Origin of the sequence: Streptomyces sp. NPDC059788, assembly GCF_042732265.1 — a bacterium.
Classification (GTDB): Bacteria; Actinomycetota; Actinomycetes; order Streptomycetales; family Streptomycetaceae; genus Streptomyces.
The window spans coordinates 115,344-171,137 of sequence record NZ_JBHWHY010000015.1 but is presented as its reverse complement, the minus strand read 5'-3'; the positions used below and the strand labels follow the sequence as shown (position 1 = coordinate 171,137).

Below are 55,794 nucleotides of genomic sequence, written 5' to 3'. Positions count from 1 at the left end.
CGCCCTGATGGCCGTCTTCCTCGTGCTCGGCTCCCTCGGCTTCGTGCTCGACTCCTTCCTCGGCGGACTCGGCCAGTACGCGAAGGACTTCGTGCCGCTGGCCCTCAACCGGGGCGACCACGCGTGGCTCGGTTCCTGGACGGTCTTCTTCTTCGGCTGGTTCCTGGGCTACGGGCCGCTGATGTCCATCTTCGTGGCCCGCATCTCCAAGGGCCGTACGATCCGCGACCTCGTGGTCTCCACCGCGATCATTCCCCCGCTGGCCACCATGTTCTGGTTCACCGTGTTCGGCGGCACCGGCATCTTCCTCGAACAGCAGCACCCCGGCTCCGTCTCGGGCCCGCTCAAGGCCGTCGGCATGGACGCCGCCGTCATCTCCATGGCCGAACAGCTCCCGATGGGCGCCGTGGTCGCGGTGGCGCTGCTCCTGCTGACCATCACGTTCGTGGTGACCACCACCGACTCGATGTCGTACAGCATCGCCGCCGCCGGGACGAAGACCGGCGAACCCACCCGTGCGGTACGCGCCTTCTGGGCCCTGCTCATGGGCGCGGCGGCCGCCGTGCTCATCCTCGTCGGCGACGGCGGCATCACCGCGCTGCAGTCGTTCATCGTCGTCACGGCCGTGCCCGTCGGCTTCATCATGCTCCCGACCCTCTGGACCGCGCCGCGCGTGGCCAAGGAGATGGCCCGGGAACAGAACCTCCCCCCGGCCGGGCCGCCGGTCGCCGCCCCGGAGCCCGAGCCCTCGGCGCCCGGACCGCGCGAGCCGCAGGCCTGAGGGGGCGGCCTCGCGTCCGTTGAGCTGAGGAGTCGTCGGGGGAGCGGTGGCCGGCCTTCTTATGCGGGTGTGCAGCCGCAGCTCTGACGCAGGACGAGCGAGGCGGGAGCCGGGGGCTGGGGGGACGTGCCGTTGAGGAGGAGGTCTACGGCCTGCTGGGCCATGGCGTGCAGGGGCTGCTCGGTGGCGGTGAGGGCGGGGGCGGTGTAGGCGGTGTCGGGGGACCCGTCGAGGCTGATCACGGCCAGCCGGTCGGGGACGGGCAGGCCGCAGGCCCGGGCACCGGCGAGGACGCCGATGGCCTGTTCGTCGGTGGCGGTGACCAGGGCGGCGGGCATGGCGTCCTCGCCGATCAGGCGTTGCGTCAGGGTGGCTGCCGCGCCGCGGGCGTACGCGCAGCGCAGCAGCGGGGCGTCGGTTCCGGCGAGGGCCGTCTGCCAGGCCGCGTGGCGCCGGCCGACCGGGCCGGTGTCGTGCGGCCCGGCGAGAAAGGCGACGCGGGTGTGCCCGTGGCCGCGCAGGTGGGCGACGGCCTGGCGGACGGCGGCCTCGTTGTCGGCGGTCACGGCCGGGACCTGGGCGTCCTCGGGCCGGTTGTGGACGTACACGGCGGGGACACCGGCGCGCCCGGCCTGGGTGGCGATGTCGGCGCCGCCGTCGGCGGAGACGATGACGAGCCCGTCGACCTGGGCGGCGAGGAACTTGTCGGCGAGCTGCTTCTGCCGGTCGGGGGAGTAGCCGGCGTTGCCGGTCAGGGTGAGTTTCCCGTGGGTGTCCAGCGCCTGCTCGATGTGCCGGGCCAGCGCCCCGAAGTACGGGTTGGAGGCGTCGGCCAGGATCAGGCCGACCACGCCGGTGGTGCGGGAGCGCAGGGCCCGGGCGATGCGGTTGGGGCGGTAGTCCAGGTCGGCCGCGGCGGCGAGGACCCGCTCGCGGGTCTCCGCCGCGACCGGCCTGGGGCCGTTGTTCATCACATAGCTGACCACCGCCGTCGAGGTCCCGGCCGCGCGGGCCACGTCCGTCAGCGTCGGCGCCTTGCTTGTTCGCTTCGTCATAGGCCTTGCATGGTCGCATCTAAACGTTTAGACAATGGGGGCGAAACCCCACTCCCGGCTACGCGGCGCAGTCGTCCCGTACGAAAGGAGCACGGCCATGCCTGCCGTTCCCTTGATCATCGACACCGACACCGGTTCCGACGACGCGGTCGCGCTGCTGCTCGCCGCCGCCGGCGGGCTGGGCGACATCCGGGCGGTGACCACCGTGGCGGGCAACGTGCCCGTCGGGACCGGTACCCGTAACGCGCTGATCTCCCTGGAGACCGCGGGACGTACCGACATCCCCGTCCACCCCGGCTGCGCCCGGCCGATGACGCGGCCCCTGTCCAGCGCGCAGCAGGTGCACGGCGAGGACGGCATGGGCGACATCGGCCTGCCCGACCCGACGGCCGCCGGCCACGGCACCCACGCAGTCGAGGTGCTGCTGTCCCGCCCCCGCGAGCACCCGGGAGAGCTGACACTGGTCACGCTCGCCCCGCTCACCAACATCGCCGCCGCCCTGCTGCGCGACCCCGCGCTGTTCACCCGCTACCGGCACGTGTACTGCATGGCCGGCGCCGCCGACCTGCGCGGCAACATCGCACCCACCGCCGAGTTCAACGTCTGGGCCGACCCCGAGGCCGCCCGGATCGTCACGCAGGCCGCCACGCCCGAGAAGGTCACCTGGATCGGCTGGGACGTCTCGCGCCAGGACGCCGTCATGACCGAAGCCGACCAGCGGCGCCTGGAGCGGCTCGGCACCCCGATGGCGACGTTCGCGCACCGCATCAACCGCACCGTCGCCGACTGGGCCCGCGACGTCACCGGGCTGGCCGGCTACGACCTGCCCGACCCCGTCGCCATGGCCGTGGCCCTGAGGCCCGGTCTGGTCGTCGAACGCGAACAGGCCTACGTCGAGATCTCCGTCGGCGACGACACACGCGGACAGATGATCATCGATCGGCGCGTGTCCGCTCCCGCCCCCAACCTCACCCTGGTACGCCGCGTCGACGAGACCGGCTTCAAGGAACTCCTCTTCGACACCCTCGCCACTCCCGTCGCGCCGCACACCGGCTCGGGGGCCGCCACCGCCACTCCGCGCATCGGACCGTCTTCATGAGCACCCCCACCGCGCCCATCCCGCGCTACGAACTGCACTGCCACCTCGACGGCTCCGTCAGGCCGGACACGGTCGCCGCCCTCGCCCGCGAACAGGGCATCGCTCTCGACCGGCCGGTACGGGAACTCGTCGCCGCGCCGCCCCACTGCGGCAGTCTGACCACCTTCCTCGCCTACATCGACCTTCCCTTGCAGGTCCTGCAGACTCCTGACGCCCTCACCAGGACCGCCCGGGAACTGGCCGAGGACTGGAAAGCCGACGGCGTCGTCCACGGAGAAGTGCGCTTCGCCCCGCAACTGCACGGCCGTCATGGCATGACCGCGGACGAGGCCGTCCGGGCCGTGGCCGAAGGGCTGGCCCAGGGCCGGGCCGCCACCGGCGTGGCCACCGGGCTGCTGCTGTGCTGCCTGCGCCACCAGAGCCCCGACGAAAGCCTCGCCGTCGCCGAGGCCGCACTGCGGCACCGCGACGTGGTGGCCGGTCTCGACCTCGCCGGTGACGAGACCCTGTACACCGCCCGTCCGCACCGGGCCGCCTTCGATCTCGCCCACGGCGCCGGCCTGCCCTGCACCGTCCACGCCGGAGAGGCCGCGGGTCCCGCGAGCATGTGGGAGGCGATCGACGTCCTCGGCGCCCGCCGCATCGGCCACGGCGTCCGCTGCACCTCCGACACCGCGCTCCTGAACCGCCTGCGCACCGACAGGATCACCCTGGAGATGTGCCCCACCAGCAACGTACAGACCGGTGCCGTCCCCGGGCTCGCCGACCACCCGGCCACCCCACTGCTCGCCGCCGGGCTGCCGGTCACCATCAGCACCGACACCCGTACCACCTCCGCCACCACCCTCCGGCGGGAGTCCGCGGCGCTGCGGCAGGCCACCGGGTGGACCAGCCGGCATGAGGCCCGCGCACAGGAGAACGCCGCCCGGGCGTCCTTCGGCGCGCGGCGGGAGTCCGGCGCCGCGGCGCCGGGCCCCCTTCCAAGTGGGTGATCCGGGACCGATCTTGCGAGCGTATGCGCCCCGGCCGGGTGTGCGAGGGGGAAAACCCTGGGAGAAGCACGGGGACGGGCATGGCGCGGATCTCTGCACGGGACCGCCGGAAAGTGCCAAGAACTGCCAGGAAATGCCAAGAAGCGCCAGGAAGTGCTGGGAACCGCATCGGCATACGACTCGTTGGACGGCCGCGGAGCGGCAGGCACGGCCGCCCTCCGGTCCTCCAGTGCACCCACCCGGGAGACGGAATCATGAAGGCGATCATCGCGAACAGCTACGGCGACCCCGATCGGCTCGGCTGCACGGACCTGCCGGACCCGAAGGTGGGGCCGGACTCGGTGCTGGTGCGGGTGAAGGCGGCCGGGGTCAACCCGGTGGACTGGAAGGTGCTGGCGGGGTATCTCGATCCGCTGATGCACGTGCACTTCCCGCTGATCCCCGGCTGGGACGTGGCCGGTGTCGTCGAGGCCGTCGGCCTGGACGCGACCGAGTTCGCGGTCGGTGACGAGGTCGTCGGGTACGTCCGCAAGGACGAGGTCCAGCACGGCACGTTCGCCGAACTGGTCGCCGCGCCCGTACGGACCCTGGCGCGCAGGCCCGCCGCGCTCAGCTGGCAGCAGGCCGCCGGGCTGCCGCTCGCCGGGCTCACCGCCCTCCAGTCCCTCGACCGGGTGGGGGTGACCAAGGGCGAGACGGTCCTGGTGCACGCCGCGGCGGGCGGCGTCGGGTCGCTCGGGGTGCAGATCGCGGTGGCCCGGGGAGCCCGCGTCATCGGTACGGCGAGCGAGCGCAACCACGACTTCCTGCGCTCCCTGGGCGCCGAGCCGGTGACGTACGGCGACGGTCTGGCCGGCCGGGTGCGGGAACTGGCCCCCGACGGGGTGGACGCGGTCGTGGACTTCGTCGGCAACGGCGTCGTCGACGTCTCCCAGGAACTGCTGCGGGACACCTCGCGGATCGCCTCCATCGCCGACAGCGAGGTCAAGGAGAAGGGCGGGCACCACGTGTGGGTGCGCCCGGACAGCGCCGGACTGGCCGAGCTGGGGGACCTCGCCGACGCCGGGAAGCTCACCGTGCACGTCGACACGGTGCTGCCGCTGTCCGAGGCGGCCGAGGCGTTCCGCCGCAGCCAGGAGGGGCGGACGCGCGGGAAGATCGTGCTGGAGGTCTCCTGACCCGCGGGCACGGCGCTCCGGCGCGTCCCGGTTCCGGCAGGAGGCGCCCGGTACGCGCCTTCGGCGACCGTGCCCCGTACGGCCCGGTGCCGCCGGGCGTCAGGCCGCCTTCCGGTCGACGTACTCGAAGACCGAGCCGTCCGGGTGGCGGGCGACGAGGTTGCGGCCGATCGGGGTGGGCAGCGGGCCCGCGATGATCTGCGCGCCGACCGCCGTCAGGTCGGCCACCGCGTGGTCCACGTCCTTGACGGCGAGCGTCGCGGTGATCTTGCGGAGGACCGAGAGCTGTTCCTCCGGGCCGCTCATCAGGAAGAAGCAGCCGACGGCCGCGACCGAGACGCCGCCCTGCCGGTAGCGCATCGCCTCCGCGCCGGTCAGCCGTTCGTACACGCCGATCGCGGCGTCGAGGTCGGTCACGCACACCCGCAATGAGGTCCCCAGAATGTCCATGGGGAAAGCGTAGTTGGGGCGCCCGCGTGACGCGATCAGTTGGGCGGATGCGGGGGCCGCGGGGCCCGGCCCGGTGGCCCGGCCCCGGTCAGCCGGTCATCCGCAGGCCGTCCTCGGCGCCGCCGCGGGAGAGGACCACCTCGCGTACGGCGTCGCGGGCCCGCGCGTGCGCGGAGCCGCGGGGTGCGGCGGCGGTCAGCGGGACGACGCGGAAGGCGTGGTCCACGTCGGTGAGTTGGGCAGTGAACTCCGCCCTGGTGACCGTCCAGCGGCGGCCCGCCGCCGCGGGCGGCGCGAAGGTGAAGCGGGCCATCGAGCTCTGGTTGCCGCGGGAGTCGACCGCGCCCTGCGGGTTGTACATGTAGCCGGCGAGCTGGTCGCCCATGCCGTACACGACCCAGGTGCCGTTGACCTTCTCGTACGCCTGCGGGACATGCGCGTGGGTGCCGATGATCAGGTCGATGTCGGGGCGGTTCCCGGTGCGGGCCGAGGTGAGGGCGCGGGCGAGGGTGCGCTGCTGCTCGTCCGGTTCCTGCTGCCACTCGGTGCCCCAGTGGAGGCTGACCACGACCACGTCGGCGCCCGCCCGGCGGGCGGCCCGCGCGTCGGTGAGGATCTTCTCGCGGTCGATGAGGCCGACCGCCCAGGGCTGTCCGTCGGGCAGCGCGATGCCGTTGGTGCCGTATGTGTACGCGAGCTGCGCGACCGTCGCGGGGCCCGCCTTGAGGAGGGTGGGGCGGGCGGCCTCGTCGGCGGTACGGGCCGATCCGGCGTGCCGGACACCCGCCGCGTCCAGGGCGTCGAGGGTGCGCCGGACCCCGGCGGCGCCGTCGTCCAGGGTGTGGTTGGAGGCGGTGGAGCAGGAGTCGTAGCCGGTGGCCCGGAGGGCGGCGGCGACCTGCGGGGGCGACTTGAACGCCGGGTAGCCGGTGAACGGTCCGCCGTCCGCGCCGTACACCGTTTCCATGTGGCAGATCGCCAGGTCGGCGCCGGACACCGGGGCCCGTACGCCGGCGAACATGGGACGGAAGTCGTGCCCGCTGCCGTGCGCGTCCTTGCGGGCCTGCTCGATGATCTCGGTGTGCGGGAGCACGTCGCCGGTGGCCAGGAGGGTGAACCCGCCGGGCGCGGCGGCGTTCGCGGGTTGCCCCGAGGTGGCGCCGTGGCGTCCCGCGGCGGGCTGCTGGGGACCGCAGGCCGCCGCCAGGAGTGCCAGGGCCGCCAGGGCGGCCAGTCCGTGCGTGCGTCTCACGGATTCTTCATACCGCCTGGAATGAGATAGTTCGTGCTGGTTGTGGCGGTCGGGTCAGGTCCGCGGGGCCGGGGCGGCCCCGCGGCACCGGCGTCAGACCCGGCAGAGGGCCTCACCGTGCAGGACGCCGAACCACGCGTCCTCCCGAGCGCCCCACTCCCGCCACGCGCCGGCGATCCGGTTCAGCTCCGCCTCGGTCGCGTGGCCGCCGTCCACGGCCAGCCGGGCGTACGCCGAGGCCACCGTGCGGTCCGCCCACAGACCGCTCCACCAGGCGCGTTCCTCCGCCGTCGCATAGGACCACGCGGTGGCCGTCGAGGTGATCGCGGCGTCCGCGAAACCGGCCTCCCGGGCCCAGGCGCGCAGGCGCCGCCCCGCGTCCGGCTCGCCGCCGTTGCCGCGGGCCACCCGCTGGTAGAGGTCCAGCCAGTCGTCCATGCCCTCGACCGCCGGGTACCAGGTCATGGCCGCGTAGTCCGCGTCCCGTACGGCCACCACGCCGCCCGGCCGGGTGACGCGCCGCATCTCGCTCAGCGCCCGCACCGGGTCGCCCACGTGCTGGAGGACCTGGTGGGCGTGGGTGACGTGGAAGGAGCCGTCCGGGAAGTCCAGTGCGTGGACGTCGCCGGTCACGAAGCGGACGTTGGCCAGACCGCGCCCCTCGGCGGTGGCGCGCGCCTGCTCCAGCACGTCCGGCGCGTGCTCCAGCCCGGTCACCCGCCCGTCCGGCACCAGCGCGGCCAGGTCGGCCGTGATGGTGCCGGGGCCGCAGCCGATGTCCAGGACCTCCATGTGCGGCTCGATCGCGTCCAGCAGGTACGCGGCGGAGTTGGCGGCGGTGCGCCAGGTGTGCGAGCGCAGCACGGACTCGTGGTGGCCGTGGGTGTAGACGGCGGACTCGCGGTGGGCGGACCCGTGGCGGTCCTGGGCGTGGACGGCGGACTCGTGCGGCATGGCGGACGGCTCCTTCGCGCTCCCGGTCGACAGGTGTGAGCACCGTACGCCGGGCGATCGCATCATGAGAATGCCGTCTCGCTATTCGGGCAGCAGGCGGTAGACGGTCAGCGCCTCGTTCTCCTTGCAGATCGTCAACTCGCGCGGCGCGGGCGTCACTTCGCCGTCGTACGCGAGTACGCTGCCGTCCGCCAGGCCGCCGATCCGCACCGAGCGCATCCGGGACTCGCCCAGCACGGGGGAGTGCCGCAGCGCGCCCGTCAGGGCCGCGGTCAGCAGCCGCGTACGGGCCAGCCGTCCGCCGTGCACCACCCGCACGTCCAGCACGCCGTCCGCCAGGTCGTGGCGGCGCACCGGCGCCAGGCCCAGCCCGCGGTAGGCGCAGTTGCCCGCGAACAGCAGCCACAGCTCCCGCCGCTTCCCGTTGACCTCCACCGTCACCGGGTCGGCCGTACGCAGCACCTTCCAGGCCGCGAGCACCCCGGCCGGCCACGCGCCGATCCGGCCCGCCCACTCCTCCCGGACGCGCACCAGCTCCGGGTACGCGCCGATGGAGAAGGTGTTGAGGTAATAGGTCGGGTCCTGGCCCGGCGCGGTGCGGAAGCCCGCCAGGTCCACCGCGACGGCCTCGCCGCTCTCCACCGCGCGCGCCGCGTCCCCGAGGGTCTCGATGCCCAGGTCGTACGCGAAGTGGTTACGGGTGCCGCCGGGCAGCACCGCCAGCGGCAGGCCGTGCCGTACGGCGACCGCCGCCGCGGCGCAGACGGTGCCGTCACCGCCCAGGACTCCCAGCGCGCCGCCCGCCCGCTTGGCCTGCTCGGCAGCGTCCTCCAGCGCCTTGTCCATCGACGGCGACTCGGGGTCGCCGCACAGCACCACCTCGGCCTCCGGCAGGACGCCGCGCACCTCCTGCTCCCGGTCGGGGCGCGGCCCGGTGCGCTGCCCGGACGCGTGGTTGGCCACCACGAACAGTCCGCGGCCCGCCGGCAGCGGGGGCGCGTCCGCCGCCGGGCGTGCCGGGGGCGCCAGCTGGGCCCGGGTCGGCGCGAGCCCGCGCACCGCGAGGGCGGCGCCCACGCCGAGCGCGGCCCCCGCCAGGACGTCACCGGGGTAGTGCACGCCCGTGTAGACGCGGGAGAACGCGACGGAGGCGGCGACCGGCGCCAGCGCCAGGCCCCACCACTTGTTCTCGAAGGCGACGCCGGTGGCGAAGGCCGCTGCCGACGCCGCGTGGCCGGACGGGAAGGACGTGGTGAAGGGCTGCCGGTGGAGCCGCCGTATCACCGGCACGGTGTCCAGCAGCGGCCGGTTGCGGCGCACCGAGCGCTTGCCCAGGGTGTTGACCGTGGCCGACGCCGTCGCCAGCGAGGCCACCCCGCGCAGTGCGGCCCGCCGCATCGGCCGCCCGCCGAGCGCGGCGGCGCCCGCCGCGATCCCCATCCACAGCAGCCCGTGGTCGGCGGTGCGCGTCAGTCGGGGCAGCACGCGCTCCGCGCCCGGCCAGTGCCGTGACGCGACACTGTCGAAAATCCGGCGGTCCCATGTACTCAGCAGCTTCGGCATGGCCCACCTGTACCCCGAACGACGGTGCGCAGACAGCGGCCCCACCGTTCCCCGCGTCGTCCGTTTCATCCGCAACCGGCTCCTGTCGGGTCGAACCGGTCGGTTCGGGCGGCCGGGCCGTGGTGGCGCCGGGGCCCGGCCGGAGCCCTCAGACGTAGCCGGCCCCCGCGATCCCGCCGTCCGGCCAGCTGTCCGGCGCGGCCCGGCTGATGTCCGCGAGCGCCGATTCCGGGTCCTGCGCGCGGGCCAGGTCGCCGATGCTGACCACCCCCACCGGTGTGCCGTTCTCCACCACCGGCAGCCGCCGCACCGCGTTCGTACGCATCAGCGTCACCGCCTCGGCGATGTGGTCGTCGGGCCCGACGACCACCGGCTCGGGGGTGCACACGGAGCGGCAGGACACGGCGAGCGGATCGACCCCGTCGGCCACCGCCCGTAACGTGATGTCGCGGTCGGTCACCACGCCCAGCAGTACGCCGTCCTGCGTCACCAGGACGTCGCCGATGTCCTGCGCCCGCATCAGCTGCGCCGCCTCGACGAGCGAGGCGTCCGGCAGCACCGCCGCCACGGCGGGGGTCATGACGTCCCGTACGAACTGTGCCATTGCTGTTCGCCTTCTCTCGGTCGGGCCGGCGGGCGGCAGGGCGTGGGCTCGACGGGACGGCCGGGCGGGCCGGGGCACGAGGGCGCCCCGAGGCCCGTCACCCCGGGGCGCCGTCCGCCGGCGTGCCGCCGGTGCCGGACGTGTCGTGGGGACTGCGGTCACCGTGCCGGGCCGCAGCGGTGCTCGTACGATCGAAGGAGACGACCGGGACGACCGGGCGGTCCGGGGTGCTGGAACGGCCCGCGGAGCCGGGGCCCGGCCTGGTAGTGAGTGGGGTGAGGAATCCGAGTTCCATGCCTGCCTCCGGGGCTCGCGCCGGGCCTGCCGCCGGACGTGTCCGGGTGGTTGTGCCAGCGGGTACCCGAAGGGGAGCACCCGACACGGAGGGAGAAGCCCCGATGCCGTCCCACGACACGTCCACGGACTCCCCGCGGCCCGTGGAGGCGAACGCCACCACGCCGGGAGTACCGCCCGCACGGCTCGACGAGCAGCAGCTGCTGCGTGAGCTGGAAACCATCCACCGCACCCGCCACGACACCCTCCTGCACGGCTCCACCGACGCGCTGGCCACGCACAACGCGCGCATGGCGGAGCTGGAGGGCGAGTACCTGCGCCGCCACCCGCGCCGCTGGGTCGCCTCCGGCCGCACCCGTTCCGGGGCCCGCGCCCGCACCGGCTGAAGCGGTCCGCCCCAACGGCCGCGGACATCGGGATGTTTGGCCGCGTGCGGTCCAGGTACCCGGTGTCCGGCCGAGCGGCCACGGAGAAGACCGCGGAGAACGGCGAGGGGAAAGGGGGAGGGGTGGTGGGGAGGAGCGTCCGGGCGCGGGATGTGGGGTCCCGTGCCCGGACCTCTGTCCGCACTTGCGGGGCAGGGGTGTCTCCAGGGTTTTGACGCTTGATCCCGAAACGCGATGGCCACCGGCGGCGGGCTCACGACATGGCTCACCCACCGACAGGCGGTGGACCTGATCGGGCAGCGCGACACGGTGTTTGCCGTAGCCATCGGAAGCGGGGTCCCGTCCGCGCCGGCCCGCCCCTTCACAGCACCCGGTACGGCGTCGCCTCCTCATGGCGGAACTGCAGCCCATGGCCCGGGAGTTGTCTCGCGCCGGGGCGTACCGTGCCGCCGGACGGGTCGAGGCCGCCGTCGAAGAACATCGACTCGATGCGTACGTGGTCGTGGAACCACTCGATGTGCCGCAGGTTCGGTACGCACGCGGCCGGATGGGCGTGTACGTGCGGGGCGCAGTGGGCGGAGACCTCCAGGCCGTGGGCCTCGGCGAGGGCCGCGGCGCGCAGGAAGACCGTCACCCCGCCGCACCGGGTGGCGTCGATCTGGAGGCAGTCCACGACCGGTGTCAGCCGCGCGAAGTACGGCAGGTCGTAGCCGTACTCGCCGGCCGTCACGTCGCACACCACCAGGTCGCGGACGACCCTGAGGCCCGCCAGGTCGTCGGAGGGCACCGGTTCCTCGAACCAGCCCACGCCCTGGTCGGCCAGCGCCTGGCCGACCCGCACGGCCTGCTTGCGGGTGTAGGCGCCGTCGGCGTCCACGTACAGTTCGGCGCGCGGACCGATCGCCGTGCGCGCGTGGCGCACGCGGGACAGGTCGCGTTCGACGGCCCGGCCCCACTCCTCACCGATCTTGATCTTGACCCGTTCGATGCCCTGGCCGTGCACCCAGCCGTTCAACTGCGTCGCCAGATGCGTGTCGTGGTACGTGGTGAAGCCGCCCGAGCCGTAGACCGGGACCGCCCCGCGCACGGCGCCGATCAGATGCAGCAGCGGCAGTTCCAGCAGCCGCGCCTTGAGGTCCCACAGGGCGATGTCCACCGCGGACAGCGCGCAGGCGACCAGCCCCGGCCGTCCGGCGTTGCGCACCGTACGGCTCATGGCCTCGTACGCGCCCTGGACGTCCAGCGCGTTGCGGCCTAGGACCGGGCGGGTGAGCAGGTCCCGTACGACCGAACCGGCGTCGGCGGCGGCGTAGGTCCAGCCCAGGCCGGTGGTCGTACCGGAACGGGCCTCTACGACGATGACGGTGGTGGTGTCCCAGGCGAGGGTGCCGTCGGCTTCGGGCGCGTCGGTGGGGACGGTGTAGGCGGTGACGTCCAGCCGCTCGACTTTCATGGTGGTGGAGGGCTCCTCTTCGGTCTCGGTACGGACCCGGGTTGCGGCCCCGGGCCCGATCCTCATGTCCCGCCGCTCCCGCCACCCGCGGACCCGTACGGGCTTCCGCCGGGCGGACCGGTCTGCCCGGCCCGGCCCTGTGCCGGAAGGTTTGTGACGGGCGGTCAGCGAGCCGCTCCGCACGGGTTACCGGACCCACCGGCCGGAAACCTCCCGCACCGGCCGCGGACCCCCGCCGATTCGGCCCGCGCCGCGTTTACCCGCACGGGCTACGGGCACGCGTTCCCTGTGCTTCGGACCGGAGGCACGCCCGTGGGAGCGAACCCGCTCTGCGAGCGTGCGATCCGGCTGCGCTCCCGCGGAGGACCCCAGTCCACCGATCAGGGAGCCGAGACCATGCCCTCTGTCCGCACACCCCATCGCCAGGGCACCTCGCGTGCCCGGCACACCGATCACCCGCTGGGCGCCCGCCGCGTCCAGAAGAAGCACCCGCACGACGACGCGCCCGACACCGGCGCCGACTTCCGCACGCTGATGGCGCTGCCCGACGGGCCGGAGCGGGACGCGCTGCGCCAGAGCATCGTCTGCGCCTGGATTCCGATGGCCGAACGCCTCGCGCGGCAGTTCCGCAACCGCGGCGAGACCACCGAGGACCTCACGCAGGTCGCGGCCCTCGGCCTGGTCAAGGCCGTCGACCGGTACGACCCGGACCGCGGCTGCGCCTTCGAGAGCTTCGCCGTGCCGACCATCGTCGGCGAGGTCAAGCGGCACTTCCGCGACCACATGTGGGGCCTGCACGTGCCCCGGCGCGTCCAGGAACTGCGCAACCGTGTCCGCGCGGCCACCCAGGAACTGACCCACGCCCCGGACGACCACCGCCCCGCCGCCCGGGACATCGCCCGGCACACCGGCATGACGCTGGAGGAGGTCCTGCTCGGCATGGAGGCCCTGGAGAGCTACTCGACGCTCTCCCTGGACGCCGAACTGCCGGGCGCCGACGACGGATACGCCCTCGTCGACACCCTCGGCGGCCCGGAGCCCGGCTTCGACCTCGTCGTGGACCGCGAGGCGGTCCGGCCCAAGCTGCAGATGCTCCCCGAACGCGAACGGCAGATCCTCTACCTGCGGTTCTTCTGCGACATGACACAGAGCCGGATCGCCGACCGGCTCGGCATCTCCCAGATGCACGTCTCGCGGCTCATCAACCGCACCTGCACCCGCCTGTGCGACCAGGTGGGCGGCCTCGAAGCGGCGTGACGGCCGTCGGCGCACCCGTCGTCAGGGGCGCAGCGCGCGCCCCAGATGGCGGGCCATCCGGTCGACGGCGCCCGCCTCGGCCATGCTGAAGGCCCGCCGCCCGCCCGTGCGCAGCAGCGTCAGCACGCCCCGTACGGGCCCGGACTTCGCCCGCAGCGGCACGCACAGCAGCGAGGTCACCTCGGCCCGCGCCAGGATCGGCGCACCCGCCGCGTCGTGGCCGAACGCGCCGAGGTCCTCCGGGCGCACCTGGAGGTTGGCGTTGCCCGCGCGGGCCGCCTCGACCACGACCGGGCAGTCCCCGGGGAGCTGGGAGGCCAGGGTGGCCGCCAGGTCGTCCGGCCCGGACTCCTCGGCCCCGTACACCGCCACCCGCACCAGCGGGCCGCCGCCACGGGTCACCAGATCGGCCGTCACCCAGTCGGCGAAGCGCCCGCGCAGCACCCGGCCGGCCCGGTCCAGTACGGCGGTGGGCTCCCGCGGCGACTCCAGCAGCGCCATGGTCATGTCGTCCAGGAGGTCCATCAGTTCGGCGTTGCGGGTCACCTCGGACAGGCCGGGCGTCGGCGTGCCCGCACGGTTCGCGTCGCCCCCGCGCCGCGCGGTGCCGGACCCGGCCGCCGACGCCTCCGGGCCGGTCAGGAAGACCGTGAGCACGGACGTGTCCGGCTCGCCCCGGGGCCGCAGCGCCGTCATCGTCGCCCGCAGCGACTCGTCCTCACGGCGGAGCCCGTCCGGCGGCGGCAGCAGCCGCACCACCAGGCTGCGGTCGCCCTCGTTGCGCGAGACCGCCGCCACCTGGGAGCGGAAGGCGGCCCGCTCCTCGGGGGCGAGCGAGGCGGTCAGCGGGCGCCCCGCCGCGTATCCGGCGCGCATCCCGAACAGCCGGGTCCCGGCGAAGTTCAGCCGCCGTATCACCGCGTCCGGGCCGAGCAGCGCCACCGCGTACGGCATCCGCTGGAACAGCGCCCGCAGCAGCTGCTGTTCGTCGGCGGCGCGCCGGGCGCCGTTGTCCCGCTCGGCGGGCAGGCCCCGCTCCAGGCGCGGCAGGATCACGTCGACGACATGCTGGAGCTCGAAGAGAGCGGCGTCCAGGACGGACAGCCGCTCGGTGGAAGGCAGGGCGCGGGCGGCGCGCAGCTCTTCGACCCGTCTGCGGAAGTCCGCGAGTTCCGCCGCAACGCGCTCGACCTCGGCCATGCCCTCACGCTAACCGGTGCGCCCCCGGGCCGTACCCCCATGGCGGCAAGAGCGACCGGCGGCCGGAGGCCGGGCGCCGCAACTCGACGGGAAACCGGTGTTTTTGCCCGCCCGGGCCGGGCAGCCGACTCAGTGCGGGGCCCGTGACCTCCCCCCGTCCACGAGCCCGAAGGGACTGACCACACAGTGGACGCAACGACGCCGATCCGCACGCTCTTCGCGACCGGGGCGTCCGACCTCGCCGAGGGGTCGCCCGCCCGCAGTCTCGCCCACCTCGCCGAGCAGGCCGCCTGGTGCACCCCGGACAGCTGTGGCGCGGCCGCGACGGTGAGCACCGGCGAGGGCACCGCCGAAGCGCCGACCGCGGTGACCCACCCCGACCTGTCCGCCCTGGTCAGTGTCCAGTGGGAGTCGGGTGAGGGGCCCATACCCGCGGCCCTGAACAGCGGCCGGGCCACCGGCGCCGACGACCTGCTGCACGAGAGCCGCTGGCCGGAGTACCGGGCCAAGGCGCTGGAGGCCGGGGTACGCTCCAGCGCCACCCTCCCGTACCGCCGCGACGGCATCACCCTCACCATCACCGTCTACGGCTTCCGGCCGGGCCTGAAGGTCGAGAAGGGCTGCACGGCGACGGACGTGCTCGGTGAGCTGGCCGCGACCGGACTGGCGCGGGAGCGCCGCTACCGCGAGGCGCTCGTCGAGGTGGACCAGCTCGACACCGCCCTGCGCACCCGGCCGGTGGTCGACCAGGCATGCGGCATCCTCATGTACGTGCTGGGCTGCGACGCGGACACGGCCTTCGACACGCTGCGCCGGCTGTCGCAGCGCACCAACCGCAAACTGTCCGACCTCGCCGGCGCCCTGGTGCGTACCCGCGGGCACGGGCTGGAGGCGGAGCTGCGGTGCCTGGGCGACAAGGGCCGGCCGGCCGGCCGCGCGGGCGCCGCGCGCGACGAGGCGCACCCCGGCCGCGCCGCCGCGCCGGGCACCGGCCACACCCAGTAGGCCGCCCCTCCCGGGCCCCGCGCCCGGTCACGCCGCGCCCGGACACCGGCACTCGGCCGACCGGTGACGTGTCGCCCCGCCTCCCGGCCCCCTGATCTGCAAAGGTGGTCGGGGCCCGCACACTCATGTGATGGGCCCACGATCGACCTGCCGTGGAGTGTGGAGGTACGGATGCAGCGGACGGCCCTGGATCCGGATCCGGCACCGGAGCCGGATCCCCCGGCGGGGCTGCCGGTCCTCCCGGAGCTCGCCGCGCACCTCGCCGCCGCCGCGGACCGCACGGAACCCGAGCCACCCGGCGGCTCCCGGCCGCTGCGCGCCGCCGCCTGCGACTACTGGGCGCGCCGCGGCCTGCCGACCACACCGGAACGGGTGCTCGCCGCACCGGGCGCGCCCGCCCTCCTCCTCGCGCTGCTCGCCGCGGCCGGCGGCGACGTGCTGCTGCCGCGCCCCTGCGCCCAGTGGTACGCCCCGGCCGCCGAACTGCTCGGCCGGGAGGTGCACCGTACGCCCGTACCGGCCGAATCCGGCGGAGTCCCGGACGCGTTCACGATCCTGGAAGCCGTCCGCCGCGCCCGGCGGACCGGCGACGGCCCGCGGGTCCTGCTGGTCTCCGTCGTCGACGACCCCAGCGGCACCTGCCCGCCTCCGGAGCTGATGCACGAGGTGTGCGAGGCGGCCGCGGCGGACGGACTGTGGGTCGTCAGCGACGAGACCGGCCGCGACCTGCTGCACGACCCGCACGACACGGTCGTGCTGAGCCCGGCCGAGATGCTGCCGGACGACGTCGTCGTCCTCGCCGACCTGCGGGCCACCCTGGTCCCGGCGTCCTGGCCCGCCGCACTGGCCCGCTTTCCGGACACCGGGCGCGGCGCCGGGCTGCGCGCCGCGACGCTGGAGCGGCTGGCGGCGCTGCGCACCCCGATGGCCGGGCCGGTGGCCGCCGCGGTCACCCACGCACTCACGGAAGCCGCGCCCGTACGCGCCCGCACCACCGCCGCGGCCGGGGTGCACGGCACGCTCGCCAGAGCGCTGCACCACACCCTCACCGCAGGCGGCGCCGTCTGCCGCCCGCCGCACGCGGGCAGCCATGTCTACGCCGACTTCGGCCCGCTGCGCCCCGCGCTGGCCGCCCGTGGCATCACCGGACCGGCCCAACTGGAAGACGCACTCGCCCACTGGGCCGCGCGCGGCGGGCACCGCTTCGGCGACGATCCGCGCGCGCTGCGCGTACGCCTGAGCACCGAGGCGCTGCTCGGCCCCGACGCCGCACACCGGCAGCGGGTCCTCGACGCCCCTGATCCGCTGCAACTCCCGCACGTGGCAGAGGCGCTGAGCGCCCTGTCCGCGACGCTCGCCGCGCTCGCGGACACCGGCCCCTCGTAGCCGACCGGCCCTGCCGCGGACCGTCGCGTGCTGCCCGGCCGCCCGTCCCCGGCCTCCGACCCCCTCCGGCCTCCGCACCGCGGCCTCCGCCCGACCCCCGGTGGCCGCCCGGACCGGCACCACGACCGGTCACGCCCACCGAATGGAGCACCTCGATGACCGAACAGACCGAACGTTCCCTCACCGAGCCTCTCCCGTCCGCCGCCGACCCGCACGCGCCCGCCGCCGAGCCCGGACCGGCGCCGGTCCGCCCCACGCGCGAGGTACGCACCTGGCCCCGCGACTTCACCGACCGGCTCACCGCGCCGCTGCCCGGCGTACGCGCCCTCGCCCGCATCGCCCGCGAGGGCAAGCTGCGGCCGTCCGCCCAGGCGCTCCTCGACATCCCCGACCTCCCCTTCGAGCCGGGCCCGATGCCGCGGCCCGGACCCCGGGACATCGCCGTCACCTGGGCGGGACACGCGAGCTGGGTGCTGCGCGTCGGCGGCCTGACCGTCCTGACCGACCCCGTGTGGTCCCGCAAGATCCTCGGCACCCCGCCCCGCGTCACCCCGGTCGGCGTCCGCTGGCAGGACCTGCCGCCCATCGACGCGGTCGTCATCAGCCACAACCACTACGACCACCTCGACGCGCCCACCCTCAAACGGCTGCCGCCGCACACCCCGCTGCTGATGCCGGCCGGCCTCGCCCGCTGGGCCCGCAGACGCCGCTTCACCCACGTCACCGACCTGGACTGGTGGGAGGCCGTCGAACTGCCGGGGCCCGCCGGACCGGTCCGCTTCGACTTCGTCCCCGCCCACCACTGGAGCAAGCGCACCCTGACCGACACCTGCCGCTCCCTGTGGGGCGGCTGGGTGCTGACGGCGCCGGACGGGCGGCGGGTGTACTTCGCGGGCGACACCGGGTACGGCCACTGGTTCGAGGAGATCGGCGGCCGGTACCCGGGCATCGACCTGGCGCTGCTGCCCATCGGCGCGTACGACCCGCGCTGGATGCTGCGGCCGGTGCACACCGACCCCGAGGAGGCGGTCCGGGCCTGCCAGGACCTGGGCGCCCGCGCGATGGCCCCCATGCACTGGTCGACGTTCCTGCTGTCCGCCGAAGCCCCCCTGGAACCGCTGCACCGCGTACGCGCCGCCTGGGAGACCGCCGGACGCCCCCGCGCCGACCTGTGGGACCTCGCGGTCGGCGCGTCACGGGTCCTGGAGGGGGGGCCGGGCGAGAAGCTGGGGGGCGGGTGAGGGTTGGTTTCGTACGGCGAGGGCGGAGAGCGGTGACACCTGCTCTCCTGAAACGGGTGTCGCAGGTTCGAATCCTGCCGGGGCGCTGGATCAAAGGGCCCCACATACGAGTTTTGATGGGTGAGGGCCTTCTGACATCCACACCTGACATCAACGAGGGCGGTCGCCGGCGACCGGGACGCTTCCCTTGAAGCAGGTCCATGTGGCTCATGGCTTCGCGCTGTGTGTCCTGCACGACGTGCGTGCAGACGTTCATGGTGATGCTGATCTGTGGGTGTCCGGGCAGATCCACAGACCGCCCGATGCGCCCGCAAGCCCACCGGGGCCGTGATCGCTCGCGCCCAAGCAGCGCCACCCCGAAGCTGTTCCACCAACCTGGCGCTTTACCTGGTGGGCAGCGTATCGGTACATTCGATCTCCTCAGGGAGGGGAACGATGACCAGCGTTCGGGAAGCTGCCCTCATACAGAGCGTTGCCCTCGATCGGTATCGCTCTGCGAAGCACATGTTGTCCACGCTGCATGGAACCCGGGCGGCGTGATCGGGATGCATCTCCCTGAGCCCGCATACTTGAGCGACGGCCCGGAGCGGCGAGACGTGGCCGACTGCCCTGCCCCGGCGACGGGACCGCCAGCTCCGGTCACTGACCAGCAGATCCACGATGCCCTTCAGCAGGCGCTGCGCACGGTGTGGACCCGGGAGCCGGACCTGGTGAGCGAGGGTGTGAACGAGCGCGCCGTTGTCGCCCGCGTCGCATTTGCACTGCAGGCAGCGATCACGTCTTGGGGCGGGAAGTGGCGAGTGGACGTCGAATACGACCGGTGGCATCACCCCGGCTTTGGGGTGATCAGAAAAGCCCTGTACGTGGATGGCTTCGGCGCAGCGAATCGCAGGCCCGTGTACCCCGATTTGATCCTGCACGACCCGCATGGCCGCTTCCAAGAGCGCAACCTGCTCGCTCTGGAGGCGAAGCGTGGGCGCCCCCGGCCCCGTGACCGCGACTTCGACCTCGCGAAGCTCCGCGCCTACCTGCGCGAGCTGCATTATCGTCAGGCCGCTTACCTGGAGTTCGATGGCTGCGGCGGACCGCCCCGGCTGCAATGGTTCCAGCTGCGAGACGGCCAAGTTCACACCGCCGGCGTCGAGGGCGGTTGGCAGCAGCGCGTGGATCCAGGGTCTCAAGAGTCCCTCCCGGGGTTGTGACGGCCACGAAGTGGTCCCAGAGAAACACCAGGCCAGAGGCCTCGTGGTCCGAGCGGGCCACAAGTCCTCCGGTCTCGGAGCACATACATGGCACACAAAGCGTGCGCGCAGAGGGTGGGAGTAGCAGGCCATGCCCACGAAAGACGAGCTGCCCCGGCGGCGGCACTAAAAGCAGGTCGACCGCCTGGAGTTGATGATGAGGGCTGTGGTCAAGCCCCGGGTCCAGGGCTATTAACGGAAGCGACCGCCACCGGGGACTCGACACCGCCGAACGACCCGCCGATGTCCTCGCCTGGCGCATCACCGCCCAGCCAAGAAGGCGTTTGCAGGCGGCGCGCAAGCGAAGCGCGGCCAGCGGCACATCGCTCACGCCCTCCGTGCCGCTACCTGCGGCCACGCCCCCGAGCGCACCTACCGAGGGCCGTGGATGACGTCGATAGCGGCATTCGCCACGGCTTCGCACGAAACGCTGGGTTCACCGGTCGACTCGGTGGCCAACTGACCAGCCCACGTCACGACCTGGCCAAGGTGATCGGCGCACAGCCCGTCGTGGGGTTCAGGCTGGACGAGGAGAGTTGGCAGACCGCGGGCTGTACGTCGCGCCGCCCATGCGTGGTCAAGGGCGGTGAAGTCGTCGTCGATCCAAGCTGCGGGTGCGTCGCCGATCCACGCGTCGACGTGGTCGCGCTTCCACAGGTAGCCGTTGGGGTGGCTGGTGGTGATCTGCGGGTGCGGCAGGTCGACGTGCGGCAGCGGCGGGAGCCCGAGGAGCGGACCGATCATGGTGGTGGCGTCCTGGCGCCAGCTCGTGCACCACACCGGGGTGAAGAGCCGGACCTTCATCAGGTCCGCGAGCATCGGGCCGTGGGCTGGGTTGAGCCAGATGGTGACGGGTTCGCTGGGGTCGCGGCCAGTCGGGAGGACGTCGTGACGGAGGTGCGTATCCGGGGTGGCCCCGTCCCGGCTTGGGAAGGGGATGAGGACCCCGTCGATGTCCAGCAGCAGGTAGGGAAGGCGCATCGGTGCTCCGCGAGGTCGAGTCGGGTCAGTCCTTGCGCGCGGCGATCAGCAAAGTGGTCGGGAAGCGGTTTCGGCGAGGGTCGCGCAGTTCCTGGGCGCACGTGAGCGCCAGTCCGGCTCGGGCGAGGTGGTCCGTCCAGCGCTCGGCGTCGAATTCCCATCGGGCGATGGGTTGACGGGTCCGGTCGGGCAGGGTCACGTAGTCGCGACGCGGCAGGTTGTCGGTAGAGGGATACCTTCCTGCCCGCCTGGGGTGCGGTACGGAGAAGGCGAGTGCACCGCCGGGCCTCAGGCGTACGGCGATGGCGGGCAGCAGCAGCTGGGGAGCGACGAGGCCGATGGCTCCGAAGACCGAGTAGATCGCGTCGAACTGCTCGCGACTGGCTTGCAGGTAGTGGAGGGCATGACCGGCAACGAAGCCGGCGCCGGCCAGCCGCCCGTAGTGCGAGCGTGCACGGCGAACCTGCAGCCCGACCAGATCGACTCCGGTGACGCGGACGCTACGGCGTGCGGCCAGGTGGGCGACGTTGTGGCCAGGGCCGCAGCCGAGTTCCAGTACGCGGCGCTGGCATAGATCGCTTCCGAGTATCTCGGCGCCGGGGCCGAGCCCTGGGGCGGTGGCCCATTCCATGCGTGGCGGTGCGGCCAGTGGCTCGGCGGGTCCGGCGGCGGCGCGCTGGAGGGCGTGGGTGTGCCAGGGGGAGGCTTGGGCGCGCACCTAGACCTCCAGTAGTTGGAGGACATCGGTGAGGTGGCGGCGGACGGCCTTGATGTAGGCGGGGTCGGTGGCCGGATCGTTGATCCATCGGATGGACTGCTCCATGAACCACTCGACCGCCCACATCCGGTGCCAGCCCAGCGCCCACTTTTCGGCGGCCAGGCACCCTCGCTCGGCCAGTGCGTCGGGGGCGCCGCCCTCGTTGACGTACGACTCGATGAAGCCGTGCAAGCGAGCTGGGTCAGGTGTGTCGAGGGTGCCGTGCCAGCTGGCAAGGTCGAGCAGCCCGGGGCCGGTGAAGGCGCGGGCGAAGTCCAGCAGCCGCCAGCCGCGTTTTCCGATGTGGAGGCTGGTGGGGTGGAACTCGGAGTGCACCCAGCCGAAGGGCTCCACCGTGGTGCCCTGGGCACGGGCCTCGGCTGCCAAAGCGATCTGGTCGAGTGCGTGCTCGATGTCTTCGGTGTCCTGCCAGCGATCGGCCTTGCGGAGCCGGTCGAGGTGGTCCAAGGCGCGGTTCGGCAAGGCGCCCAGTGCTTCCGCGTCGAGCATGGACAGTGCGGAGGCGGCCCGGGTGCGGTGGAGGGCGACTGCCGCGGCGGCGCCGTCGAGGCTGTCCGCGTCGCGGACGGGGGTGCCGAGGTCTTCCAGGAACATGCCGAGCCACCCGCCGATCCTCGCGGCCGCATGGACATGAGGCACCGGAATTCCGAGGGTGTGGGCCAGCCGCAGCGCCTGGTCCTCGCCGTCGAAGGGCCTCCTGGCGTACTTGTAGATGGCCGTGCTGCCGTCGGGGAAGGTCAGGCGTTCGACACCCGACATGGACCACACCCGCACCTCATCACGCTTGGGGGCGGGCCGCCCGGTGAGAGTGCAAAGGTCAGCGAGGAGTTCGGCGTTGAAGTTCTCGTCCATGCGTGGGGGCTCCCTTGCGGTGTGGTGGCGTCCGGAGCGGGCGAGCGTGCCCGACCCGCCCCGGATCCTGCTGGGTGTTACGCGGCTCGGATCACGCGGTGGGCGTAGACCTGCTCGATCCAGCCGACCTTGAAGGCGGCCAGGTCATCGCGGAAGGTGGCCATCGACGCACCGTAGGGCGCGATGACGCCGCCGGACTGGTCCGGCACGGACTGGCAGCCGTGCACGAGCCGTCCGCCGAGGGCGGCGTGAGCCTTGATGGACTCGATGCGGCGGTGCTCGTTGAACCAGCCGCCGTGGTAGACCTCGTCGAGCGTGCCGCCCATCTCGTCGTCCAGGTCGAAGACGACGGAGGTGGCGGCGGGGAAGAACCAGCACGGGCCGACGTTGGAGATGTGCCCGTCCAACTCCACCTTGTTGAGGGCCATCAGCGTCGCCGCCTGCCTCAGCATCCCCAGATGCTCGGCGGTGATCTTCGGCAGGCCGAGCCCGTCGAGGTGCTCGTCGCGGAACAGGTACGCGTACACCTCGTACGCGGTGCCCAGGACACGGCCCGCGTCGGAGGTGGGCTCGCCGTGGGCCTTGACGAAGTCCAGCGCAAGCTGCTCGACCGCGCTTTCCGTGGTCTCGTTCGCTGCCAGAAGCTGGGACTTGACCAGCTCCCAGTCGGCGATGAGCCACGTGCTGGACTCGAAGCGGAAGAAGTACTCGGCCGGGTCGATGGTGATGCGCCGGCCGTCGACCTGGATGCCGGGCAGGCGGCTCCAGCGCGGATCGAACGCCTCGGGGAGTTCGACCGTGATGGTCGTCGTGTCGATGGTGGTCACCGGTGTCTCCGTCTCTGATCGGCCGGGGCCGGGCACAGGAATGCCCGAGCCGGATCGGCGCGTACGGAACTGCGGGGAGCCGCCCGGCCAAGCGGGGAGCCTGGGCCGGTCGGGCCATTCCGGGCGGCTGCTGATAAGTGAACCTGCCGTCACGCACAGTGGGTACGGTGGGGAGAAGACCAAGCGGTATACGCGGTTTACAGCCCCGGATCGGGGGAGGTCGTGGCGGCACTCAACCAGCCCAACGTCCGTCTGCGCGAAGCCATCGCCGCGTCCGGCCATACCTATGAAGCGCTGGCGAGGGGCGTACGCCGGGTGGCGGCGGAGAACGGCGAGATCATCCACACCAACAAGTCGGCCGTATCCCACTGGGTGAAGGGCACGCGGAAACCGTCCGGACGGACCGGACAGTACCTGGCCGAAGCGCTCTCCCGTCGCGCTGCCCGCACCATCACCCTCGCCGAGATCGGCCTGCGCGATCCGGAGACCGCCATCGCCGAGGACTCCGACCCCGTCATCACCGCCACTGCCCTGGGCCGGGCCGATGTCGAACGACGCCGTTTCCTGGCCGTGGCCGCCTTCACCACGGCAGGCGTGGCCATGCCGCTGGCGTACGACCAGGAAACCACCTCCCGCCTCCTGCGCGCCCGCACCAGAAGATCGCTGGTCGGGGCGGAGGACATCGAGGTTGTCCGCCACATCACCGCCGCGTTCAGCGCAGCCGACGAGCGACTGGGCGGTGGCCACGGCCTGACCACCGTCACCGCCTACCTCGCCGACACCGCCGCCCCCATCCTCCGGGCCCGCTTCATCTCCGACGCCTTACGCCGCAACGCTTTCGGCGCCGTCGCCGAGCTCGCCTACCTCGCCGGCTGGAAGCATCACGACCTCGGCCAGGAGGGCGCCGCCCAGCGCTACTACCAGGTCGGATACCAGCTCGCCTGCGAGGCCGACCCGCACGGCCACGCCGCCTGGATGATGCGCGCCCTCGCCCACCAGGCCCTCAGCCTCAAGCAGCCCCACCACTGCGTCGACCTCGTCGAAGGCGCCCTGTCCCGCGGACTCGGCCACGTCGACAGCCAGACCGAGGCCCTGCTCCACATCACCCACGCACGCGCCTTCGCCGCCACCGCCGAGCACCCCGCAGCAGCCCGCGCCCTGCTGGCCGCCGAGGACGCCCTACTCCGGGAAGACGGCCCCCAGCCCAGCTTCTCCCTCGTCAGCGGCCCGGCCGCCGGCACCGTGGCCAGCCACACCGCCCGCACACTCACCGACCTCGCCGACCACGTCGGCACCGAGCAGCAACACCGCGACGCCCTGGTTCGCTGGGACCCCAAGAAGTACAAGCGCGTCCACGCCCTCACCCACGCCGACCTAGGCGACAGCCTCGCCGCCCAGGCCCGCGCCGACGAAGCCGTCGCGGCCTGGACACAAGCCCTCACCCTCATGGAAGGCATGACCTCGGACCGCACCCGCAAAGCGATCACCTCCATCCGATCGACACTCGCGGTCTACCAGCGGCGCAAAGTGCCCGGCGCCACCGAACTCGCCCGCCGCGCCCGAGAAGCGCTGACCTAACATGCCGATCAACCCGGCCGACGAAGGGACCACCGTGGCTCAGCCGAAGACCGACGACCAGCCCAAAGCCCTCAAGCCCGCCCTCGACTCCATGACCCTCCTGGTCGCCGCCGTCATCGTCCACGACAAGGCCACCAACCGCGTCGTCCTCCTCCAGCGCAGCCAGAACGCCAAGTTCGCCCAAGGCATGTGGGATCTCCCTGTCGGCAAGAGCGAGCCCGGAGAGCCCATCACCGAAACAGCGGTGCGCGAGCTGTACGAGGAGACGGGACTGACCGTGAAGCCCGAGTCGCTGAAAGTCGCCCACATCATCCACGGCGCCTGGGGCGTCGAAGCCCCCAACGGCTTTCTCACCGTCGTCTTCGCCGCCCACGAGTGGACCGGCGAACCCGAAAACCGCGAACCCCACAAGCACGCCCAGGTCCGATGGATCGACGCCGACACCATCCCCGAGGAGTTCGTCGACACGACCGCAAGCGCCCTTGATCGGTACCTCACTGGTGGGCCGCAGGTTTCACTGGATGGCTGGAAGTAGGGAGCTCTGTCTCTGACGTGCCGTGACTTCCTCAACGAGGCTCGGCGAGCTGGGAACATGCCTCATGTGGCAGACGGCGTGAAAAACATAGAGAGCCTGTGCGGCGCATCACGGTGGCCTGAGACGCTGATGGTGAACCTGGTGCAACCTCATTCCTGACCACTCAGCCACCACTAGGAGATCAAGTGAAGGGGCATATGGATCCATCGGAGCCGCAAAAGGAAAGCGTCTCCCCAGCACGAGACTTCTTTATCAGCTATACGAGCTCGGATCGCAGTTGGGCCGAATGGGTGGCGTGGCAGCTAGAAGAGGCCGGTTACACGACAATCCTCCAGGCTTGGGATTTCGAGGCAGGTTCCCATTTCGTTACTGAGATCCACAGGGCGACACAAGTCGCGGAACGCACCATTGTGATCCTGTCCAATGCCTATGTGAATTCTCCTTACGGGGAGGCCGAGTGGCAGGAGGCATGGAGGGCTGACCCGCTTGGAGTCAAGCGGAAGCTCCTTGTTTTTCGCATTGAACCATGCGTACGACCTGGCCTGCTTGGCCAGCTGGTATCTGAAGATATTTTCGATATTATCGAGGAGGCTGCGCGTTCGCGATTGCTTGCTGCTGCTCGTCAGGGGCGACGAAAACCCGCGTTGCCGCCAGACTTCCCGCTGCAGGAAGCTCCGGTGAATGCCGCCCCCTTTCCGGGGCGCTTAGTGCCGGCCCCGGACGATGAAGCCATGGCAGCGGGAGGCCCGTTGACCCCGGAAAACCCGTTTGCGGTCGCGCTCGCCTTTTGGTGCATGGCGCTCGAAAATGACTACGCCAGTCTGCATACAGTCATAACGCCAGAGTCTCAGGGGTGGTGGGACCTTGGCGAAATACGCAGCAAGAGCGAAAGCGGCGGCATCAGTACGGGCGTCATGAAGCCGTGCTACGACATCGCCTACGTAAGGATGCTCTCGCAGGTGGAAGGCGAGGGTGAAGCTCTGGTTGTAGCCGGAGGCCTTGTGCCCGGGGAGGCGAGAATTTTGAGTCTTGTGCTGCGGCCGGAACTCGGTGGGTGGCGAGTTCACAATTTCGGCTTCCCGCAAGACCCCAATGTCATGCCGCGTACCTGGATCGCCGAATGATTCGATTCCCCCCCCTGCCCAACAGAGGAAAGCGGCGCGGAGGCCCCGCCTTCCGGCAGGGTGGCTGCTCAATGGCGCCGGTCAAGAGAACTGGCCGACACCCTACAAGCGCCCCGCGCTCATATCTCTGACCGCCCGCCCGGAACGGATTTAGCGCACATGGGAAGCCCTGTGAAGCAGCAAGGACCAGGGAGAGGTGTTTTCCCAGTGCAGGCGCATAATGGCGATGCTTGCGCAGACCGCTGCCCTATCCAAGGAAAACTTTTACGGTAATGCCGCAAAGCGGACGACACCCGGCCCCGTACGGCAGGGCCCAAGCGCCGCACGAATCCGGATCGCGTACGGCCCGTCACCCGCCCCTCCCATGCCGCAGCCGTCGCCACACCGCGGGTGCCGCGCCGACCGCCAGTGTCAGGCCGATCGCGGCGGCCACGCCCTGCCACGGCTCGCTGAACAGGGAGCCGCCCAGCAGGCCGATGAGCTGGTACGTCGCCGCCCACGCCAGGCAGGCCGGCAGGTCGCCGCGGGCGAAGCGACGTAGCGGCATCCGGGACAGCAGACACGCCAGCATCACCGGCACCCGGCCGGCCGGCACCAGCCGCGACAGCACGAGCACCAGCACCCCGTGTTCGCGCAGCTTGGCCTGCGCCTGTGCCAGCCGCTCCGGCGCCGCGCGGTCGCGCAGCCGCTCCAGCCAGGCCGAACCGTTGCGGGAGCGCACGCCCCGCCCGCCGAGCCAGTACAGCCCCAGGTCCCCGAGGAAGGCGGCGAGCGAGGCGACGCCGAAGACGACCAGCAGGGCCCACGGCGACTGCTGGTGGAAGGCGACCACGGCGGCCGAGCTGACCACCGCGCCCGTGGGCACCACCGGCACCAGCGACCCCAGCACCACCAGCAGGAACAGCGACGGGTAGCCCACCACCTGCTGCGTCGACTCGGGAGGCACACCGCCCGCCAGCCCGCCGATCACCGCGCGCCCGCCAGCCGTACGGACTCGCCGTGCGCGAGCCGGTGCACCGCCACCCCCGGCGCCAGCAGCCCGGTCTGCCGCGCGAACTCGTCACCGGGGGAGTGGAACTCGTGCGGGCGCACCGCGTCCAGGCCGATCGGCCAGTACGTGCCGTAGTGCACCGGGACCGCCTCGCCGGGCGCCAGCCGGGCCGCCGCCTCGGCCGCCCGCCGCGCGTCCAAATGCCCGTGCCCGAGGAAGGGCCCCCAGCCGCCCACCGGCAGCAGCGCCACATCACAGGCGCCGACCTCCTCGGCCATCGCGTCGAAGAGCCCGGTGTCCCCCGCGAAGTACGTCGCCGCCGCGCCGTGCACCACGTAGCCGAGGGCGGGCACCCGGTGCGGCCCGTACGGCAGCCGCCGCCCGTCGTGGGCCGCGTGCACCGCGCGGACGGTCACCTCGCCGGAACCGCACCCGTCCGGGTGCTCGGCGCGGACCGTGACCGACTCGCCGGGCCGCAGTTCGGTGACCGGCAGCCCGCGCGCCGCCGCCACCCGACGCAGCCCCGGCACCGCGGCGAGCGCGCCCCGGGGCACCACCACCCGCGTGCCCGGCGCGAGGCGGGCCAGCGAGGCGGGGTGCAGGTGGTCGGCGTGCAGATGCGAGACGAGGACGGCGTCGGCGCGGGCCGCGGCCGGCGGCGGGAGCGCGCCACGGCGCCGCCGCAGATGGGCCAGCCGCCGCGTGAACAGCGGGTCCGTCAGTACCCGTACGCCCGAGTCGGCGACCGTGACGGTGGCGTGTCCCCACCAGGTGACCTCCACCGCCACGATGACCTCCCGTCCGGATACGACGTGCAGTGCGCCGGGGCCGCACGCGTCGTATCCGCCGTGCGTCCCACCCCTCGATCCTGCCTCATCGTGCTCCGGAGCCGGGCGGACCGGGCCGTGTCCGCCCGTGGGGCGGCTCGGCGGCGCGCCGGACGAAGATCGCGTGCAGGTCCCGTGCCGCCCGGGGCACCGAGCCGGAGCGGCGGCGCTGGATCACCATGCGGACCTCGGTGGCGTCGTCCGCCAGCGGGCGGCAGGTGATCGCGCCGCTGCGCTCCAGCGGGTCGCCGAGCACGCTGTAGTCGGGCAGCACGGTGGCGCCGAGCCCCTCGGCCACCATCAGCTTGCCCATCTCCGCGCCGTCGGTCGAGTACGAGAAGGACGGCGTGCGGCCCCGCAGGAGCCGGTGGACGTAGCGGTGCATGACGTATCCGGCCCGCATCACGATCAGCGGCTCGGCCAGCAGATCGGCGACGCCGACCGCCTCCAGCGCGGCCAGCGGGCTGTCCGGGCGCACGCAGACGACCGGACGGCCGCGCAGCAGCTCGGTGGTGTGCAGGTCCGGCGGCAGGTCGTCGCCCCGGAGGTAGTTGACCAGCCCCAGGTCGAACCCGCCCTCCGCGAGGCCCTGCCGGATCGCGTCCTGCTGGGCGGCGACCACCTCGACCTGCGTCAGCGGATGGGCGGCACGGAACTCGCGGACGGCCGGCACCAGCAGCGGGACCGTGGCGGCGTTGACCGTGCCCAGCCGCACCATCCGGCTGACGTGGTGCTGGTCGTCGGCCGCCCGGCGCAGCCGGTCGACCGCGTCCAGCACGCCGGTGATGTGCGGCAGCAGCTCCCGCCCCTCGTCGCTGATCTTCGCCCCGGACCGCTTGCGGTCCAGCAGCGCCACCCCCAGCTCCCGTTCCAGGTTGCGGACGGTCTCGCTGAGGGCGGGCTGCGACAGATGCAGCTCCTCCGCGGCGCGGCGCAGCGACCCGAGCCGGGTGACCGCCGCCAGGTATTCCAATTGCTCCATGCGCACGACGACCTGCCTCCAACCGTTACCGGGGGCAGGTGAATTCCCCGGTCGGGGTGTGATGGAAGGGGGACCCTATCACCACCTCGCGGATGCCTGGTCGACCTGCGGCGGCTGCCTGGGTAAACTCCTGGGCGGGACGGGAAAAAGACCGGCCGGGCCGTGGCCGGACCGTCGAATTGTTGCGGGGAGGTGACGTGTTGATGAAGAAGCCGGGCCGGTTCACACAACGGCGTCATGTGGACCTCGTACGCGTCTCCAGCGCCCTGTGTCGGTGCTCCCGCCGATAACCGCGCCTCCGGTTCGCCTTTTTGGGCGCTGTCCCGGCGGGCCGGCTGATCCCTTTTCCGGTAACTCGCCCATGGCGCCGCATTTCCCCTGTGGAATCTCCGTAGCGGCTGGTTCCGGCCTTCGCGTATCCGTCGCTTTCGCGCGCTGATTCACGGGCTCCGACGCCGTACGCAATACGCGCGGACCGTATGGGGTGCGCGCTGCCGATGCCGTAATTCCCCCTGCGTTCTTCGGGACGGGTGCCGCGCGCACAACCGCTCGGGCGCAGCCCGCCCTGCCCTCTCAGACCCACCGGGAGCACCTCCATGCCCGCACTACCCGCCCGCGACCCGCTCCGCTTCGCCTACTGGGTGCCCAACGTCAGCGGCGGCCTGGTCACCAGCACCATCGAGCAGCGCACCGACTGGGGCTACGCCTACAACCGCGAACTGGCCGTCCTGGCCGAGAACAACGGCTTCGACTACGCGCTCAGCCAGGTCCGCTACATGGCCGGTTACGGCGCCGAGTACCAGCACGAGTCCACCTCCTTCAGCCTCGCGCTGCTGCTCGCCACCGAGCGCCTGAAGGTCATCGCCGCCGTCCACCCCGGCCTCTGGCACCCCGGCGTGCTGGCCAAGTTCGGTGCCACCGCCGACCGGCTCTCCGGCGGCCGGTTCGCGGTCAACGTCGTCAGCGGCTGGTTCAAGGGCGAGTTCACCGCGCTCGGCGAGCCCTGGCTGGAGCACGACGAACGCTACCGGCGGGCCGAGGAGTTCATCACCGCGCTGCGCACCGTCTGGACCGAGGACCACGCGCAGCTGGCCGGGGACTTCTACCGCATCCGCGACTTCTCGCTAAAGCCCAAGCCGCTGAACACCCCGGCGCGTCCGCACCCGGAGATCTTCCAGGGCGGCAACTCCACCGCCGCCCGCGCCATGGCGGGCCGGGTCTCCGACTGGTACTTCAGCAACGGCAAGGACTTCGACGGCGTCACCGAACAGCTCACCGATGTCCGCGCCTCGGCGGCGGCCGCCGGGCGGCCCGCGCCCCGCTTCGGCCTCAACGGCTTCCTGATCGCCCGGGACACCGAGGCGGAGGCCCGCGAAGTACTGCGGGAGATCGTCGCCAAGGCGGACACGGAGGCCGTGCACGGCTTCTCGGACGCCGTCAGCCAGGCCGGCCGGTCCACGGCCGACGGCAAGGGCATGTGGCAGGACTCCTCGTTCGAGGACCTCGTCCAGTACAACGACGGGTTCCGTACGGGGCTGATCGGCACCCCGGAACAGATCGCCGAACGCATCGTCGCGTACAAGCGCCTCGGCGTGGACCTCTTCCTGCTCGGGTTCCTGCACTACCTGGAGGAGGTCGAGTACTTCGGCAAGCGCGTACTGCCGCTCGTCCGCGAGCTGGAGGCCCGACTCCCCGACGCGCCACGGCCCTCCGCCGCCCTCGCCTGACCGGACCCGCACGCCGTACCCACCGCGCAACCACCGACGCACGAAGGAGAGTCCCCATGAGCGCCGTAGCCCCCACCACCTGGCAGTCCCGGCCGGCCCCCACCGAAGCCGACGAGTGGACCGCCCGCGCCGCCGAGGTCGCCGCGATACTCGCCACCGACGCCGCCGCCCGCGACCGGGCCGGCGCCACCCCGTACGCCGAAGTGCGGCTCCTGAAGGACTCCGGCCTGGTCACCCTGCTCGGCCCGGCCGCGCACGGTGGCGGCGGCCAGGACTGGACGACCGCCTACCAGGTCGTCCGCGAGGTCGCCAAGGCCGACGGCTCGATCGCCCAGCTGCTCGGCTACCACTACCTGTGGAACTGGGCGGCCCGGCTCGTCGGCACCCGCGAGCAGTGGGAACACGTCGAGGCCGAGGCCGCCCGCAACCGGTGGTTCTTCGGCGGCGCCGTCAACCCGCGCGACGCCGACGTGGTCGTCCGGGACGAGGGCGACACGTTGGCGTTCAGCGGCCGCAAGTCCTTCTCCACCGGCAGCAAGGTCTCCGACGTCACCGTGCTCGAAGGCGTCCTGGAAGGCACCGACGACCACGTCTTCGCCATCGTGCCCTCCGACAGCGAGGGCCTGGCTTTCCACGACGACTGGGACAACATCGGCCAGCGGCTCACCGAGAGCGGCGGCGTCACCCTCGACAACGTCCGCGTGGGCTGGGAAGGCGCGGCGGGCTACGTCGACAGGACCTTCCGGCCGCGTGTCTACAACACCCTCAACGTGCCCACCATCCAGCTGGTGTTCGTCAACTTCTACCTGGGGATCGCCGCCGGCGCCCTGGAGACGGCGGCCGGCTACACCCGCAGCACCACCCGCCCCTGGCTGCACGGCGGACACGACCGGGCCGTCGACGAGCCGTACGTCATCGACATCTACGGCGACCTGACCACCCGGCTGTGGGCCGCCCAGGCCTTCGCCGACCGGGTGGCGCAGGAGGGACAGCGGCTGCACGACGACCCCGACGCGGTGACCGAGCAGGACCGCGGCGAGTTCGAGGTACGGGTCGCCGCCGCCAAGGCGCACGCCACCGACGTGGCCCTGGACACCGCCAACCGGATCTTCGAGGCCACCGGCGCCCGCTCCACCGCCACGGCCGAGGGCCTGGACCGCTTCTGGCGCAACATCCGCACCCACACCCTGCACGACCCCGTCGCGTACAAGCGCCGCGAGGTCGGCCGCTACGTCCTCACCGGCGAACTGCCTACTCCCACCTGGTACTCCTGACCGCCGCTCCCGCTCCTGCCGAACTGCTCCTCCCCGAGGTGAACCGCCATGCCCACCGTCCTGTCCGTCTCCGGAAGCCCCTCCGCCACCTCCCGCACCGCCCGCCTCCTGCGCCATCTGGACACCAGGCTCACCGCCCAAGGCCACCGCGTCGTCGAACTCGACGTCCGCACGCTGTCCGCCGAGGCCCTGCTCGGCGCCGACTTCCAGCACCCCGACATCGTCCGCGCCACCCGGCTCTTCGCGCAGGCCGACGGCGTGGTGATCGGCACGCCCGTCTACAAGGCCGCCTACTCGGGCCTCCTCAAGTCGCTGCTCGACCTGCTGCCCCAGTACGCGCTGGCGGGCAAGACCGTGCTGCCGCTGGCCACCGGCGGCACCACCGCCCACGTCCTGGCCATCGACTACGCGCTGCGGCCGGTGCTCTCCTCCATGGGCGCCGCGCACATCGTCCAGGGCTGGTTCGTCCTGGACCGGCACCTCGACATACGGGAGGACGGCACGCTCGCCGTCGAGACCGGCACCGCCGAAGCCCTCCACCAGGTCCTCGACCAGTTCTCCGGCGCCCTCGGCCGGGCCCCGCTGCTCGCCGCCGCGGGCTGAGCCGGCAGGAGTACGCACATGGCCCCCACCGCACCCACCGCACCCACCGCACCCACTGCGCCCCGGACCGGCCCGGCGCACATCATCGCCGACGACGCCGAAGCGCTCGCCGTCGCGGCCGAACTGGCCGACGCCTTCCGGCCGGGCGCGGCGGAACGGGACGCGCGGCGGCTGCTGCCGCGCGACGAACTCGACCGGCTCTCGGCCGGCGGCCTGCTCGGGATCACCGTGCCGCGTGCGCACGGCGGCGCCGACGTCTCGGCCGGAACGCTGGCCGAGGTCTTCCGGCTGCTGGCCACCGCCGACCCCAGCCTGGCCCAGATCCCGCAGAGCCACTTCGTGTACGTCAACGTGCTGCGCGCCCGGGGGAGTTCCCGCCAGCGGGAGTTCTTCTTCCGCGAGGTGCTCGCCGGGCGCCGCTTCGGCAACGCCCAGTCCGAGGCGGGCACCCGGCACGTCCAGGACATCCGCACCCGCCTGGCACCGGACGGCGACGGCTACCGGCTGAGCGGGGTCAAGCACTACTCCACCGGCGCCCTGTTCGCCCACTGGATTCCGGTGCTGGCCCGCGGCGCCGGGGACAAGTTGCACGTCGCGTACGTGCCGCGGGACGCGCCCGGCGTCACCGTCGTCGACGACTGGGGCGGCATGGGGCAGCGCACCACCGCCAGCGGCACGGTGCGCCTGGAGGACGTCGCCGTGCCGGCCGACCGCGTCGTACCGCACCACCTCACCTTCGAAGGGCCGCAACTGCACGGCGCCTTCGCCCAGTTGCTGCACGCCGCCATCGACACCGGGATCGCGCGGGGAGCCCTCGCCGAAGCGGCCGGATTCGTCCGCACGAAGAGCCGGCCGTGGTTCGAGAGCGGCTTCGACACGGCCGCCGAGGACCCGCTGCTCGTCCAGCGCTTCGGCGAACTCGAACTCCGGGTCCGGGCCGCGCACGCCCTGCTGGAGGCCGCGGCCCGCGCCGTGGACACCGCCACCGCCGGCCTCACCGACGACACCGCCGCCGAGGCGTCCGTCGCGGTCGCCGCGGCGAAGGCGTACGCGGGTGAGGTGGCGGTGGAGACGGGCAGCGCGCTCTTCGAAGTGGCCGGCACCCGGGCCGCGCTGGACGGGCTCAACCTGCACCGGCACTGGCGCGACGCGCGTACGCACACGTTGCACGACCCCGCGCGCTGGAAGGTGCAGCACCTCGGCCGGTACGTGCTCCACGGCACCCGGCCACCCCGCCACGGCCTCCTCTGACCACTCCTCAATTCCCTCTCCTTCCCCTCCGGAGACCTCGTGAGCCTCACCTTCCACTGGTTCCTGCCGACCTACGGCGACAGCCGGCACGTCGTCGGCGGCGGACACGGCCTGCCCGCCGGCGCCGCGGGCGGCCAGCGCCCCGCCACCCTCGGCTACCTCACCCAGATCGCCCGCGCCGCCGAACAGCTCGGCTTCGAGGGTGCGCTCACCCCCACCGGGGCCTGGTGCGAGGACGCCTGGCTCACCACGGCGATGCTCGCCCGGGAGACCGAGCGCCTGAAGTTCCTGGTCGCCTTCCGGCCCGGCGTCGTCTCGCCCACCCTCGCCGCCCAGATGGCGGCCACCTTCCAGCGGCACGCGCCCGGCCGGCTGCTGCTCAACGTCGTCACCGGCGGCGAGAGCCACGAGCAGCGCGCGTACGGCGACTTCCTCGACAAGGACGCGCGCTACGCCCGTACCGGAGAGTTCCTGAGCATCGTGCGGGACCTGTGGCAGGGGCGGACCGTCGACTTCACCGGGGAGCACCTGCGGGTCGAGCAGGCGCGGCTGGCCCGCGTGCCCGACCCCGTACCGCCGGTCTACTTCGGCGGGTCCTCGGCGGCGGCCGGAGAGGTCGCCGCCCGGTTCAGCGACGTGTACCTGACCTGGGGCGAACCGCCCGGACAGGTCGCCGAGAAGATCACCTGGATACGGAAGCTGGCCGCCGACGCGGGGCGCACGGTGCGCTTCGGCATCCGGCTGCACGTGATCGCCCGGGACACCGCCGACCAGGCGTGGGCCGAGGCGCGCCGCCTGCTGGAGGGCTTCTCGCCGGAGGCGGTCCGTACCGTCCAGGAGGGGCTTGCGCGCAGCGAGTCCGAAGGGCAGCGGCGGATGCTCGCCCTGCACGGCGGCAGCACGGACGGGCTGGAGATCGCGCCCAACCTCTGGGCGGGCATCGGGCTGGTACGCGGCGGCGCGGGCACCGCCCTGGTGGGCAGCCATGCCGAGGTGGCGGAGCGGATCACCGAATACCACCGGCTCGGCATCGAGGAATTCGTCCTGTCCGGGCATCCGCACGTCGAGGAGGCGTACTGGGTCGGGGAGGGGGTGCTGCCGCGCCTGGCGGAGGCGGGGCTGTGGAGCCGTCCGGGGGCGGCGGGCGTGGGGACGGGGGCGGGGTCGGAGGCGGACGTGCAGGTTCCGTTCGCCGGGCGCTGAGGGGAGGGGGAAGGAACGGGGAGAAGGGGCCGGGCCGGTCGCGGTCCGCCGCCGGACAGGCCGCGCTGTCAGTGGGCTGTGACACGCTGTATGCGTGATGCCCGCCGAGGGTGTCCCAGCGTGACGGTCTGCGGGAGCGAGGTGAGTGCGGAATGCGACGGCCCCGGTGGAAGGCGGCAGGCGGTGCCCTGCTGCGGGTGACGGCGGTCTGGGTGGTGTCCTCGCTGACGCTGCTGGTGCTCGCCGGCCTGCTCCCCGACTTCAGCCTCCAGTCCGCCGACGGCGAGAGCCTCACCCGTACGTTCCTCACCGCCGCGCTCGGCGCCGGCGCCTTCGGCCTGCTCAGCGCCCTGGTGTGGCCGCTGCTCGTGCGGGCCCTGCTGCTGGTGCCCGCCCTCGTCCTCGGCCTGCTGGTCTTCTTTCTGAACGGTTCGCTGCTGCTGGTCGCCCTCGGTCTGATCCCCGAGGGGCGCGGCCAGGCCGCACCCGAGACGGCCGTGATCGTCGCCGCCGTGGTGTCCGCGACCTCCTCCGCCACCTCCACCTTCCTCGCGGTGCGCGACGACGAGGCGTACCGCCGCCGGCTGGTGCGGCTGGCCGGCCGCCGGCACGGCCGCCGCCGCGGCGCCCCCGGCGACCCGGGCCCCATAGCGCCCGGCACGGTCTTCCTCCAGCTCGACGGCCTCGGCCACGACCTGCTGCGCGAGGCGACGAGCGGCGAGCGGCCCCTGATGGGGACGGTCGCGAGCTGGCTCGGCGGCACCCACCGCCTGACCCCGTGGCGTACGGACTGGTCCAGCCAGACCGGCGCCAGCCAGCTCGGCATCCTGCACGGCACCAACCACGACCTGCCCGCCTTCCGGTGGTACGAGAAGGAGACCGGCCGCCTGATCGTCAGCAACCGGCCCAGCGGCGCGGCCGAGCTCCAGCGCCGGGCCGTGGCCCGCACCGGCGACGCCGGGCTGCTCGGCCTCGACGGCGCCAGCCGCGGCAACCTCTTCAGCGGCGGCGCCGACCAGCTCGCGCTGGTGATGTCGGTGGCCGCCCGCCGCGGCCGGCACAACCGCTCCCGCGCCGGCTATTTCGCGTACTTCTCCGACCCGGCCAACGCGACCCGCACGGCCGTGTCCTTCGTCGCCGAGATCTTCCGCGAGATCGGCCAGTCCCTGCGGTCCCGGTTCCGCCGGGAGAGCCCGCGCGTCAAGCGCGGCGGGCTCTACCCGTTCATCCGTGCCTTCGCGACCGTCGTCGAGCGGGACGTCGTGGTCGCCGCCGTGATCGGCGACCTGCTCGCCGGCCGCACGGCCGTCTACGCCGACCTGGTCGCCTACGACGAGGTCGCCCACCACTCCGGCCCCCGGCACCGCGACACCCACCAGGTGCTGCGCCGCCTGGACCGCGCCATCGGCCTGATCGCCGACGCCGCCCACTACGCCCCCCGCCGCTATCGCGTCGTGCTGCTCTCCGACCACGGCCAGAGCCCCGGCCCGACCTTCCTGGGGGCCTACGGGCTCGGCCTGGAGGATCTGGTGCGGGCCGGCTGCGGACTGCCCGTATCCCGGCGCGCCGGGCGCACCACGAGCGGGGCCGAGGCGCGGGAGGCGGCCCGCGCCGCGCTGCACCGGCCCGAGGGCACCGACGGGTGCGGCCCGTCCGACCCCGTCGTGCTGGCCTCGGGGAATCTGGGCCTGGTGGCCTTCCCCGACCTGCCCGGCCGGGTCACGCGCGAGGAGATCGAGCGCCGCCACCCGGCGCTGCTGGCCACCCTCGCCAACCACCCGGGCATCGGCTTCCTGCTCGTGCGCTCCGCCGCGCACGGCGCCCTGGTGCTCGGCCCCGGCGGCGCCGAGCACCACCTCGACACCGGCCGGATCGTGGGCCGCGACCCCCTCGCCGGATTCGGCGCGGGCGCCGCGGACGCCGTGCGGCGCACGGACGGCTTCCCGCATGTCGCCGACATCATGGTCAACTCCGCCTGCGACCCGGCCACCGGCGCCGTGCACGCCTTCGAGGAGCAGATCGGCTCGCACGGCGGCCTGGGCGGCGAGCAGAGCAGACCCTTCCTGCTGTGGCCCGCCGAACTGTCCCCGCCGGCCGCCGACGGCGCGGAACCGACCGGTGCCGGGCAGGTCCACGAGATCCTGCGGCGCTGGCTGAGCGAGGTCGACGGGCCGCAGATACCCCTCGGGGGCCCGGCGGACGAACTGCGGTCGCGGGGGCCGCAGCCCGAAGTATTTTCACCGGCCGATGGTGCCGTGCGGGACATTACCCGCTGATTTTGTGCAACGTCGCAGGTCGAAGACCATGAGCAGTCGCCCGGCACCCCCGGGCCCGCACAGCACGACGAGAGGCCCACCAAAGCCATGCACGACCGGCACACCCGCCGCTTCGGTCTGGGGACCGCAACCTGTCTAGTGATGGGCAACATCATCGGCGGCGGCATCTTCCTGCTGCCGGCCTCGGTGGCGCCCTTCGGCACCGTCAGCCTGGTCGCCTTCGGCGTCCTGACCGTCGGCGCCATCGCGCTGGCCCTGGTCTTCGGACGGCTCGCCGAACGGCACCCGGACACCGGCGGCCCTTACGTCTACGCCCGTGAGGCGTTCGGCGACTTCGCCGGCTTCCTGTCGGCCTGGTCCTACTGGACCATGACCTGGGTGAGCAACGCGGCCCTCGCGGTCGCCGCCGTCGGCTATGTCCACGTGCTCTTCCCCGGGCACGACTCCAAGGGCATGGACCTCCTGGTGGCGCTGATCGCGCTCTGGCTCCCGGCGCTCTCCAACTTCGCCGGCACCCGCTACGTCGGCGCCGTCCAGCTGGTCTCCACCGTCCTGAAGTTCGTCCCGCTGCTGTTCATCGCGGTCGTCGGGCTGTTCTTCTTCGACCCGGACAAGCTCGGCTCGTTCAACGAGGGCGGCGGCAGCGCGATCGGCGGCATGTCGGCCGCCGCGGCCATCCTGCTCTACAGCTACGTGGGCGTGGAGTCCGCGGCGATGAGCGCGGGCGAGGTGCGCGACCCCGAGCGCAACGTGGGCCGCGCCACCGTCCTCGGCACCATCGGCGCCGCCGTCGTCTACCTGCTCGGCACGGTCTCGGTCTTCGGCACGGTCGCCCACGACAAGCTGGTGGACTCCAAGGCACCGTTCTCCGACGCGGTGAACGCCATGTTCGGCGGGCAGTGGGGCGGCACGGTCATCGCGATCGCCGCGGTCGTCTCCATCATCGGCGCGCTCAACGGCTGGACGCTGATGAGCGCCCAGTCGCCGTACGCCGCCGCCAAGGACGGGCTGTTCCCGGCCGCCTTCCTGAAGAAGCGGCGCGGTGTGCCGACCTTCGGCGTCCTGGCCGCCTCGGTGCTGGCCACGGCCCTGACCGTGATCAACTACCTGATCGGCGCGGGCGGCGTCTTCGAGATCCTCGTCCTGATCACGACGTTCTCGGCGACCGTGCCGTATCTGCTCGCCGCCGGCGCCCAGATCTACTTCCTGCTCACCGGCCGCCGCGACCAGGTCCACCCGGGCCGCTTCGCACGGGACCTGGTGCTCGCGCTGGTCGCCTTCGGCTTCACGTTCTGGCTGGTGGCCGGCGCCGGTTACGCGGCGATCTACCAGGGCGTGCTGTTCCTGTTCGCCGGCATCCTCGTCTACGCGTGCATGTCGGCCCGCCGCACGGGCCGCCTGCGCCGCGCGGAGCAGGCGGCGGTCGCGGCGGCCGTCCGGTCCGCCGGTGCCGGTGTCGGCGCCGACGACCCGGCCACGCCGGACGCCACCGCGGACGCGACGGACGCGACGGACGGCCGCACGGCCGGCTAGGCCGCCCGGCCCGGTGATCACGCGCGGCCACGCCCCGAGGAGACCCGGGGCGTGGCCGTCTCCGTGTACGACTGCGTGTACGGCTCCGCCGAGGGCCGCGTCAGATCACGCGGAAGAGGTCGGCGGCCGCGTGGACGTCGGTGAGGTCTTCGACGCAGCGCAGGTTGTCGCACAGGGCGTCCAGGACCGAGTCGGCCTCGGCGGCGCGCGGGGCGCCGATGGCCACGCCGAAGACCCGGAAGCCCAGCAGGCGCTTGGCGTCGTTCCAGCCGCGCATCCATTCCTCGGTGACCTCGCACTCGTCGTCGGTGAGCAGCACGATGTCCCCGCGCGTGCGGGCCGCGTCGTTGAACTCCTCCTCCAGCAGTTCGCGGGCCGCTGTCAGCGGCGTCTGGTAGCTGGTGCCGCCGCCGAGGAAGGACTCCGCGAAGTCGAGGACCTCGGCGATGCCGGTGGCCCGGCCGGCCGGGAAGCGGAAGACCCGGAGCTTTTCGGCGGCGGAGAACAGGATGCCGACGAAGTCCCGTCCCGCGTGGCGGGCCTGGTCCAGCAGCGCCAGGGCGCACGCCTTGGCCCACGCCTCCCGGGTGACTCCGCCGGGCCCTCCCTCGTACATGGAGTGCGAGGTGTCGACGCACGCGATGACGGCGCCCTGGCCGGTGGTCTGCTCTCCCTGCCGGTCGTAGAGCATCAGCTCCCCGGCGGCGTAGCGCGCGGCGAACACCGCGCGCAGCGCGGGCAGGCCGAGGTTGGCCAGCTCGGAGGGGATCACGCGGGAGAGGTCGTCGCCGAGGGTGACGCCGACCAGCTCCCCGGCGGCGTTCTCGACCTTGCGGGCGCGTTCGCCTCCGGCCATCTGCCGGAAGCGGCCGATCAGCTCCGCCCACTGTGCGAGGCGGCTCGTGCGCAGCCGCTCGGCGAGCCGGGCGCGCTGGTCGAACGGCATCCGTTCCAGCTCACCGGCCTCGACTCCCCACGCCCGCATCAGCGCGGCCTCCTCCCGCACGGTCCCGGCGGCCCGCGCCACCGCGCTCCGTGCGGCGGCGCGGGTGCCCGGAGCCGCCACCATGAGGGACTGAACGGCGCCCTGGACGGCCTGTCGCGCGGTGGCCTCGGCGGCTTCGGCGGCCTCGGTCGCGCGTCGTACGGCAGCGGCGGCCGTATCCGGCACGGCGCCGTCCCCGTCGGCTTCTTCGGCGGCCCTACCGAGCGCCTCGCCCACGGCGGCCGCCGCACCCGCGGCGTGCTGCCGCGCCGTCATCGCCTGCCCGGCCCGCTCCTGGGCGTCCCGGGAACGTTCCAGCATCCGGCGCAGCGCGGCGGCCTGGGCGAGTACGGCCATGGCGGCGGCGTAGGGGTCCGCGACCGTCTCCCGGTGCAGCTCGGCGAAGTCCGGTGACTCCACCAAGGAGGTCATGATCTGGTGGTTGACCAGCCCGGAGGGGGCCATCTCCGCGCGCTCGCGCAACTGCGGGCGGGCCTGGTAGGCGGCCAGGAACGCGTCGGTCAGCAGACCGGTGCCGCAGGCATGGTGTGCGTCCAGCTCCTCGGCCAGCTCGCGCAGTGCGGCCGACTGCTCGTGGATGTCGCGCCAGGTGATCCGGTCGAACCGGTCCGCGACCACGGCCGAGGTGTGCTGTCCGGCGGTCGCGGCGGGCCGGCCCAGCCACTTCCCGGCCGGGCCCGCCAGCTCGTCGAGCCTGCTCGGTGTGCTGCCCATCGTTTTCGTCCCCCGGGTGTTCAGAGCTGGGCCTGCACCGTGCTCGCGTCCACGCCGAGGGCTTCGGTGAGGACGCGGGCGCGGACGGCGCGCTGGCGGCCGGTGACCCGGTCGATGGCGGCGGTGGAGCGGCCGGCGCCCGCCGCCTCCTCGCGCAGCCTCTCCAGCCGCTTGCCCGCCTTGGCCAGCTTGTTGTGGGCGTTCTTGATGACCCACTCGCTCAGCGCCTCGCGGGACTGCCCGGCCATGGCGTCGAGCTGGGCCTCCAGCTCCTCGATGGCGTCGGCCAGGTCGAGCGCCTCCCTGGCGTCGGGGTTGACCAGTTGCAGCACCTCGCGCTCGACGGTCGGGCGCTCGGCGGGCGAGTCCCACAGCACGTGCGTCAGCACCGACAGGTCGCTCTCGGCGACCGACCGGCGGCCGTCGAGGTACGCGGACGCCTGGAGCAGGCGCACCGCCTGCCGCCAGCGGCGGTCGGAGGCGACGAGTTCCTTGTGGCGCAGGGCGGCCCGCAACGTGCACACCGCGTCCACGATCGCGTCGGGGACGTCCACGGCCGGGACGCCCTCGGACACGGCGTGCTGCAACGCGGTCAGCTCGACGGTGGTCCGTGCCGGTGCGGCGGGGCGGCTGACGGCGGAGCGGACCAGCGCGGCGAAGTTGGAGGGGTCGGCCAGGTACCCGACCTCGATCCGCACCAGCAGCCGGTCGTAGATCGCGGCCGAGTCCTCGCCGCCGGGCAGTTCGTTGCTCGCCGTGATGGCCCCGATCAGCGGGCAGCGGATCGGCTCGCCACCGCTTTCGGGGTGGTAGATCCGTTCGTTGAGGTAGCCCAGCGTCTCGTTCAGCGCCGCGGTGGAGCACTTGAATATCTCGTCGATGAACGCGACATGCGCGGTGGTGGCGCGGCCGTCGTAGACCTGCCGGTACTCGCCCCGGGCCAGCGCGGCGACGTCGACGGGACCGAACATCCTGGTCGGCGCGGTGAACTTGGACAGCAGGATCTCCCAGTAGGACGCCCCCTCGAACCGGCCCGTGAGTTCCCGGGCCATCTCGGACTTCGCCGTTCCGGGCGGGCCGAGCACCAGGGAGTGCTGTCCGGCCAGCAGCGTCACCACCAGCGTCCGCACCACGTCGGCCCGTTCGTAGAAGCGGTCCGACAACTCGTCGCAGATCGCCCGCAGTCCGCGGGCCGTGTCCTGCGAGTCGTCCTGTGCGCCCATTTCAGCTCCCTGCTTGTGGCGCCCTGTCGGGCTGACGAGATGGCCCGAGCAAGATAACCGGATACCGCAAGCGGGACGCGCCCCTCCGGTTGGGAGGGTGCGACGAATCCGTTGACCTCCCGCCGCCTGGCGGTTATAACTTCTAACGAACGCAGTAACTTCTAACTTGCGTGGATGGGCGGCGCGGTGCGTCCGCGCGTCCGCGCATTCCACCGGACGAGGAGACCTCCATGGCCACCACGGTCGAGTCACCGCACATCCGCAACGACCGGCGCGCTCCGCTGTCGGTGACCGTCTCCTCCTGGGCGGTCCCCGTGATGGTGGTCGGGCAGTACGCCTTGATCGCGGCCCTTCCGGTCGCGCTCGTGCTGGCCGGCGTCCTGCGCCGCGTTCACGACCGGGCGGTGCGGCGGGCGGCCGTTCTGCTCGCCGTCACCTACGCCGTCCCGCTCGTCGTGTGGCTGGCGCGGCCCGACGGGGCGCAGAGCCTGTCCAAGGACATGCACCCCGTGTTCGTCGGGCTGATCGTCGCCGCGTCCGCCGGCGTCGTCGTCGCCCTCCGCCGGGCCCGGGTCCGGCGCCTCCCGGCGCGCTGACACGCCTGCCCGGCAGCCCTGCGCCCACGCCTCAACAGCCAACGCAAACGCACTCATTGACTCAGGGGAACCCCATGACCGGAACTCGCGGCACCAGCACCAGCACCAGCACCAGCACCAGCACCAGCACCCGCGCTCACGCCCGAACCCGTACTCGTACCCGTACCCGCGCCGCCCTGTTCACCGTCCCGCTCGTCGCCATCGGTGTCCTCGGCACCGCTGTCGCGCCGGCCGGGGCCGCCCCCTCCCACCCTGCCAAGTCCCTCACCTGCCGCGGGAAGGGCGTCGACCCCGACGCCGCCGTCCGCCACCGGACCGAGACCGTGATCCACGCGCCGCTGCACACCATCTGGAAGCTGCAGAGCGACGTGGAGAGCTGGCCCGCCTGGCAGGACGGCGTGCAGACCGTGGAACGCCTCGACGACGGCCCGCTCCGCCGGGGCGCGGCGTTCCGGTGGACGGCCCCGGTGCCTCCCAACCCCGCGACCCCCGCCACCAGTCTGGACATCACCTCGACCGTCCGGCAGCTCAGGTACGGTTCCTGCATCCGCTGGACCGGCCCCGCGGTCGGCGAAGGGCTGCGCATCGACGGCGTCCACGTATGGAACTTCACCCGGGTCAGGGGCGGCGTCCGGGTGAGCACCGAGGAGACCCACACCGGCGAACAGGTCGACGCGAACGTCCCCTTCGCCACCGAGGTCCTCCGCCGGGGCCTCGAAACATGGCTGGGCGACCTGAAAGCCGCAGCCGAAGCCTGCCACCACGACTGACCTCCCGGAAGCTGCCCCTGAACCGCTCCGGACGGAGCGGTTCAGGCCCGCTCCCCACGCAGCGGCTCGCCCACCCGGTGGAGGTGGCGCAGTGCCTCGCCGTACGAGGCGAGCAGCCCCGTCTCGTGGTACGGGACGCCGATCTCGGCGCAGTAGGCGCGCACGATCACCTGGGCGCGGCGCAGGTGCGGCGTCGGCATGTTGGGGAAGAGGTGGTGCTCGATCTGGTAGTTGAGGCCGCCGAGGGCGAGGTCGGTCAGCCGCCCGCCGCGTACGTTGCGCGAGGTGAGCACCTGGCGCCGCAGGAAGTCCGGCCGCTGGTCACCGGTCAGCGTCGGCATCCCCTTGTGGTTGGGCGCGAACGTGCAGCCCAGGTAGACGCCGAAGACCGCCTGGTGGAGGAAGAGGAAGGCGAGCGCCTTGCCGGGGGACAGGACGAGGAAGAGTGCGCCGAGATACACCGCGATGTGCGTCAGCAGCAGCACCGCCTCGACGCCCCGGTTCTTCATGGCCGGTGACCACAGGGCCCGCACGCTCGACACGTGCAGGTTGAAGCCCTCCAGCGTGAGCAGCGGGAAGAACAGCCCGGCCTGGTGCCGCCCCATGAAGCGGGGTAGTCCGCGTGCCGCGCGCGCCTGGTCCTGCGACCACACGAGGATGTCCGGCGCGACATCCGGGTCCAGTTCCTCGTGGTTGGGGTTGGCGTGGTGGCGGGTGTGCTTGTGCATCCACCAGCCGTACGACATGCCGACGGCGAGGTTGCCGTACAGCCGCCCGCCGATCTCGCCGGGGCGCCGGGTGCGGAACACCTGCAGGTGCGCCACGTCGTGGGTGACCAGCGCTACCTGCCCGAACACCACAGCCAGGAAGACGGCGGTGCCCAGCTGCCACCAGGTGTCGCCGAGCGCGCCGAACACCGCCCAGCCTCCGGCGTACGCGGCCGTCACGAGGGACAGCCGGACCGTGTAGTAACCGGGCCGCCGCCGGAGCAGCCCCGCCTCGGACACCCGGCGCGACAGCCGGGCGAAGTCGCTGCCCGCGCGCGCTTCCGGGGCGGCCGGGACGGGGGCGGACTCGATGCGTGTCGTCATGCGGACGAGTCTTCTGACCGCGCACGGGACATGACAGCCTGCTCTCCCCCCGGTACGACGGGGGGCGTCCCGGTGTGCCGCCGGGGGGCCGGCCACACCCTGCCCGCCCCCGGGAGCCGCGCGGCTCAGCGGTCCAGCGCCTGCGCCACGTACTGGTCCAACTCCTCGCGCAGCAGCGTGCACTCCCGTACCGGGTCGTCGGTCGGGCAGGTCAGCAGATGGGCGAGCCGCTGCTGCGCGGCCTGGAGATCCGCCACGCGGTCCTCGATGAGCTGGATGGCGCCGGTCAGCACGGCCCGGCCCGGCGGTCGCCGTACGCCGTCCGAGCCGCGTTCGCCGAGGGCGGCGGCGGTGTCCGCCAGGCTCATCATGCCGCCGTGGTGCAGATGCCGGATCAGCGCGAGCCGGCGCAACTCCCGCCGCCCGTAGTGCCGTACGTTCCCGCGGCGCCCGGCGGGCGGCAGCAGGCCCAGTTCGTCGTAGTACCGCAGCGTGGACACCGGCAGCCCGAAGCAGCGGGCCACCTCACTGATCGAACGCAGCTCGTCGTCATCGTCGTCGGGCACGGACCCATCTTGCGCTCAAGTCGGCTTGAGCGTCCACGCTGGGCGGACCGGGCCCGGCGACGGACCGGGCCGGGGGAACGAGGACGGTGTGTGCTGTGCGCGTACGGAACGCGATGACGGAAGCGGGAGCGGGGGCCGACGGCCCCGGGACGGCGGGGGAGCGGCCGGCGGCGGGGCGGCCGCTCCCCACGGCGGTGCCGGTGCTCGTGGTCGGCGGCGGGCCGGTGGGACTGACCACCGCGATGTTCCTGGCCCAGCGGGGCGTGCCCACCCTCGTGGTGGACAAGCGGGACCCCTTCGCGGGCCCGCCACGGGCGATGACCAGCATCCGCACGCTCGAACTGCTGCGGACGGCGGGCCTCCGGGACGCCGTCGAGCGGACGGGCTGGCACGGCTCCGAGCCCTTCCAGGCGGAGTTCAAGGACAGTGCGCTGGGCGTCGAACGGCAGCACGTGGCGCCTCCGGAGCCGTACGTACGGTGGCTGCGGTCCTGCAGTCCGGTCGACAGCCGGCTGGTGCTCAACCATCTCCAGGTGCAGCGGCTGGCGCGGGACGAACTGCTGCGGTGCGGCGGTGACATACGGACCGGCACCGCCCTGACCGGCCTCGAACAGGGCCCGGACGGTGTACGGGTACGGCTCGCCGACGCCGGGACCGGCGAGGAGCACGGCATCGTCGCGGACTACGTGATCGGGGCCGACGGCGCGCACAGCACCGTACGGCGCCTGCTGGGCATCACTGTGCCCGACCGCGAGGTGGTCGCCCGGCTGCACACCGCGTTCTACCGCGCCGACCTGCCGCCCGCCCGGGACGGCCGCCGCGACGCCCTGTGTTTCGTGCGCAACGCGGACGTCTACGCGACGGTCTTCTCCCTGAACGGCGGCGACCAGTGGGTCTCGCACCTCATGGACTACCCCGGCCGGCCGGACGACTCGGACGGCATCGCGCCGCTCCCGGCGGACCGCGCCCTGACGCTGCTGCGGGCCGCCATCGGCGACCCCGGCCTGCCCCTCGACCTGGTGGCGGTGAACGCCTGGGAGGCGGCCGTCGGCGTGGCCTCGGCCTTCCGGCGCGGCCGGGTCTTCCTCGCCGGCGACTCCGCGCACGTCCAGAGTTCGGCGGGCGGGCTCGGCATGAACACCGGTGTCCAGGACGGCCACAACCTCGCCTGGAAACTCGCCGCCGTCCTGCACGGCCAGGCCGCCGGGCGGCTGCTGGACACCTACGAACCGGAGCGCCGCGCCGCGGTACGGGCCTCCCTCGCGCTGTCCCGCGGCATGCACCGGGGCTACCGGTCCCTCGGCGGGGACGACCCGAACGAGCTGTACGCGCTGGCGGCGCGGGACTACGTACGCGCGATGATGCGCTACGCGTATCCCACGGGAGCCCTCGTCCCGGCCGCGCCCGGCACTCCGGACGCCACGCCCGCCCCGCAGACGCCGAACCGCACCGACGCTCACACCGGTCCCGAGGCCTCCACCGGCCCTGTCACCCGCACCGGCCCCGACGCCCTCACCGACCACATCCACCCGGGCCACCGGCTGCCGCACCGGCCGCTGGAGCGCACCGACGCCGCCCTGACCTCCACCCTCGACCTCGTGGGCCGCGACTGGGCGCTGCTCACCGGATCGCGGGGCGCGCCCTGGCTGCCCGCCGCCACCGGGGCGGCCGCCGCCTTCGGCCTCACCCTGAACGCCCACCGTGTGCCCGACGGCGCTCTCCCCGGCCTCGCTCCCGACGGAGCCGTGCTCGTCCGCCCCGACCACTTCGTGGCCTGGCGCGCGGACCACCTCGCCGATGACCCCGGCAGTGCCGTCAAGCGGACGCTGGCCACACTCCTCGGCCACGGCGGCGAACCGGCCGGCCCCGGCACGGGCACCTGACGCCCACCCGGCCGCCCGCACCCCTCGCGTCCGGCCGCGACCTGTCGCCCCACCCGCAGGGCCGGGAAGATGATGGGCCATGAGCAGCCTTCCCATGCCCGACCGCACCCCGGACCTGCCGCTCGACTACCCGTTCCCGCGCGGCCCGCTGGGGACTCCGCCGCCGCTGGTGCACTGGGCACGGGCCCACCGGCCGGTGTGCCCCGTCGTGCTGCCGTCCGGCACCCGCGCCTGGATGATCACACGGAAGGACGACATCGCCGCGGTCCTCGCCGACCGGCGCTTCACCCGCGATCTGACCGTCGCGCGCCGGTCCGGCGAGGGGGGCGGGGCCGCGCCCCGCATCGTGGGCGACGACTTCACGTCCGTACCGGGCTCGATCTTCAACGTGGACGCGCCCGACCACACCCGCATCCGGCGCGTCATCGCCCCGTACTACACGCGCTCGCGCATCGAGCGGCAGCGGCCGCTGGTGGCCGCGCTGGTCGACGCGGCCGTGGCGGCGATGGCCGAGCGGGCCGGCTCCTGCGACCTGCTGGAGGCGTTCGCGGCGCCGCTGCCGTCCCGCATCGTCTGCGCGCTGCTGGACGTGCCGCCCACGGTGCGTGAAGCGTTCGTCGACAGCTTCACCGTGCACACCAGCTTCGGCACCGACCGCGCCGTGGTGGAGGCGGCCACCCGGCGCACCGCCGCGTTGGCGCGGCAGGTCGTCGAGGTGCGGCGGGGACTGGCCGACGATCCGCGGGACGACCCGGTCGGCGCCCTGATGAGCGCGTGCGACCACGGCACCGTCACCGAAGAGGAACTGCTCGGCACCGCCTCCTTCTTGATGATCACCGGCGCGGAGTCGCTGGTCTCCCCGCTGTCGCTGGGCCCGCTGACGCTGATGCGGCACCCCGCCCAGCTCCGCGCCTGCCGCGCCGACCCCCGTCTGTGGTCCCGCGCGGCCGAGGAGGTGCTGCGCTACCACCACAACGGCGTGCTCGGGCTGCCGCGGATCGCCCTGGAGGACGTGGAGCTGCACGGCGTCACCATCCGGCGCGGCGACGCGGTGTGCGCGACGATGCTCGGCGCCACCTGGGACCCGGCCCACTACCGGGACCCGGCCGCCTTCGACATCCACCGTACGGAGAACGCCGACCCCACCTTCGGCGCGGGCCCGCACTACTGCATCGGCGCCAACCAGGCCCGCATGATCCTCACCGTCGCCTATCAGCGCCTCTTCGACCGCTTCGGCTCCCTCGAACCGGCCGTCCCGGCCGGGGACATCCCGTGGGACGAGGACTCGATGTTCATCCGGCCCGCCGCACTGCCGGTGGTGTGGCGGGACGGGGCGTGAGCACCTGCTCGGGGCCCGTCCCATTACCTGCCACGTAATCGACCCGTTCCCCGCACCCCGGCATCTTTGGGGTACCGGTTCACGGGCCGGCGCACTCCGGCCCGCGGACCGGCCCTCGAAGAGGGGCCGGGGCGCACCACGCGCCCCGCACCACGTGACGAGAACGTGAGGAGTTCGGCCATGACACAGACCGACACCCGGCAGGCGGGCGCGGAGCGGTACGAGGACGCGGTCGCGCGGTACTTCGCGGCGTGGAACGCGGCCGGGGCGGACGACGGCGGCACGGCCGAGGCCGTCGCCGCGGCCTTCACCGAGGACGCCACCTACACCGACCCGCTCGCCGACGCCGCGGGGCACGAGCAGCTCGCCGCCGTCATCGCCGGGGCCCACACGCAGTTCCCCGGCTTCGTGTTCCGGCCGCTGGGCGCCCCGGACGGGCACCACGACCTCGTCCGGTTCGGCTGGGAGCTGGTGGCGCCGGACGGCTCGGCCCCGGTCGCCGGATTCGATGTCGCCGCCCTCGCGGCGGACGGCCGTATCCGCTCCGTCTCCGGTTTCCTGGACCGCGTTCCCGCGATGTGAGCCGGCGCCGTCCGCCCGCTACGGGGGAGCGGGCGCTACGGCAGCCACGTCCGCAGGAATTCGGCCGTCTCCGGGTCCGCCGGGAGGAAGGTCTCCAGGGCGAGTTCGGAGACGGTCACGTCCATCGGCGTGTTGAACGTGGCGATCGTGGAGATGAACGACAGTGTCCGCCCGCCGAGTTCGACGACCATCGGCAGCGCGTACGGCGCGTGGCCGCCGCCCGCGGCCGTCTCCCGCCCGCCCTCGGGCAGGGGGTAGGCGCTGACCTCCTCGTACAGCGCCCGCAGCGGCGCGGAGCGCAGGACCGCCAACTGCCGCTGCATCTGGGCGAGCAGGTGCTCGCGCCACTCCAGGAAATTGCGGATACGGGGTGCGAGCCCGGCGGGGTGCAGGGTGATGCGCATGGCGTTCAGCGGGGGTTCCAGCAGGTCCCCGCCGATGTCCGCCAGCAGCGCCTCGATGCCCCGGTTCGCGGCGACGACGTGGTACGTGGCGTCGACGACCAGGGCCGGGAACGGTTCGTAGCCGGTCAGGAGGCGTTCCATACCGGTCCGCAGGGCGTCCATCGACGGGTCGTCCAAGGGGGACTCCGGGAAGCCGGGGGCGTACCCCGCGGCGATCAGCAGCGCGTTGCGCTCCCGTACGGGTACGTCGAGGTGCTCGGCCAGGCGCAGCACCATCTCCTGGCTGGGCCGGGCACGGCCGGTCTCGACGAAGCTGATGTGCCGGGCGGAGGAGTCGGCGCGCAGGGCCAGGTCGAGCTGGCTGACGCGGCGCCGCAGCCGCCACTCGCGCAGCAGCGCACCCACCCCCTGAGTCCCGGACGTCGTCTTCGGGGGGACCGCAGCAGTCGTCATGTGCCGAACCGTAACCGATTCCGCACGCCTGTACGGGAGGTGTGCTCCTCCCGTCCCGCGGCGTGGCGTCGCGGAAAAAGTCCTCGGAAAAGTTCGGCGGACCTGTCGATTCGACCGTGTCCCGTTCGACGCAGGGGTGAGAGGCGGGGAGAGGCCCCGTCCGGACGACCGAGGAGTCACCGTGCCGCGCTTCCTGACGCTGATCCGCATCGACGAGAACAACGCCCCCGCCGAGGGCCCGAGCCCCGAACTGCTGGAGCGCATGGGCGCGCTGCTGGAGGAGATCACCAAGGCCGGGGTCATGCTGGACAACGCCGGGCTCGCCCCGACCGCCGAGGGCACCCGGGTCACCTGGTCCGGCGGGAAGCTCAGTTCGACCGACGGCCCGTTCACCGAGACCAAGGAGGTCGTCGGCGGCTACTCCATCATCCAGGCCAAGGACAGGGCCGAGGCCCTGGAGTGGACCAGCCGGTTCCTGCGCGTCCACGAGGAGTACTGGACCGTCACCGCCGAGGTCCGCGAGATCACCGAGGGCTGCTGAGCCGGCCGCGCTTGCCGCCCTCCCGAACGGCTGGTCTGATGTGGCCGTGACGGCAGCAGGCGCGACCGCGACGGTCGAGACGGTGTTCAGGATCGAGTCCGCGCGGATCATCGCCGGTGTCACCCGCGTGGTGCGGGACGTGGGCATCGCCGAGGAACTCGCGCAGGACGCCCTGGTCGCCGCGCTGGAACAGTGGCCGGAGTCAGGCGTGCCGGACAAGCCGGGCGCCTGGCTCATGGCCATCGCCAGGCGCCGCGCCGTCGATCTCGTACGCCGCAAGGAGACATACGCCCGCAAACTGGCCGAGGTCGGGCGGGCCCTGGAGGACGTACCGCCGCCCGAACCGGCGGACGCGGAGGACATCGACGACGACCTGCTGCGGCTGATCTTCACCGCCTGCCACCCCGTGCTGCCCGCCCCGGCCCGTATCGCCCTCACCCTGCGGCTGCTCGGCGGGCTGACCACACCGGAGATCGCCCGTGCCTTTCTCGTCGCGGAGCCGACCGTGGCGCAGCGGATCGTCCGGGCCAAGCGGACGCTGGCCGAGGCCCGGGTGCCCTTCGAAGTGCCGTACGGCACCGAACGGTCGGCCCGCCTCTCCTCGGTCCTCGAAGTCATCTACCTCGTCTTCAACGAGGGGTACTGCGCGACGGCCGGGGACGACCTGGTGCGCCCGGCCCTGTGCGAGGACGCGCTCCGGCTGGCCCGCGTCCTGGCGAACCTGATGCCGGACGAACCGGAAGTGCACGGTCTGGCGGCGCTGCTGGAGTTCCAGGCGTCGCGCATACCCGCCCGTACGGGGCCCGACGGCGAGCCGGTGCTGCTGGCCGAGCAGAACCGCGCCAAGTGGAACCGTATGCTCGTCCGCCGCGGCGTCGACGCCCTGCACCGCGCGGGGCACGGTCCGTACTCGCTCCAGGCCGCGATCGCCGCGCACCACGCGGTGGCGTCCCGCTACGAGGACACGGACTGGGCCGCCGTCGCCACCCTCTACGACCGGCTGCTGGCGCTGTCCCCGTCACCGGTGGTGGAGCTGAACCGCGCGGTCGCCGTGTCGATGTCCGAAGGGCCGGCCGCCGGGCTGAAGCTGGTGGACGCCCTGGCCGCCGATCCCGCCCTGAAGGACTACCACTTGCTGCCCAGCGCGCGGGGAGACCTGCTGGCGCGCCTGGGGCGGGCGGCCGAGGCGCGCGGGGAGTTCGAGCGGGCCGCGTCCCTTGCCCGTAACGCGCGGGAGAGGGAACTCCTGCTGGCCAGGGCGGCCCGCGTGGACCCCGGGCCGCGCTGAAGCGCCCCCCTCCGCGGACTCAGCCCAGATCGAAGGCGTTGCGCAGCCCGAGCCGGTACCGCGTCTCGTCGTGCCTCCTGAACGCCGCGAACTCCGGTGCGCGGTACAGCGGAATGACCGCGCACCGCTCGGCGGCGGAACCGGCCGCGTCCAGCAGCGCGTTCACGGCCTGCCGCGCGGACGCGTTGGCGCCCTCCATCGTCGCCAGGTCGATGTCGACGGCCACGTAGTCACCGGCGAGGAAGAGGTTGGGGATCGCCGTACGGGACGTGGGCCGGTTCTGCCAGGAGCCGGTGGGGTGGATCAGCAGCTGCTCGTCGTTGGCGGGGTGCGGCGTGCCGAGCCCGGACACGGCCGGGTCCAGGAACCAGGAGTGCAGCGTCGCGTCGCGCAGCACGGCCGCTCCGGTGTCGTTGAGGCCGGCCTTCATCTGCGCCCACACCTCCCGCGCGACCTCCTCGCGCGTGCACTGCTTGGCCGTCTTCCCGTACAGGATGCCGGGCTGGTCCCACTCCGAGATGTCCACCGACAGGCAGTCGGCGGCCAGCCCGTCGCCGTAGTCGGCCGGGAAGTTCCGGCCCTTCCAGTACTGGGCCTGGCCGACGGCGGTCAGCGACCACGGCGAGTCGATGTGGTTGATGTGCCCGTGGATGATCGGCGTCGGCTCGGTCAGATAGAACTGGATGCCCGTCATCCAGTCCGTCGCCAGCTTGTCGCAGCGCGCCAGTTGGGGGTCGGCGGCCCGGACGGCGGCGTTCCAGGTGGCACGGGCGTGCTCGACCGGCATCGCCTGGACGAAGTGGTCGGCGACGACCGACTGCCGCGCGCCCCGCGGGTCGGTGACGACCGCCTCCGCGATCCGCCCGCCCGCCAGCCGGAGGTCCCGTACAGCCCACCCGACGCGGAACTCCACCCCGAGCGTCCGCAGATGCGCCACCCACGGGTTGATCCACGCCTCGTTGGTGGGCAGGTTCAGCACCCGGTCCGGCTGCCCGTCCGCGCCCCGGCCCAGCAGGTTGAAGACGAAGGCCTCGGCGCAGGTCGCCACCGTACGGGTGGAGGCGATCTCCGCCTTGGTCGCGACGATGTTGCGGGTCAGGCCGATCGCGAGGAGGCGCCGGTAGTCGGCGGACATCGACGCGGCCCGCAGGAAGCGCCACCACGGCGTGTGCTCCCAGACCTCCAGCCGGCGCCGGTCGCAGCTCGTGAGGAAGACCAGCAGCCGGTTGGCGAAGTACGCGACCTCATGAGCGGGGAGGCGGGTCGCGGTGTCCAGCAGCCCCGTCACCATGCGCAGGAACGCGTCGGGCGTCAGCACCGGCGGGGGAGTGCCGACGGCGGAGAACGGGATGCGGATGTCCTCCCGGCCGCCGGTACGGGCGAACATCACCTCGGTCGAGGCGACGAGGTTGTCATGGCAGCCATGGGCGTTGCCGGGGAACGGAATGCGGCGCAGCGTGTCCGGGAGGTTGTGGTAGATGCCCGGGATGAAGCGGAAGCCGTGCTCGCCGGGCAGTGGTCTGCGGCCGCCGCGCGCGCTGTCCGGCACGTCCATGCTGCGGGCCTTGCCGCCCAGCCCGCCGGGCTTGCGCTCGTACACGGTGACCTGGAAGCCGCGTTCGGCGAGTTCGTGCGCGGCGGTCAGCCCGGCCACGCCGCCGCCCAGGACGGCCACGGTCCGGCCCGCGGCGCGGCGCCGGGCGGTGGTCGGCGCGGGTGCGGGCGCGGCATACGCCGTACCGCCGGCCCCGAGGGCGAGCGCGCCGCCCACCGCCGCCGCCCCGCCCAGGAACGCCCGCCGGGGGTTCCCGCCACCGTCCGTGCGCGCGTGCTCCATACGGTTCAGGTTGCCCACGGTCACTCCCCACCACGTCATGTGACGGACGGCCCGTCAGGCGCAGGAGCATAGAAGCGGCCCCCTGACCCCGGAAGCCTCCGGCGTGGGCGTCCGTACATTGGCGGGAAAGCGTCCTCGGCGTGCCACGCTGGAACTGCTGCAATCTACAAGGCACGGACGGCCCGGTGGTACGGGCGGTGCGTGCGGCCACGCGCTGTGACGGAGAGGCGGAGCGAGATGGACGCTCAAACGGACCCGCTGACGGACAAGGAGATCGAGGACCGCCTCGCGGAGTTGCCCGGCTGGTCGGTGACGGACGGCAGGCTGACCCGCACCTACACGTTCGACCAGCACCTGCCGGCCGCCGCGATGGTGGTCCATGTCGCGCAGATCCAGGAGGAGCTGAACCACCACTCCGAGCTGACCCTCGGCTACAACACCCTCACCGTCGCCGTGAACACCCACAGCGCCGGCAACGCGGTCACCGCCCTCGACTTCACCCTGGCCCACCGGGTCGAGGAGATCGCCACCGGCCACGGCGCGCGCTGACCGGCGGCGCTCAGCTCTCCGGTCCCGCGGCCCTCCCGCCGGGCCCCTGGGGTCCCGCGGCCCCGCCCCCGGGCTCACGGGCGGCCGCGCGGCCGTCGCCGTCCGGGCTCTCCGTACGGGCGTCGGAACTCTCCATCCGGGCCAGTTCGGCGTTGAACTGGGCGCCGCTCAGCAGGGACAGGTGGGAGAACCACAGCCAGATCAGGAAGACGACGGGCCCGGCGAGTGACCCGTAGAGCCGGTTGAACGTGCCCACGTACGAGGCGTAGAACGTGAAACCGGCCGAGGACACCAGCCACAGCAGCACCGCGACCACCCCGCCGGGCACCGCCCGCCGCCCACGTGTGCGCGACGGACCCGTACGGAAGAGCACCATCACCAGCACGACGGCCAGCAGCAGCAACAGCGGCCACTGCAACAGGTTCCACATCGCCCCGCCCGCCTCGCCGAGCCCCAGACGCCGCCCGGCCGCGCGCGCTATCGGCCCGCTGACCAGCAGGGCGACCGCGCTGCTGATCAGCAGCGCCATCAGCAGCAGTGCCGTCGCGAGGATGCGCGGCGCCTTGCGCCACGGCGGCCGGTCGTCCTTGACACGGTACATGGCGTGCAGGGCCCGCCGGAACACCGCCAGATAGCTGCACGAGGACCACAGGGCGCTGACCAGCGCGCCGCCGACCAGCAGCCACGCGGCGGTGCGCTGGTGCGCCATGGTGACCAGGGCGCGGCGGACGGTGCCGCCCGAACCGGCCGGGGCGAGGGAACTGATGTGGTTGATCAGCTCCTCGGTGGACGCCGGGTCGGCGAGGCCGATGAGCGAGATGGTGACGATCACCGAGGGCAGCAGGGCCAGCACCGAGTAGTACGTCAGGCTGGCCGCCCAGTCGGACACGTCGTCGTTCCAGATGGAGACCGGGGTGCGCCGGGCCGCGGCCCGGATACGGGGCCAGCCGGGCCGCGCGGTGCCGCGTGCGCGCGGCCTCCCGGCGCCGGCCGTGAGCAGTGCCCGCCACAGCCCGCGGTCCGTACCGCTCCCGCCCATGGTGTGTCCGTCCTCTCCTCGTGCCGTGCGCGGGCGCCCGGCTCGTCCGCGCCAGGTCCGTCTGCCCGTTTGCGCAGCGTACAAGCGTGCTAGGCGTGCTCCGTCCGGCGGTGCGCGGTGGTAGGTGTCGGTGGGCGCCGGGACCGCCGGGAAGGGGCGGGAGCGGCGACCGCCGGCACCGGGAATCGCCCGCAGGCCGCACAGAATCCGACAATTGCGTCCTGATCGGTGAAAATGGAACAGGGATGGAAGGAGCCGGTGAGTGCCCGAACCCAGCGACGCCCTGCTGGCCGTACGTGCCGGAGAGGGGGACGAGGGGGCCTTCGAGGTGCTCGTACGCCGCCACAGCGCGCAGCTCCTGCACCTGGCGACCCGGCTGCTCGGCAGCCGCACCGACGCGGAGGACGCCGTGCAGGACGCCTTCGTGAGCGCGTGGCGCAGAATCCCGGAGTTCCGCGGCGACGCCTCCTTCGCGACCTGGATGTACCGCATCGTCACCAATCGGTGCCTGAACCTGCTGCGGGCCCGCAGACCCACCCAGGACCTCGGCTCCGTACCCGAGCCGAGCGCGCCCGAGCACGCGTCGTCACCGGTACGGGCGGCCGAGTCGACCGCGGCCGTCGAGGCGCTGATGCGGGCGATGGACGGACTCACCCCGGAACAGCGCGCCTGCTGGGTGCTGCGCGAACTGCACGCCCTGCCGTACGAGGAGATCGCCGCGGTGGTGGGCATCAGCCACCAGGCGGTCCGTGGCAGGGTCTTCCGGGCACGCCGCTATCTGACGGAGGCGATGGGCGCATGGCGCTAGGTGAGCACGACGACCCGACCCTGCCCTGCGGCCGCGCGCTGTCGTCCGTGTGGGAGGGGCACGAGCCGGGCCCCGCGGACCCGGACACCGCCGGACGCCCGGACGGTCCCGCCGGCCCGGGCGCCGGCGCGAGTGCCGATCCGCACGTCGCGGGATGCCCGTACTGCCAGGAGGCGCTGGCGGGCCTCGGTGTGCTCGACACCTATGTGCGCCAGGCCCGGCGGACCGCCGGGGGCGACGAGGACGACCGCAGCGCCGAACGCTTCACGGCGCGGGTGATGGACCTGGTCAGAACCGAACTCCGCCCCGGCAGGACCCTGCCGCTGGGCGGGCCCGAGGACGACGCGTGGATCACCGAGGCCGCGGCGGCCA

53 protein-coding genes, 1 tRNA gene and 1 pseudogene (2 of these 55 running past the window's edge) are annotated in these 55,794 nt (G+C 73.0%); 32 read left to right on the top strand and 23 right to left on the bottom strand.

The window, feature by feature from the left end:
- Positions 1-781: the final stretch of a BCCT family transporter gene (locus tag ACFV57_RS15615; RefSeq protein WP_385231156.1), read on the top strand. It extends 905 nt beyond the left edge of the window; only the last 781 of its 1,686 coding nucleotides appear in the window; its start codon lies off the left edge, out of view; it ends in the stop codon at positions 779-781.
- A 59-nt stretch (positions 782-840) separates the two neighbouring features.
- Here the strand turns inward: ACFV57_RS15615 and ACFV57_RS15610 are convergent, their stop codons facing one another.
- A complete protein-coding gene (locus ACFV57_RS15610; RefSeq protein ID WP_385231153.1) occupies positions 841-1,836 on the bottom strand; it encodes a LacI family DNA-binding transcriptional regulator in 996 nt (331 codons plus the stop codon).
- Between the two features lie 97 nt (positions 1,837-1,933).
- On the opposite strand from ACFV57_RS15610, the gene ACFV57_RS15605 reads away from it, so the two are divergent.
- The 3 genes from ACFV57_RS15605 to ACFV57_RS15595 all read left to right on the top strand — a co-directional run bounded on the left by ACFV57_RS15605 (position 1,934) and on the right by ACFV57_RS15595 (position 5,105).
- Positions 1,934-2,935 carry a nucleoside hydrolase gene (locus ACFV57_RS15605; RefSeq protein WP_385231151.1) on the top strand — a complete coding sequence of 334 codons (1,002 nt, stop codon included), beginning with the start codon at positions 1,934-1,936 and terminating at the stop codon, positions 2,933-2,935.
- Entirely contained in the window at positions 2,932-3,927 is a 996-nt protein-coding gene (gene add / locus ACFV57_RS15600; protein ID WP_385231148.1) for an adenosine deaminase, read from the top strand. Before ACFV57_RS15605 ends, add begins: the two co-directional genes overlap by 4 nt.
- Before the next feature lie 254 nt (positions 3,928-4,181).
- Entirely contained in the window at positions 4,182-5,105 is a 924-nt protein-coding gene (locus ACFV57_RS15595; protein ID WP_385231145.1) for an NADP-dependent oxidoreductase, read from the top strand.
- A 99-nt stretch (positions 5,106-5,204) separates the two neighbouring features.
- Here ACFV57_RS15595 and ACFV57_RS15590 read toward each other — a convergent pair whose 3' ends face one another.
- From ACFV57_RS15590 to ACFV57_RS15570, 5 genes are all read right to left on the bottom strand, one after another.
- Positions 5,205-5,555: a VOC family protein gene (locus ACFV57_RS15590; protein ID WP_385231142.1), complete on the bottom strand. Its 351-nt coding sequence runs from the start codon at positions 5,553-5,555 to the stop codon at positions 5,205-5,207.
- Between the two features lie 88 nt (positions 5,556-5,643).
- A complete protein-coding gene (locus ACFV57_RS15585; RefSeq protein ID WP_385231139.1) occupies positions 5,644-6,807 on the bottom strand; it encodes a CapA family protein in 1,164 nt (387 codons plus the stop codon).
- Between the two features lie 93 nt (positions 6,808-6,900).
- Positions 6,901-7,761, bottom strand: a complete 861-nt coding sequence (locus ACFV57_RS15580; RefSeq protein WP_385231136.1) for a methyltransferase domain-containing protein — start codon at positions 7,759-7,761, stop codon at positions 6,901-6,903.
- Between the two features lie 81 nt (positions 7,762-7,842).
- A complete protein-coding gene (locus ACFV57_RS15575; RefSeq protein WP_385231134.1) occupies positions 7,843-9,324 on the bottom strand; it encodes a bifunctional phosphatase PAP2/diacylglycerol kinase family protein in 1,482 nt (493 codons plus the stop codon).
- A gap of 148 nt (positions 9,325-9,472) precedes the next feature.
- The gene (locus tag ACFV57_RS15570; protein WP_385231131.1) at positions 9,473-9,928 is read right to left on the bottom strand and encodes a CBS domain-containing protein; all 456 of its coding nucleotides are present in this window, start codon (positions 9,926-9,928) and stop codon (positions 9,473-9,475) included.
- A gap of 398 nt (positions 9,929-10,326) precedes the next feature.
- Between ACFV57_RS15570 and ACFV57_RS15565 the strand changes: the two genes are divergently transcribed.
- Positions 10,327-10,608: a DUF6158 family protein gene (locus ACFV57_RS15565; RefSeq protein WP_385231128.1), complete on the top strand. Its 282-nt coding sequence runs from the start codon at positions 10,327-10,329 to the stop codon at positions 10,606-10,608.
- A 361-nt stretch (positions 10,609-10,969) separates the two neighbouring features.
- Here ACFV57_RS15565 and ACFV57_RS15560 read toward each other — a convergent pair whose 3' ends face one another.
- Positions 10,970-12,061, bottom strand: coding sequence for an enolase C-terminal domain-like protein (locus ACFV57_RS15560; protein ID WP_385231225.1), 1,092 nt, complete (start codon positions 12,059-12,061; stop codon positions 10,970-10,972).
- 396 nt (positions 12,062-12,457) lie between these two features.
- Between ACFV57_RS15560 and ACFV57_RS15555 the strand changes: the two genes are divergently transcribed.
- Positions 12,458-13,318 (top strand): SigB/SigF/SigG family RNA polymerase sigma factor, encoded by an 861-nt coding sequence (locus tag ACFV57_RS15555; RefSeq protein ID WP_385231125.1) that lies wholly within the window; start codon positions 12,458-12,460, stop codon positions 13,316-13,318.
- A gap of 21 nt (positions 13,319-13,339) precedes the next feature.
- On the opposite strand, the gene ACFV57_RS15550 is transcribed toward ACFV57_RS15555, so the two are convergent.
- Positions 13,340-14,518: a PAS domain-containing protein gene (locus ACFV57_RS15550; protein ID WP_385231122.1), complete on the bottom strand. Its 1,179-nt coding sequence runs from the start codon at positions 14,516-14,518 to the stop codon at positions 13,340-13,342.
- Positions 14,519-14,722: 204 nt separating this feature from the next.
- On the opposite strand from ACFV57_RS15550, the gene ACFV57_RS15545 reads away from it, so the two are divergent.
- From ACFV57_RS15545 to ACFV57_RS15530, 4 genes are all read left to right on the top strand, one after another.
- Positions 14,723-15,523, top strand: coding sequence for an ANTAR domain-containing response regulator (locus ACFV57_RS15545; RefSeq protein WP_385231221.1), 801 nt, complete (start codon positions 14,723-14,725; stop codon positions 15,521-15,523).
- Between the two features lie 171 nt (positions 15,524-15,694).
- Positions 15,695-16,909: an aminotransferase class I/II-fold pyridoxal phosphate-dependent enzyme gene (locus tag ACFV57_RS15540; protein ID WP_385231119.1), complete on the top strand. Its 1,215-nt coding sequence runs from the start codon at positions 15,695-15,697 to the stop codon at positions 16,907-16,909.
- Positions 16,910-17,064: 155 nt separating this feature from the next.
- A complete protein-coding gene (locus ACFV57_RS15535) occupies positions 17,065-18,150 on the top strand; it encodes an MBL fold metallo-hydrolase (protein ID WP_385231116.1) in 1,086 nt (361 codons plus the stop codon).
- Between the two features lie 16 nt (positions 18,151-18,166).
- Positions 18,167-18,237, top strand: a tRNA-Arg gene (locus tag ACFV57_RS15530).
- 82 nt (positions 18,238-18,319) lie between these two features.
- Here ACFV57_RS15530 and ACFV57_RS15525 read toward each other — a convergent pair.
- Positions 18,320-18,430: pseudogene (locus ACFV57_RS15525) on the bottom strand (integrase); the annotation flags it as partial.
- Between the two features lie 316 nt (positions 18,431-18,746).
- Here ACFV57_RS15525 and ACFV57_RS15520 point away from each other — a divergent pair.
- On the top strand, positions 18,747-19,352 hold the full coding sequence (locus ACFV57_RS15520) for a hypothetical protein (protein ID WP_385231113.1): 606 nt from the start codon (positions 18,747-18,749) through the stop codon (positions 19,350-19,352).
- A gap of 411 nt (positions 19,353-19,763) precedes the next feature.
- On the opposite strand, the gene ACFV57_RS15515 is transcribed toward ACFV57_RS15520, so the two are convergent.
- The 4 genes from ACFV57_RS15515 to ACFV57_RS15500 form a co-directional block, all read right to left on the bottom strand.
- Entirely contained in the window at positions 19,764-20,372 is a 609-nt protein-coding gene (locus tag ACFV57_RS15515) for an HAD domain-containing protein (protein ID WP_385231110.1), read from the bottom strand.
- 25 nt (positions 20,373-20,397) lie between these two features.
- Positions 20,398-21,090 (bottom strand): class I SAM-dependent methyltransferase, encoded by a 693-nt coding sequence (locus ACFV57_RS15510; RefSeq protein WP_385231106.1) that lies wholly within the window; start codon positions 21,088-21,090, stop codon positions 20,398-20,400.
- Entirely contained in the window at positions 21,091-22,002 is a 912-nt protein-coding gene (locus ACFV57_RS15505; protein WP_385231103.1) for a phosphotransferase family protein, read from the bottom strand.
- A gap of 77 nt (positions 22,003-22,079) precedes the next feature.
- The gene (locus tag ACFV57_RS15500; protein WP_385231100.1) at positions 22,080-22,829 is read right to left on the bottom strand and encodes a hypothetical protein; all 750 of its coding nucleotides are present in this window, start codon (positions 22,827-22,829) and stop codon (positions 22,080-22,082) included.
- 222 nt (positions 22,830-23,051) lie between these two features.
- On the opposite strand from ACFV57_RS15500, the gene ACFV57_RS15495 reads away from it, so the two are divergent.
- The 3 genes from ACFV57_RS15495 (at position 23,052) to ACFV57_RS15485 (ending at position 26,066) form a co-directional block, all read left to right on the top strand.
- On the top strand, positions 23,052-24,407 hold the full coding sequence (locus ACFV57_RS15495) for a helix-turn-helix domain-containing protein (RefSeq protein WP_385231097.1): 1,356 nt from the start codon (positions 23,052-23,054) through the stop codon (positions 24,405-24,407).
- A gap of 1 nt (position 24,408) precedes the next feature.
- A complete protein-coding gene (locus ACFV57_RS15490) occupies positions 24,409-24,942 on the top strand; it encodes an NUDIX domain-containing protein (protein ID WP_385231094.1) in 534 nt (177 codons plus the stop codon).
- Between the two features lie 185 nt (positions 24,943-25,127).
- Positions 25,128-26,066 (top strand): toll/interleukin-1 receptor domain-containing protein, encoded by a 939-nt coding sequence (locus ACFV57_RS15485; RefSeq protein ID WP_385231092.1) that lies wholly within the window; start codon positions 25,128-25,130, stop codon positions 26,064-26,066.
- A gap of 349 nt (positions 26,067-26,415) precedes the next feature.
- Here ACFV57_RS15485 and ACFV57_RS15480 read toward each other — a convergent pair whose 3' ends face one another.
- The 3 genes from ACFV57_RS15480 to ACFV57_RS15470 all read right to left on the bottom strand — a co-directional run bounded on the left by ACFV57_RS15480 (position 26,416) and on the right by ACFV57_RS15470 (position 28,872).
- On the bottom strand, positions 26,416-27,036 hold the full coding sequence (locus ACFV57_RS15480; protein WP_385231089.1) for a DedA family protein: 621 nt from the start codon (positions 27,034-27,036) through the stop codon (positions 26,416-26,418).
- Positions 27,033-27,845 (bottom strand): MBL fold metallo-hydrolase, encoded by an 813-nt coding sequence (locus tag ACFV57_RS15475; protein WP_385231086.1) that lies wholly within the window; start codon positions 27,843-27,845, stop codon positions 27,033-27,035. The genes ACFV57_RS15480 and ACFV57_RS15475 overlap by 4 nt, the downstream gene beginning before the upstream one ends.
- An 85-nt stretch (positions 27,846-27,930) precedes the next feature.
- The gene (locus ACFV57_RS15470; protein ID WP_385231083.1) at positions 27,931-28,872 is read right to left on the bottom strand and encodes a LysR family transcriptional regulator; all 942 of its coding nucleotides are present in this window, start codon (positions 28,870-28,872) and stop codon (positions 27,931-27,933) included.
- An 86-nt stretch (positions 28,873-28,958) separates the two neighbouring features.
- Between ACFV57_RS15470 and ACFV57_RS15465 the strand changes: the two genes are divergently transcribed.
- The 8 genes from ACFV57_RS15465 to ACFV57_RS15430 all read left to right on the top strand — a co-directional run bounded on the left by ACFV57_RS15465 (position 28,959) and on the right by ACFV57_RS15430 (position 38,733).
- A complete protein-coding gene (locus ACFV57_RS15465; RefSeq protein ID WP_385231080.1) occupies positions 28,959-29,156 on the top strand; it encodes a putative leader peptide in 198 nt (65 codons plus the stop codon).
- A gap of 306 nt (positions 29,157-29,462) precedes the next feature.
- Positions 29,463-30,593: a dimethylsulfone monooxygenase SfnG gene (gene sfnG / locus ACFV57_RS15460; protein WP_385231077.1), complete on the top strand. Its 1,131-nt coding sequence runs from the start codon at positions 29,463-29,465 to the stop codon at positions 30,591-30,593.
- A gap of 56 nt (positions 30,594-30,649) precedes the next feature.
- The gene (locus tag ACFV57_RS15455; RefSeq protein ID WP_385231074.1) at positions 30,650-31,867 is read left to right on the top strand and encodes an acyl-CoA dehydrogenase family protein; all 1,218 of its coding nucleotides are present in this window, start codon (positions 30,650-30,652) and stop codon (positions 31,865-31,867) included.
- 48 nt (positions 31,868-31,915) lie between these two features.
- Complete coding sequence (gene ssuE, locus ACFV57_RS15450; protein ID WP_385231071.1) at positions 31,916-32,470, top strand: NADPH-dependent FMN reductase; 555 nt, start codon at positions 31,916-31,918, stop codon at positions 32,468-32,470.
- Positions 32,471-32,488: 18 nt separating this feature from the next.
- Positions 32,489-33,721: an SfnB family sulfur acquisition oxidoreductase gene (locus ACFV57_RS15445; RefSeq protein WP_385231068.1), complete on the top strand. Its 1,233-nt coding sequence runs from the start codon at positions 32,489-32,491 to the stop codon at positions 33,719-33,721.
- A gap of 39 nt (positions 33,722-33,760) precedes the next feature.
- Positions 33,761-34,924, top strand: coding sequence for an LLM class flavin-dependent oxidoreductase (locus tag ACFV57_RS15440; protein WP_385231066.1), 1,164 nt, complete (start codon positions 33,761-33,763; stop codon positions 34,922-34,924).
- A gap of 152 nt (positions 34,925-35,076) precedes the next feature.
- Positions 35,077-37,200, top strand: coding sequence for a phage holin family protein (locus ACFV57_RS15435; RefSeq protein WP_385231063.1), 2,124 nt, complete (start codon positions 35,077-35,079; stop codon positions 37,198-37,200).
- Between the two features lie 87 nt (positions 37,201-37,287).
- On the top strand, positions 37,288-38,733 hold the full coding sequence (locus ACFV57_RS15430; protein WP_385231060.1) for an amino acid permease: 1,446 nt from the start codon (positions 37,288-37,290) through the stop codon (positions 38,731-38,733).
- Positions 38,734-38,833: 100 nt separating this feature from the next.
- Here the strand turns inward: ACFV57_RS15430 and ACFV57_RS15425 are convergent, their stop codons facing one another.
- A complete protein-coding gene (locus tag ACFV57_RS15425) occupies positions 38,834-40,453 on the bottom strand; it encodes a VWA domain-containing protein (protein ID WP_385231057.1) in 1,620 nt (539 codons plus the stop codon).
- A gap of 20 nt (positions 40,454-40,473) precedes the next feature.
- On the bottom strand, positions 40,474-41,676 hold the full coding sequence (locus tag ACFV57_RS15420; protein WP_385231054.1) for an AAA family ATPase: 1,203 nt from the start codon (positions 41,674-41,676) through the stop codon (positions 40,474-40,476).
- A 230-nt stretch (positions 41,677-41,906) separates the two neighbouring features.
- Here ACFV57_RS15420 and ACFV57_RS15415 point away from each other — a divergent pair, with 230 nt between their 5' ends.
- A complete protein-coding gene (locus ACFV57_RS15415) occupies positions 41,907-42,272 on the top strand; it encodes a hypothetical protein (RefSeq protein ID WP_385231051.1) in 366 nt (121 codons plus the stop codon).
- A 74-nt stretch (positions 42,273-42,346) separates the two neighbouring features.
- Positions 42,347-43,042 (top strand): SRPBCC family protein, encoded by a 696-nt coding sequence (locus ACFV57_RS15410; RefSeq protein WP_385231048.1) that lies wholly within the window; start codon positions 42,347-42,349, stop codon positions 43,040-43,042.
- 41 nt (positions 43,043-43,083) lie between these two features.
- Here the strand turns inward: ACFV57_RS15410 and ACFV57_RS15405 are convergent, their stop codons facing one another.
- Both ACFV57_RS15405 and ACFV57_RS15400 read right to left on the bottom strand, forming a co-directional pair.
- Positions 43,084-44,133, bottom strand: coding sequence for a fatty acid desaturase family protein (locus tag ACFV57_RS15405; RefSeq protein ID WP_385231045.1), 1,050 nt, complete (start codon positions 44,131-44,133; stop codon positions 43,084-43,086).
- A gap of 125 nt (positions 44,134-44,258) precedes the next feature.
- Positions 44,259-44,699: a MerR family transcriptional regulator gene (locus ACFV57_RS15400; protein ID WP_385231042.1), complete on the bottom strand. Its 441-nt coding sequence runs from the start codon at positions 44,697-44,699 to the stop codon at positions 44,259-44,261.
- A gap of 95 nt (positions 44,700-44,794) precedes the next feature.
- On the opposite strand from ACFV57_RS15400, the gene ACFV57_RS15395 reads away from it, so the two are divergent.
- The 3 genes from ACFV57_RS15395 to ACFV57_RS15385 all read left to right on the top strand — a co-directional run bounded on the left by ACFV57_RS15395 (position 44,795) and on the right by ACFV57_RS15385 (position 48,503).
- On the top strand, positions 44,795-46,582 hold the full coding sequence (locus ACFV57_RS15395; protein ID WP_385231039.1) for an FAD-dependent monooxygenase: 1,788 nt from the start codon (positions 44,795-44,797) through the stop codon (positions 46,580-46,582).
- A gap of 79 nt (positions 46,583-46,661) precedes the next feature.
- Positions 46,662-47,921 carry a cytochrome P450 gene (locus ACFV57_RS15390; RefSeq protein ID WP_385231036.1) on the top strand — a complete coding sequence of 420 codons (1,260 nt, stop codon included), beginning with the start codon at positions 46,662-46,664 and terminating at the stop codon, positions 47,919-47,921.
- Positions 47,922-48,101: 180 nt separating this feature from the next.
- Positions 48,102-48,503 (top strand): nuclear transport factor 2 family protein, encoded by a 402-nt coding sequence (locus ACFV57_RS15385; protein WP_385231033.1) that lies wholly within the window; start codon positions 48,102-48,104, stop codon positions 48,501-48,503.
- A 35-nt stretch (positions 48,504-48,538) separates the two neighbouring features.
- Here ACFV57_RS15385 and ACFV57_RS15380 read toward each other — a convergent pair whose 3' ends face one another.
- Positions 48,539-49,360, bottom strand: a complete 822-nt coding sequence (locus tag ACFV57_RS15380) for a helix-turn-helix transcriptional regulator (RefSeq protein WP_385231030.1) — start codon at positions 49,358-49,360, stop codon at positions 48,539-48,541.
- Between the two features lie 181 nt (positions 49,361-49,541).
- On the opposite strand from ACFV57_RS15380, the gene ACFV57_RS15375 reads away from it, so the two are divergent.
- Together ACFV57_RS15375 and ACFV57_RS15370 are read left to right on the top strand one after the other, a co-directional pair.
- Positions 49,542-49,901 carry a YciI family protein gene (locus ACFV57_RS15375; RefSeq protein ID WP_385231027.1) on the top strand — a complete coding sequence of 120 codons (360 nt, stop codon included), beginning with the start codon at positions 49,542-49,544 and terminating at the stop codon, positions 49,899-49,901.
- A 46-nt stretch (positions 49,902-49,947) separates the two neighbouring features.
- Positions 49,948-51,189 (top strand): RNA polymerase sigma factor, encoded by a 1,242-nt coding sequence (locus tag ACFV57_RS15370; protein ID WP_385231024.1) that lies wholly within the window; start codon positions 49,948-49,950, stop codon positions 51,187-51,189.
- A gap of 19 nt (positions 51,190-51,208) precedes the next feature.
- Here the strand turns inward: ACFV57_RS15370 and ACFV57_RS15365 are convergent, their stop codons facing one another.
- The gene (locus tag ACFV57_RS15365; RefSeq protein ID WP_385231218.1) at positions 51,209-53,026 is read right to left on the bottom strand and encodes an FAD-dependent oxidoreductase; all 1,818 of its coding nucleotides are present in this window, start codon (positions 53,024-53,026) and stop codon (positions 51,209-51,211) included.
- Between the two features lie 237 nt (positions 53,027-53,263).
- On the opposite strand from ACFV57_RS15365, the gene ACFV57_RS15360 reads away from it, so the two are divergent.
- Positions 53,264-53,575 carry a 4a-hydroxytetrahydrobiopterin dehydratase gene (locus ACFV57_RS15360; protein ID WP_385231021.1) on the top strand — a complete coding sequence of 104 codons (312 nt, stop codon included), beginning with the start codon at positions 53,264-53,266 and terminating at the stop codon, positions 53,573-53,575.
- Between the two features lie 10 nt (positions 53,576-53,585).
- Here the strand turns inward: ACFV57_RS15360 and ACFV57_RS15355 are convergent, their stop codons facing one another.
- Entirely contained in the window at positions 53,586-54,614 is a 1,029-nt protein-coding gene (locus tag ACFV57_RS15355) for a YihY/virulence factor BrkB family protein (RefSeq protein ID WP_385231018.1), read from the bottom strand.
- A gap of 262 nt (positions 54,615-54,876) precedes the next feature.
- Here ACFV57_RS15355 and ACFV57_RS15350 point away from each other — a divergent pair, with 262 nt between their 5' ends.
- A complete protein-coding gene (locus ACFV57_RS15350) occupies positions 54,877-55,422 on the top strand; it encodes an RNA polymerase sigma factor (protein ID WP_385231015.1) in 546 nt (181 codons plus the stop codon).
- Positions 55,413-55,794: the 5' portion of a hypothetical protein gene (locus ACFV57_RS15345; protein WP_385231012.1), read on the top strand. 287 nt of this gene lie beyond the right edge of the window; only the first 382 of its 669 coding nucleotides appear in the window; the start codon lies at positions 55,413-55,415; its stop codon lies off the right edge, out of view. The genes ACFV57_RS15350 and ACFV57_RS15345 overlap by 10 nt, the downstream gene beginning before the upstream one ends.

Bases quoted from the DNA above. Each gene is read 5' to 3' on its own strand.
- ACFV57_RS15610 (WP_385231153.1), bottom strand. From the start codon at position 1,836: ATGACGAAGCGAACAAGCAAGGCGCCGACGCTGACGGACGTGGCCCGC.
- ACFV57_RS15605 (WP_385231151.1), top strand. From the start codon at position 1,934: ATGCCTGCCGTTCCCTTGATCATCGACACCGACACCGGTTCCGACGAC.
- add (WP_385231148.1), top strand. From the start codon at position 2,932: ATGAGCACCCCCACCGCGCCCATCCCGCGCTACGAACTGCACTGCCAC.
- ACFV57_RS15595 (WP_385231145.1), top strand. From the start codon at position 4,182: ATGAAGGCGATCATCGCGAACAGCTACGGCGACCCCGATCGGCTCGGC.
- ACFV57_RS15590 (WP_385231142.1), bottom strand. From the start codon at position 5,555: ATGGACATTCTGGGGACCTCATTGCGGGTGTGCGTGACCGACCTCGAC.
- ACFV57_RS15580 (WP_385231136.1), bottom strand. From the start codon at position 7,761: ATGCCGCACGAGTCCGCCGTCCACGCCCAGGACCGCCACGGGTCCGCC.
- ACFV57_RS15575 (WP_385231134.1), bottom strand. From the start codon at position 9,324: ATGCCGAAGCTGCTGAGTACATGGGACCGCCGGATTTTCGACAGTGTC.
- ACFV57_RS15570 (WP_385231131.1), bottom strand. From the start codon at position 9,928: ATGGCACAGTTCGTACGGGACGTCATGACCCCCGCCGTGGCGGCGGTG.
- ACFV57_RS15565 (WP_385231128.1), top strand. From the start codon at position 10,327: ATGCCGTCCCACGACACGTCCACGGACTCCCCGCGGCCCGTGGAGGCG.
- ACFV57_RS15560 (WP_385231225.1), bottom strand. From the start codon at position 12,061: ATGAAAGTCGAGCGGCTGGACGTCACCGCCTACACCGTCCCCACCGAC.
- ACFV57_RS15555 (WP_385231125.1), top strand. From the start codon at position 12,458: ATGCCCTCTGTCCGCACACCCCATCGCCAGGGCACCTCGCGTGCCCGG.
- ACFV57_RS15550 (WP_385231122.1), bottom strand. From the start codon at position 14,518: ATGGCCGAGGTCGAGCGCGTTGCGGCGGAACTCGCGGACTTCCGCAGA.
- ACFV57_RS15540 (WP_385231119.1), top strand. From the start codon at position 15,695: ATGCAGCGGACGGCCCTGGATCCGGATCCGGCACCGGAGCCGGATCCC.
- ACFV57_RS15535 (WP_385231116.1), top strand. From the start codon at position 17,065: ATGACCGAACAGACCGAACGTTCCCTCACCGAGCCTCTCCCGTCCGCC.
- ACFV57_RS15515 (WP_385231110.1), bottom strand. From the start codon at position 20,372: ATGCGCCTTCCCTACCTGCTGCTGGACATCGACGGGGTCCTCATCCCC.
- ACFV57_RS15505 (WP_385231103.1), bottom strand. From the start codon at position 22,002: ATGGACGAGAACTTCAACGCCGAACTCCTCGCTGACCTTTGCACTCTC.
- ACFV57_RS15490 (WP_385231094.1), top strand. From the start codon at position 24,409: ATGCCGATCAACCCGGCCGACGAAGGGACCACCGTGGCTCAGCCGAAG.
- ACFV57_RS15465 (WP_385231080.1), top strand. From the start codon at position 28,959: ATGCCTGGTCGACCTGCGGCGGCTGCCTGGGTAAACTCCTGGGCGGGA.
- sfnG (WP_385231077.1), top strand. From the start codon at position 29,463: ATGCCCGCACTACCCGCCCGCGACCCGCTCCGCTTCGCCTACTGGGTG.
- ACFV57_RS15455 (WP_385231074.1), top strand. From the start codon at position 30,650: ATGAGCGCCGTAGCCCCCACCACCTGGCAGTCCCGGCCGGCCCCCACC.
- ssuE (WP_385231071.1), top strand. From the start codon at position 31,916: ATGCCCACCGTCCTGTCCGTCTCCGGAAGCCCCTCCGCCACCTCCCGC.
- ACFV57_RS15445 (WP_385231068.1), top strand. From the start codon at position 32,489: ATGGCCCCCACCGCACCCACCGCACCCACCGCACCCACTGCGCCCCGG.
- ACFV57_RS15435 (WP_385231063.1), top strand. From the start codon at position 35,077: ATGCGACGGCCCCGGTGGAAGGCGGCAGGCGGTGCCCTGCTGCGGGTG.
- ACFV57_RS15430 (WP_385231060.1), top strand. From the start codon at position 37,288: ATGCACGACCGGCACACCCGCCGCTTCGGTCTGGGGACCGCAACCTGT.
- ACFV57_RS15425 (WP_385231057.1), bottom strand. From the start codon at position 40,453: ATGGGCAGCACACCGAGCAGGCTCGACGAGCTGGCGGGCCCGGCCGGG.
- ACFV57_RS15420 (WP_385231054.1), bottom strand. From the start codon at position 41,676: ATGGGCGCACAGGACGACTCGCAGGACACGGCCCGCGGACTGCGGGCG.
- ACFV57_RS15415 (WP_385231051.1), top strand. From the start codon at position 41,907: ATGGCCACCACGGTCGAGTCACCGCACATCCGCAACGACCGGCGCGCT.
- ACFV57_RS15410 (WP_385231048.1), top strand. From the start codon at position 42,347: ATGACCGGAACTCGCGGCACCAGCACCAGCACCAGCACCAGCACCAGC.
- ACFV57_RS15405 (WP_385231045.1), bottom strand. From the start codon at position 44,133: ATGACGACACGCATCGAGTCCGCCCCCGTCCCGGCCGCCCCGGAAGCG.
- ACFV57_RS15390 (WP_385231036.1), top strand. From the start codon at position 46,662: ATGAGCAGCCTTCCCATGCCCGACCGCACCCCGGACCTGCCGCTCGAC.
- ACFV57_RS15385 (WP_385231033.1), top strand. From the start codon at position 48,102: ATGACACAGACCGACACCCGGCAGGCGGGCGCGGAGCGGTACGAGGAC.
- ACFV57_RS15380 (WP_385231030.1), bottom strand. From the start codon at position 49,360: ATGACGACTGCTGCGGTCCCCCCGAAGACGACGTCCGGGACTCAGGGG.
- ACFV57_RS15365 (WP_385231218.1), bottom strand. From the start codon at position 53,026: ATGGAGCACGCGCGCACGGACGGTGGCGGGAACCCCCGGCGGGCGTTC.
- ACFV57_RS15360 (WP_385231021.1), top strand. From the start codon at position 53,264: ATGGACGCTCAAACGGACCCGCTGACGGACAAGGAGATCGAGGACCGC.
- ACFV57_RS15355 (WP_385231018.1), bottom strand. From the start codon at position 54,614: ATGGGCGGGAGCGGTACGGACCGCGGGCTGTGGCGGGCACTGCTCACG.